Genomic DNA, 56098 nt, shown 5'->3' with positions numbered 1-56098 from the left:
CCGTAGTGGTACTCGAGGGTCTCCTTCGAGTACTCGGGCGCCAGCGCGTCGAGGGCGTAGGGCAGGGGCGGGAGGGTGTGTTCCATGGTGGGTCCTTCTGGTTGGGTTGATGAAAAAAAAGGATTCAGGCGCGCGGCCTTGGGCTGACCTGGTAGGCGCAGCGCCGCGCGCCCGCCAGCACATGCTCGACGCGGCTCACGCTCACGTCGGGCCCGAGCACTTCATTGAAGAGCTGCAGTTCGCTGCGGCAGAAGCCGGTGCAGGCGCGCGCGGCGGTGCAGATGGGGCAGTGGTTCTCGATGAAGAGAAAGCCGTCGCCCTCGGGCCGGAACTCGGCCATGTAGCCCTCGCGGCTGCGGATCTCCGCCAGCCGCGCGAGCCGTGTCTTGAGGCTGCGCGCGCCGCGCATGGCGTCGGTGTAGCTGGCGCGCATGGCGGTCTCGCGCGCGCCGATCAGCTGGTCCATGCCCTTTTCGCCGAACACGCTGATCACGGCGCTGATCATCTGCACCGTCATCTCGGCATGGGTGTCGGGAAAGCGCTTGTGGCCCTCGCCGGTGAGGCGCCAGATCTGCGTGGGGCGGCCGCGGCCCGCGGGCCGGCGCTCGGCATCGACCAGGCCCTCGGCCTCCAGCTTCGCCATCTGCTGGCGCACCGCCTCCACCGTCACGCCGAGCACCCGGGCGACGTCGGGAATGCCGAGCGCGCCGCGCGTCTTGAGCGTGGAGAGGATGCGGTCGGCCGGCTGGTGCGGCATCCAGGCGGGTTTGGCGTCGACGGGGGCGGACATGGTGGGAGCGGCTGGCGTTTTGCTGGAGCTTATCGCGCGGAACGCCGGGCCTCCTCGCGCGCCAGCGTCTCCCCATGGTGTGCGGGTGCTTCCCATCCGCCGCCCAGCGCCTTGTAGAGCGCCACCAGGGTGGTGTACGAAGCGGCCTCGGCTTCGGCCACCGCGTCCTGCGCGCGCAGCAGGGTGCGCTGCGCATCGAGCAGGCTCAGGTAGGAGGCACCGCCCTCGCGGTAGCGCACCTCGGCCAGCGCGGCGGCACGCGCGCTGCGCGCCGCCGCCTGCACGAGCGATTGCAGGCGCTGCTGGTTCTGGCCGTAGCCGGCGAGGGCGTTCTCCACCTCCTCGATGGCGCGCAGCACCGTCTGCTCGTAGCGCGCGCGTTCGCCGTCGGCGCGCGCCTGTGCGCCGCGCACGCGGGCCCGGGCCGAACCCAGCCGCAGCGCCGGTCCAGCTCAGGCCGGGGGTCACGCTGAAGGCACGGCTCGAGGCGCTGCCGAGGTCCGAGCCACGCAGCGCGACGAAGCCGAGGAAGCCGCCCACGTCGAGGCGCGGATACAGCGCGGCCGTGGCGGCGCCCACGTCGGCCGTGCCGGCCGCGAGCGCGCGCTCGGCGCTCGCCACGTCGGGCCGGCGGCGCAGCAGTGCCGCCAGGTCGCCGATGGGCAGGCGCTTCTCGAGCACGCGCAGGGGCTGCGGCTGGAGCATGGGCGCCAGCTCCGACGGCTGCAGTCCCGCGAGCACGGCCACGCGGTGGGCGGCCTGTCGGCGCGCGGTCTCGAACACCGGCACCTGGGCCTCGGTCGCCGAGAGGTTGGCCTGCGCGCTCGCGAGTTCGCCTTCGAGGCCGCGGCCGGTCTGCACCTGTGCCTCGGTCACGCGCAGGCCCGCGCGCAGGCTGTCGATGGTGCCGCGCGTCACCGCCAGGCGCTGCTCGGCGCCGCGCATCTCGTAATAGCTGCGCGCGAGTTCGGCCACCGCCACGATGCGCACCTGCGCGAGGTCCGCCGCCGACGCCTCGGCGCGCGCGGTGGCGGCCTCGTCGAGCCGCTTGAGCCGCCCGAACAGGTCGATCTCCCATGCGGCGTCGAAGCCTGCGCGGCTGCTCTGCGCGAGCGTGCGCGCCTCGGCGGGAATGCCGTTGCCCTGTGCGATGCCGCGCGTCGTGTCCGCGCCGAAGGTGACGGCGGGCAAGCGGTCGAGCCCGGCCTCGGCCTGCGAGGCGCGGGCTTCGCGCAGCCGGGCCTGCGCGATGCGGATGTCGTGGTTGGCGGCGAGCGCGCGCTCGATCAGCGCATCGAGCTGCGGATCCTCGAGCTGGCGCCACCAGTCGCGCTGCACCGCGTCGCTCGCGAACAGTGCGCGCTCGGGCGCGGCGATGGCGACGGGCGTCTCGTCCGGCGGTGTGTAGGTCGGCCCGACGGCACAGCCCGCGAGGGCCAGCGCGAGCACAGCGAAGCTGAAAGTACGGACCGTCATCGTCATGCGCCTTCCGCGGCCAGGGCCTGCTCGAGTTCGGCGGCGCGCTGCGAGCGCCCCGCGGCGCGATGATCGCGTGCGAGCAGCGTGTACATCGTGGGCAGCACGAACAGCGTGAACAGCGTGCCGACCAGCATGCCGACCACGATCACCAGCCCGATGCTGAAGCGGCTGCTGGCGCCCGCGCCGCTCGCGAACAGCAGCGGCACCAGGCCCACCACCATCGCGGCGGTGGTCATCAGGATCGGGCGCAGCCGGATGCGCGCCGCCTCCTCGATGGCTTCGCGCCGGCCCAGGCCCTTGTGCATCTGGATCTCGTTGGCGAACTCCACCATCAGGATGCCGTGCTTGCTGATGAGGCCGATCAGCGTCACCAGTCCGATCTGCGTGTAGATGTTGATGGTCGCGAAGCCCAGCGCCAGCGGCACCAGCGCGCCGCAGATCGACATCGGCACGCTGATCAGGATGATGAGCGGGTCGCGCAGGCTCTCGTACTGCGCCGCGAGCACCAGGTAGATCACCACGATCGCGAACACGAAGGCCAGCACCAGCGCCGAGCCCTCCTGCGTGAACTGGCGCGCGTCGGACTGCCAGTCGTAGCTGAAGCACGCAGGCAGCTTCTTCGCCTCTTCGCTCAGGAAGGCCACCGCGTCGCCCATGGTCACGCCGGGCATCGGAATCGCCTGGAAGGTCGCGGCATTGAGCTGGTTGAATTGCGTGAGCTTGTTGGGCCCGACGCTGGTCGACAGCTGCACCAGGTTGGCCAGCGGCACCGGCTGGCCGCTCGCGCTCTTCACGAAGTAGCGCGACAGCGCCTCGGCCGTGAGGCGCTGCTCGCGCGGCGATTGCGGGATCACGTCGTAGGAGCGGCCGTCCATGCCGAAGCGGTTGACGTAGTTCTCTCCCACCAGCACCGCCAGCGTGTCGCCGATGGCCTTCATCGTGACGCCCATGCTGTTGGCCTTGGCGCGGTCCACGCGCACCTCCGTCACGGGATTGTTGAACTCGAGGTCGCTGTCGACCACCGCGAACTTGCCGCTCTCGCGCGCCGCGGCCTTGAGCGTTTCCATCGCCTCGAACACCATGCGGTGGTCGCCCGCGCTCTTGAGCACCATCTGCACCGGCAGCCCGCCGGTCGAACCCGGCAGCGAGGGCAGCTGGAAGGCGAAGATGTTGCTGCCCTCGACCGCGCCCATGCTGGCCTGCACCTCGTGCTGGATCTCGTCGGCGCTGCGTTTCCTGTCCTTCCAGTCGGAGAGCTGCACGCCGCCGATGCTGTTGGCCACGCCGTCGGAGCCGTTGATGAGCCAGCGGCCGGTGTTTTCCGGCAGGGCGGCGAACACCGCGTCCCACTTCTGTCCGAACTTCTCGACGTAGTCGATGTTGGCATGCTGCGGCGACTTGATCGCGGTGAGCACCATCGCCTGGTCCTCGCCGGGCGCGAGCTCGCGCTGCGCCGCGTTGTAGAGGAAGGGCAGGCTCAGGAGCACCGCCGCCGCCAGCGCGCCGGTCACCCACCGGTGGTGCAGCGACACGTCGAGCAGCCGCCCGTAGCCGCCGGCGAGCCGGTGGAAGAAGGCCTCGGCGCGGCGCGCCATGCGGCTGCCCGTGGCGTCCTGCGGCAGCAGGAACGAGCTCATCACCGGCGACAGCGTGAGCGCGATCACGCCCGAGACCACCACCGCGCCCGCGAGCGTGAAGGCGAACTCCTTGAAGAGCGAGCCGGTGAGCCCGCCCATGAGGCCGATCGGCGCATAGACGGCGGCCAGCGTGAGCGTCATCGCGATCACGGGCCCCGCCACCTCTCGCGCGCCGATCAGCGCGGCCTGCACGCGCGACCTGCCTTCCTCGATGTGGCGGTGCACGTTCTCCACCACCACGATCGCATCGTCCACCACCAGCCCGATCGCGAGCACCATCGCCAGCAGCGTGAGCAGGTTGATACTGAAGCCGAACAGCAGCATCAGCGCCGCCGCGCCCAGCATCGACAGCGGAATGGTCACGACCGGGATCAGCACCGCGCGCAGCGACCCGAGGCACAGGAAGATCACCAGCACCACGATCGCGATCGCCTCGAGCAGCGTCTTCTGCACCTCGTCGATAGACGCCTCGATGAAGCGCGCGAGCTCGAAGGGCAGCTGCACCTCCACGCCCGGCGGCATGTTGCGCTCGATGTCCGGCAGCAGCTCGCGGATGCGCTTCACGATCACCAGCGGATTGCCGTTGGGCGCCGCCTGCAGGCCGAGGTAGATGGCGCGCTCGCCATCCATGGTGGCGCTGCTGTCGGCGCTGGCGGCGCCGAGTTCCACCGTGGCCACGTCGCCGAGGCGCACGATCGCGTCCCCTTCGCGCTTGACGACCATGTCGCGGAACTCGGCCACGCTCGTCACGTCGGTGTTCACGCGGATGTTCGACACCACGTAGAGCCCCTTGACCTGGCCGGGCGCCGCCTGCACGTTGTTCTGCCGCAGCGCCTCGGCCAGCTCGCCGGCCGAGATGCCGCGCGCGGCCATGCGGTTGGCATCGAGCCACACGCGCATCGCCAGCGTCTGCCCGCCCGACACCTCCACCCCGGAGACGCCCGGAATCGATGCGAACTGCGGCTGCACCACGCGCGAGAGATAGTCGGTGAGCGCGGGGATCGGCATCGTGCTGCTCGAGAAGCCGACGTAGGCCACCGCGGTGGCCTCGCCCGATGACTTGAGGATCACCGGGTCGAAGGCCTCGGGCGGCAGCCGGTACTTGACCTGGCTCACCTGCGCCATGGCCTGCGTGAGCGCCTGGTTGGCGTCGGCGTTGAGCTTCATGCGCACGCTGATGACGCTGCGGCCCAGCGTGGAGGACGAGGAGAGGTAGTCGACGTTCTCGATGGTCGCCACCGCCTGCGCGATCGGCTGCGTGACGAAGCCCTGCATCAGCTCCGGCGAGGCGCCGGGGTACTGCGTGGTGATGGTCAGCGTGGTGCTCTCGGTCAGCGGGTACTGGCGCACCGGCAGGTCGCCGATGGCGCGGGCGCCGAGCAGCAGGATCAGCGTGCTCACCACCAGCGCCAGCACGGGCCGGCGCACGAAGAGGTCGGTGAACTTCATGGCCGGGGCTCCGCCAGCGCGAGCGTGTCCTGCGCGGTCGGCGCCACCGCCGCGCCGCTGTACAGGCGCAGCTGGCCCGAGGTGACGACCCTGTCGCCGGCCTTCAGGCCCTGCTCGACCACCACGCGGCCGTCCTGCCGCTCGCCCGTCTTCACGAACACCTGCTGCGCGGTGAAGCCGCCGTTCTCGCCCGGGCGCACCACGAACACCGAGTCGCCGTGCGTGCTGTAGGTGATCGCCGTCTCGGGCACGGTGATCGCGTCGGCGCGCGCGGGCAGCGCGACCTTGCCGTTGACGTACATGCCGGGTGTGAGCGCAGCGTCCGCGTTGTCCACCGTGGCCTGCAGGCGCACGGTGCGGGTGTCGCTGCCGATCTGGGGCTCGATGGCGCTGAGCCTGCCCTCGAAGACGCGGCCCGGATGCGCATCGGCCGAGAGCATCACCGCCTGGCCGCGCCGCAGCGCCGGCAGTGCCGTCTCGGGCAGCGTGAGGTTGGCGAGCAGGCTGCGGGCATCGGTGAGCGACACCAGCGGATCGCCCGCGCGCACGAACTGGCCGAGGTTCACGCGCCGGATGCCGAGCACGCCGTCGAACGGTGCCTTGATGCGCTTCTGCTCGGCCAGCGCCTGCACCCGCCGCAGCTCGCCGCTGGCCTGATCGAAGCCGGCCTGCGCCTGTTCGAGCTGTTCCTGCGTGGCCGCCTGCTGCGGCAGCAGGCGGCGGGTGCGTTCGAGCAGGGCCTTCGCATTCGCGCGCTGTGCGGCGAGCCGTTCGAGGTCGCCCTGCTCGGGTGCGTCATTGAGCTGCACCAGCAGTTGCCCGGCGCGCACTTCGGCGCCGGGCGTGAACAGGATCTTCGCGACCCGGCCCTCGACCTCGGCCGGCACCTCGACCTGGCGCCTGGCTTCGAGCGTGCCGATGCCGCTGAGAAAGCGCGGCATCTGCGTCTCGCGCGCGGCTGCCACCGCCACCTTGACCGGCGGCATGCCGCCGCCTTGCGGATCGGCCGGGCCGGTCCCCGTTGCCAGGCGCCAGCCCGCCGCACCCACCACCAATGCCGCAAGCGCGGCCAGGAGCCCGACCCTCGATCGTGTGTTCATGTTCGATTCGTATTTATCAAAGCATCTACTTTGATTATTCAGTGATGCCGGAGGAACTGTCGAGCAGGACGGCGCAATGACCCTGGTCGCAGCGGGCCATCCCGCGGCGCGCGGTTCCCGGCGCCCGGATGAAGACGTTCGATGGGCGCGTGTTGTGACGCGCGGCGGGCTGCCCGGGCCCCGGGTCCGCTACCCGGCCGCAGCGGGTCCGAACCAGGTGGTCAGCGCCTGCAGGAGCCCCGTGTCGGCCGAGTCGCCGACCCATGCCACATGCCCATCGGGCCGGATCAGCACGGCCGTGGGCGCGCTCACGGCGCCGAGCACCGGCAGTTCCCAGGCGCCGGCGTAGCGCGCATCGACGACCTGGACGCGATGGCCGCGCGCGGCGGTGTCGAAGCTGCCGCGCGCGCCGAGATTCAGCAGCACGGGGCGGGCGGCGTGAAGCAGGGTGAAGAGCCGCAGCGGACTGCCGTCGCCGACCGGTTCGAGATCGAGGTCGGGCATGCGGCGGCCCAGCAGCGGATGGCCCTCGCCCAGGTCGTAGCGGATGTCGAGGCCGGACATCATCCCGGCGAAGCGCCGCCGCGGCTCGTCCATGCCCAGCAGTTCGGACACGGTCTCGCGCAGGGCCTCCATGCGGTCGTCGAAGCGCATCAGCGCGACCTGCGCCATCGTGTTGCGCAGCACGCGGGCCGCCACCGGATGGCGTTCGGCATGGTAGGTGTCGAGCAGGCTCTCGGGCGAGGTGCCGTGCACCACCTGCGCGAGCTTCCAGCCCAGGTTCACCGCGTCCTGCACGCCGGTGTTGAGGCCCTGGCCGCCCATCGGCGAATGAACGTGCGCGGCGTCGCCGGCCAGCAGCACCCGGCGGTCGCGGTACGCGGCGGCCTGGCGCGTGGTGTCGGTGAAGCGCGTGATCCAGACGGGGCTGTGGATGCCGTAGTCCGTGCCGTAGACGGCGACGAGGCGCTCGCGCAGGTCCTGCAGCGTGGGCTCGTTGGTGTTGCCCACCTCGGGCTCGGTCAGCATGACGCCGACCATGCCGCCCGGCTTGTAGACGATCTTGCCGTCGCGCACCTCGTAGTCGATCTTGCCGATCGCATGCATGCCCGAGGCGGTGCGGCGCACGCCGGTTTCGGGCTCCTCGGTCATCTCGACCTCGGCGAGCAGCGCGCTCGTCGAAGCATCCCAACCGGGAAAGTCGATGCCGGCGGTCTTGCGGATCACGCTGCGTCCGCCGTCGCAACCGACGAGGTACTGCGCCCGCAACGCATGACCGTCGGCCATGTGGACGTCGACGCCGCCGGCGTCCTGCGTGAAGCCGGTCACCTCGCGGCCGCGGTGGAAGGTCACCGGCAGCTCGGCCACCCAGCCGGCAAGGATGCGCTCGACGTGCTTCTGCCAGAGCGCGAGCCCGTAGTTGTGCCGCGTCGGAAAGTCGCTGATGTCGAAGCGCGTGACCGCAAAGCCGGTGACCTGCGCCACCTGCCCCTCCGCGAGGAAGCGCTCGACCACGCCGCGCTGGTCGAGCACTTCCAGCGTGCGCGAGGACAGCCCGCCCGCGCGCGAACCGTGGAGGCGCTGGTCGGGCCGCCGCTCGACCACCGCGACGTCGACGCCGGCCAAGGCCAGCTCGGCCGCGAGCATCAATCCTGTGGGGCCGGCGCCAACGACGACGACGGCGTGCTCGGTCATGGAGGGGTGCATGTCTCGACGCGTCCGGTTCGGTCTGCGGAAGGGCGGCCGTCCATTACACAACAGCCGCGTTGCAAACCCTCGGCGCCCCGCCATTTACGCTTTCTTTACGCCCCCGCCGCGAGTCTTTCCCCCGTTTTGACGCCCATCTGCCGAGACTGCGATCCATCGTTTTTGATGATTCGCAGGAGTGATGCATGGACATCGTCTGGATGGGCGCCTTGCTGGCGCTGTGGGCCGCAGTGGCGGCCCTGGTCGTGGGCCTGGACAGGCTCGACGCGCCGAAGCCGACCGCGGCCTCGGCCGTTCACGGGGAGAACGCATCGTGATCGGCCTCGAAGCCCTGTACGGCTTCGGCGCACTCATCGCCGTGGTCCTGTTCGCGTACCTCGTGTTCGCGCTGATCTGCGCCGAGGCGTTCTGAGATGGCCGCCTCCGCCTGGGCCCTGCTGGGCCTCTTTCTCGCCGCGCTGCTGGTGCTGGCCTGGCCGGTGGGCCGGCTGCTTGCCGCGGTCTGCGGCGAGCGCGTGCCGCGCTGGATGGCACGCGTCGAGGCGCCGCTCTACCGCCTCGCGGGCACCGCGCCCGCGCAGGCGATGCACTGGCGCCGCTATGCGCTCGCGCTGCTGGCCTTCAATGCCATCGGCGCGGTCTTTCTCTACGCGCTGCAGCGGCTGCAGGGCGTGCTGCCGCTCGATCCCGCGGGCATGGGCGCGGTGTCGCCCGACTCGGCCTTCAACACGGCGGTGAGCTTCGTCACCAACACCAACTGGCAGGGCTATGCGGGCGAAGCCACGATGAGCCACCTCACGCAGATGCTCGGCCTCGCGGTGCAGAACTTCTTCTCGGCCGCCACCGGCATCGCGGTCGCCTTCGCGCTGATCCGCGGCTTCGCGCGGCGCGGCGAGGGCGGCGCCCGCGGCGTGGTCGGCAACTTCTGGGTCGACCTCGTGCGCATCACGCTGTGGGTGCTGCTGCCGCTCGCCTTCGTGCTCGCGCTGCTGCTCGCGGGCCAGGGCGTGATCCAGAACTTCGATGCGCCGGTGCTCGTGCATCCGCTCGAAGCCGCCCCGGGCGGCACGCAGGCGCTCGCCATGGGGCCGGTGGCTTCGCAGGAGGCGATCAAGATGCTCGGCACCAACGGCGGCGGCTTCTTCAACGCCAACTCGGCGCATCCGTTCGAGAACCCGACCGCGCTCGGCAACCTGATGCAGATGCTCGCGATCTTCCTGATCCCCGCGGGCCTGTGCTTCGCCTTCGGCCGCGTGGTGGGCGACATCCGCCAGGGCTGGGCGGTGCTCGCGGCGATGACGGCGATGTTCGTCGTCGCCGTCGTGGTCGTGGTGCATGCGGAGCAGGCGGGCAACCCGCTGCTGGCGCCGCTCGGCGTCGACCAGGTGGCGGGCGCGCTGCAGAGCGGCGGCAACATGGAGGGCAAGGAAGTGCGCTTCGGCATCGATGCCTCGGCGCTCTTCGCGGCCATCACCACCGCGGCCTCGTGCGGCGCGGTGATCTCGATGCACGACTCGTTTACCCCGCTCGGCGGCATGGTGCCGATGGTGCTGATGCAGCTCGGCGAGGTGGTGTTCGGCGGCGTGGGCAGCGGGCTCTACGGCATGCTGGTGTTCGCCGTGCTCGCGGTGTTCATCGCGGGCCTGATGATCGGCCGCACGCCGGAGTACCTCGGCAAGAAGATCGAGGTGCGCGAGATGAAGCTGATCGCCATCACCATCCTCGTCACGCCGGTGCTCGTGCTCGCGGGCACCGCGGTGGCGGCGCTGGCCGGCGCGGGCCGGGCCGGCATCGCGAACCCCGGCGCGCATGGCTTCTCCGAGGTGCTGTACGCGCTGAGCTCGGCCGCCAACAACAACGGCAGCGCCTTCGCGGGCCTCTCGGCCAACACGCCGTTCTACAACGCGCTGCTCGGCCTGGCGATGTGGTTCGGCCGCTTTGCGGTGATCGTGCCGGTGCTGGCCATCGCAGGTTCGCTCGCGGCCAAGCGGCGCCTGCCCGCCACCGCCGGCACGCTGCCCACGCACGGGCCGCTGTTCGTCTGCCTGCTGATCGGCACGGTGCTGCTGGTCGGGCTGCTGAACTACGTGCCGGCGCTGGCGCTCGGCCCCATCGTCGAACACCTCGTGCTCTGGAAATGAACGGAAGGAGCGCACCATGACAACACACACACCCACTTCTCTTTCGCTCTTCGATGCCGCGCTGCTCAAGCCGGCGCTCCGGGGCGCGGTCGCCAAGCTGAGCCCGCGCGCGCAGTGGCGCAACCCGGTGATGTTCATCGTCTACGTCGGCAGCATCCTCACCACGCTGCTGTGGCTGCATTCGCTGCGCTTTCCGGGCGACACCGGCATGCGGCCGGCCTTCGTGCTCGCGGTCGCCGTATGGCTCTGGTTCACCGTGCTGTTCGCCAATTTCGCCGAGGCGCTGGCCGAAGGGCGCAGCAAGGCGCAGGCGGCCTCGCTGCGCGGCCTGCGCAAGGACACCTGGGCGAAGAAGCTGGTGGAGCCGCACAACGGGAGGAAGTGGCTGCCCGAGCAGGCGCCGAACCTGCGCCGCGGCGACGTCGTGCTGGTCGAAGCCGGCGATGTGGTCCCGCTCGACGGCGAAGTCATCGAAGGCGTGGCCTCGGTCGACGAGAGCGCGATCACCGGCGAATCGGCCCCCGTGGTGCGCGAATCGGGCGGCGACTTCTCGGCCGTGACCGGCGGCACGCGGGTGCTGTCCGACTGGCTGGTGGTGCGCATCGCGGTGAACCCGGGCGAGTCCTTCCTCGACCGCATGATCGGCATGGTCGAGGCCGCGCGGCGCCAGAAGACGCCGAACGAGATCGCGCTCACGATCCTGCTGGTGGCGCTCACGCTGGTGTTCCTGACGGTCACGGTCACGCTGCTGCCGTTCTCGGTCTTCAGCGTCGAGGCCGCGGGCGCGGGCACGGTGGTGTCGCTGACCGCGCTGGTCGCGCTGCTCGTGTGCCTGATCCCGACCACCATCGGCGGGCTGCTCTCGGCCGTGGGCGTGGCCGGCATGAGCCGCATGATGCAGGCCAACGTGATCGCGACCTCGGGCCGCGCGGTCGAGGCCGCGGGCGACGTGGACGTGCTGCTGCTCGACAAGACCGGCACCATCACGCACGGCAACCGCCAGGCGAGTGCCTTCCTGCCCGCGCCGGGCGTGAACCGGGCCCGGCTCGCGCATGCCGCGATGCTGGCCTCGCTCGCCGACGAGACGCCCGAGGGCCGCAGCATCGTCGAGCTCGCGCGGCGCGAAGGCATCGCGTCGGAGGAGGTCGAGGGGGCCCGCTTCGTCGCCTTCACCGCGCAGACGCGCATGAGTGGCGTCGACCTGCCGGCCGCGGCCAACAGCCTCGATGCCGACCCGGTCGTGCTGCGCAAGGGCGCGGTCGATGCCGTGCGCCGCCACGTCGAGGCGCAGGGCGGCAGCGTGCCCGCCGAGGTGCTGCGCGCCGCCGACGAGGCCGCGCGCCGCGGCAGCACGCCGCTCGCGGTGGCCGAGGGTGCGCGCCTGCTCGGCGTGGTCGAGCTCAAGGACATCGTCAAGACCGGCATCAAGGCGCGCTTCGCCGAACTGCGCCGCATGGGCATCCGCACGGTGATGATCACGGGCGACAACAAGCTCACGGCGGCCGCCATCGCGGCCGAGGCCGGCGTGGACGACTTCCTCGCCGAGGCCACGCCCGAGGACAAGCTCGCGCTGATCCGCAGGTACCAGTCCGAAGGCCGCCTGGTCGCGATGACCGGCGACGGCACCAACGACGCGCCGGCGCTCGCGCAGGCCGACGTGGCGGTGGCGATGGGCAGCGGCACGCAGGCCGCGAAGGAGGCCGGCAACATGGTCGACCTCGACTCGAACCCGACCAAGCTGCTCGAGGTGGTGGAGACCGGCAAGGCGCTGCTGATGACGCGCGGCTCGCTCACCACCTTCTCGATCGCGAACGACGTGGCGAAGTACTTCGCGATCATTCCGGCGATCTTCGTCTCGACCTATCCGCAGCTCGGCGCGCTCAACGTGATGCGGCTCGCGAGCCCGTCGTCGGCCATCCTGTCGGCCGTGATCTTCAACGCGCTCGTGATCGTGTTCCTGATCCCGCTCGCGCTCAAGGGCGTGCGCTACCGGCCCGTGGGCGCGGCCGCGCTGCTGCGCCGCAACCTCGCGATCTACGGCCTCGGCGGCCTGGTCGTTCCCTTCGTCGGCATCAAGCTGATCGACTGGCTGCTCGCGGCGGCCGGCCTGGTCTGAGGAGACTCCATCATGTCGAACAACAATTCCGACGACATCGGCAGCGGGGGCGTGCTGCGTCCCGCGATCGTGCTCTTCGCGCTGCTGGGCGCGCTCACCGGCCTCGTCTATCCGCTGGCCGTCACGGGCGCAGCCAGGGCGCTGTTTCCGTCGCAGGCGGCCGGCAGCCTCGTGGTGGTCGGCGGCCGCGCCGTCGGCTCGGCGCTGATCGGGCAGAACTTCGTCGACCCGAAGCACTTCTGGGGCCGGCCCTCGGCCACCGCACCGCAGCCCTACGACGCCCGCGCCTCCGGCGGCTCGAACCTCGGGCCGCTGAACCCGGCGCTGGTCGACGCGGTGCGGGCGCGCGTGGCAGCGCTGCGGGCCGCCGATCCGGGCAACGCCGCGCCGGTGCCGGTCGACCTCGTCACTGCCTCGGCCAGCGGGCTCGATCCGCACATCAGCCCCGCGGCCGCGCACTACCAGGCGGCACGCGTCGCGCGCGTGCGCGGGCTGCCGCTCGCGCAGGTGGAGGCATTGATCGCGCGCCACACCGAGGTGCCGCTCGGCGGACTGCTCGGCGAGCCGCGCGTGAACGTGCTGGCGCTCAACCTCGCGCTCGACGGCGTGCCAGCGCCGCCCGCGCGGTAGCGGGAGCGCCGCCATGCGCTAACCTGCGGACCCGCCGCCATGTCCGACACGCGCCCCGACCCCGACGCCCTGCTTGCGCAACTGCGCAGCGACGAGGCGCGCGCGCAGCGCGGCAGGCTGCGCATCTACTTCGGTGCCAGCGCCGGCGTGGGCAAGACCTGGGCGATGCTGAGCGCGGCGCAGCGCGAGCGTGCCGCAGGGCGCGACGTGCTGATCGGCGTGGTCGAGACCCACGGCCGCAGCGAGACCGCCGCGCTGCTCGCGGGCCTGCAGCTGCTGCCGCTGCGCGAGGTCGACCACCGCGGCCGCCGGCTCGCCGAGTTCGACCTCGACGCCGCGCTGGCGCGCAAGCCCGCGGTGCTGCTGGTCGACGAGCTGGCCCACACCAACGCGCCCGGCTCGCGCCACGCCAAGCGCTGGCAGGACGTGCAGGAGCTGCTGGCCGCGGGCATCGAGGTCTGGTCCGCGCTCAACGTGCAGCACCTCGAAAGCCTCAACGGCACCGTGGGCGCGATCACCGGCGTGCGGGTGCACGAGACCGTGCCCGACAACGTGCTCGACGAGGCCGACGAGGTGGTGCTGGTCGACGTCACGCCCGACGAGCTCACGGCGCGGCTCGCGGCCGGCAAGGTCTACCTGCCGCAGCAGGCGGAGCGCGCGGCGCAGAACTTCTTCCGCAAGGGCAACCTGATCGCGTTGCGCGAGATCGCACTGCGCCGCACCGCGGAACATGTGGAGGACGACGTGCGCGGCTGGCGCGTCGAGCAGTCGGGCGCGGCCCACGGCGGCCCGGGCGGGCTGCAGGCCTGGAACACCTCGGGCGCGATCCTCGCGTGCGTGGGGCCGCACGAAGGCGCGGCGCAGACGGTGCGCACGGCGGCGCGGCTCGCGGGCCAGCTCAACGTGCGCTGGCATGCGGCCTACGTCGAGACGCCGCGGCTGCAGCGGCTCGCGGCCGATGCGCGCGACCGGGTGCTCGCGGTGCTCAAGCTGGCCGAGGAACTGGGCGCCGACACCGCCGTGCTCACGGGCGCGGACGTGGCCGAGCAGCTCGCCGAGCAGGCGCGCCGGCTCAACTGCGCCACGCTGGTGCTCGGCCGGCCCGCGCCGCTCGCCGGCTGGCGCCGCTGGTGGTGGCCCGCGCGATCGCTGCCGCTCGCCCGCGCGCTGGCCGAGCGCGCGCCCGCGCTCGACATCCTCGAAGTGGGACAGGCCGGCAGTTCGCGCCGCCTTGCGCGGTCGCCGCTCGGCGGCATCCTCGCGGCCGACGCCGAGCACGACGACCGGGCCGCGCGCCACTGGCCCGGCTATGCCTGGGCCGCGGCCACGAGCGTGGCGCTCACGCTGGTGTGCATGCCGCTCGCGCATGTGCTGGATCTCGCCAACATCGTGATGCTGTTCCTGCCCGGCGTGGTCGGCGTGGCGATGCGCTTCGGCCGCGGGCCCTCGGCACTGACCGCGCTGCTCAACGTGGCCGCGTTCGACTACTTCTTCGTGCCGCCGCGGCTGTCGCTCGCGGTGAGCGACCTGCAGTACGTGCTGACCTTCATCATCATGCTCGGCGTCGGCCTGCTCGTGGGCCAGCTCACCGTGGGGCTGCGCTTCGCGGCGGGCGTCTCGACCAGCCGCGAGCGGCGCGCGCGCTCGCTGTTCGAACTCACGCGCGAGCTGTCGGCCGCGCTCGAGAGCGCGCAGGTCGTGGCGCTCGGCGCCGCGTCGGTGCAGGGCCACTTCGGCGGCCATGCGCTGGTGCTCGCCACCGATGCCGCCGACCAGCTGGTGCGCCCGGACGATCCGCCCGAGGGCTTCGACATGCAGGTGGCCGACTGGGTCTTCCGCCACGGCCAGCCCGCCGGGCTGGCCACCGCCACGCTCGCGGCGCAGCCCTGGCACTACGTGCCGCTGCGCGCGCCGATGCGCGTGCGCGGCGTGCTGGCGCTCGCGCCCGCGCAGCCGCGCTGGCTGCTGATCCCGGAGCAGGCGCAGCAGCTCGAGACGCTCGCGCGGCAGATCGCGATCGCGCTCGAGCGCGTGCACTACGTCGAGGTCGCGCAGCAGGCCGTGGTCGAGATGGAATCGGAGCGGCTGCGCAATGCGCTGCTCGGCGCCATCTCGCACGACGTGCGCACGCCGCTCACCGCGCTGATCGCGCTGGCCGAGTCGCTGCAGTCCCTGCCGCCGGAGGAACACGCCCAGGCGGCGCGCGCCATCGTCGCGCAGGCGCACGAGCTGCACGCGCTGGTCAACAACCTGCTCGACATGGCGCGGCTCGAAAGCGGCATCGCCGGCGGCGCGGTGAACCTGCGGCGCGACTGGCAGTCGGTGGAGGAGGTGGTGGGCTCGGCCATCCGCGCGGCGCGCACCGCGCTCGGCCGCACGGTGGTGCAGACCGCGCTCGCGCCGGCGCTGCCGCTGGTCGAGTTCGATGCGGTGCTGATCGAGCGCGTGCTCGTCAACCTGCTCGAGAACGCCGCCAAGTACGGCGCGCCGCCCGTCGTCGTCGGCGCGCGCGCCGAGCCCGGCGTGCTGGTGCTGAGCGTGCGCGACCATGGCCCGGGCCTGCCGGCCGCGGTGGCGGGCCGCGAGCACCGCCTGTTCGACAAGTTCACGCGCGGCGACAGCGAGTCGGCCACGCCCGGCGTCGGGCTCGGCCTCGCGATCTGCCGCGCGGTGGTGAGCGCGCACGGCGGCGAGATCGGCGCGCGCAACGCCCCGGGCGGCGGTGCAGAATTCACCGTCCGGCTGCCGCGCCGCGAACCGCCCGAGCCCGCCGAGGCCGCCCTCTGAACCTTCTTCTTCTCCCATGCCGACGCCCACCGCCATCGTGATCGAGGACGAGCCGCAGATCCGCCGCTTCGTGCGCGGCGCGCTCGAGGCCGAGGGCTGGCAGGTGCACGAGGCCGCCACGCTGCGCGACGGCCTCGCCGCGGCCGGCACGCGCCAGCCCGACCTGCTGGTGCTCGACCTCGGCCTGCCCGACGGCGACGGCGTCTCGCTGATCCGCGACGTGCGCGGTTGGTCGGCGGTGCCGATCATCGTGCTCTCCGCGCGCAGCGACGAGGCCGACAAGATCGCCGCGCTCGACGCCGGCGCCGACGACTACCTGACCAAGCCCTTCGGCACCGGCGAGCTGCTCGCGCGCGTGCGCGCCAACCTGCGCCGCCCGCGCGCCACCGGCGGCGAGGAAGCGGTGGCCGAGGCACTGTTCCGCTTCGGCGAGATCGAACTCGACCGCGCGGCCCGCATCGTGCGCCGCGCCGGCGCCGAGGTGCACCTCACGCCCACCGAATACCGCCTGCTCTCCGTGCTCGTCGCCAACGCCGGCCGCGTGCTCACGCAGCGCCAGCTGCTGCGCGAGGTCTGGGGCCCGTCGCACACCGGCCAGAGCCACTATCTGCGCATCTACATGGGCCACCTGCGCCAGAAGCTCGAAGCCGATCCCGCGCAGCCGCGGCATCTGCTGACGGAGACGGCGGTGGGGTATCGGCTGGTGGTTTGAGGGGCGGAAGACCGGACGCAGAGGACGCGAAGGTTACGCGAAGGACGCGAAAGGAATACCGAAGAATGGTGTGGGCTGCCGTTGCACGACGGCGCCTCCCTTCGGTTCCGCCAGGGCGCTGCGGCTGCACAGGCGCAGCCCACACTTTCAGGCTGTTTTTTTGCGTCCTTCGCGAAACCTTCGCGTCCTCTGCGTCCGGCTGCCCGATTTCTCAGCCCTTGTTAGGGTTCAACAGAAACTTCTCTCCCGTCGCCTGCCGGCCGTACACCGCGATCGCATCGGGCTGCAGCGCCTCGTGGAACGACACCTCCCGCGTGTAGTGGCTTGCGAAGGTGGTCTTGAGTTCGGCCACGACGCGCGCGCGCAGCCGCTGCACGCCTTCGTCGCCGATCTTCTGCAGGAAGGGGAACAGCAGCCAGCCGCCCATGCCCCAGGCCATGCCGAAGTTGCGCACGAACTCGGTCGGACCGCGGTCGAGGCCGCCGTAGATGTAGACCTGCTTGTGCGTGGTCGAGCCGTAGCGGCTGTACTCCTTCGCGTTGCGGTTCAGCGCCGCTTCCATGCAGCCGAGGATCTGGCCCGCGAGCTTGCCGCCGCCGGTGGCGTCGAAGGCGAGGGTGGCGCCGGTCTCGGCCAGCGCATCGGTCAGGTCGTCGAGGAAGGTGGGCGAGGCGGTGCTGCAGACGTACTTCGCGCCCAGGCCGCGCAGCAGCGCCTCCTGCTCGGGCTTGCGCACGATGTTGACCAGCGCGATGCCGTCCTTCTGGCAGATCCTGTTGAGCATCTGGCCCAGGTTGGAGGCGGCTGCGGTGTGCACCAGCGCCTCGTGGCCCTCGCGGCGCATCGTCTCGACCATGCCGAGCGAGGTGAGCGGGTTGACGAAGCATGAGGCGCCCTCGGCCGGCGTGGTGCCCGCGGGCAGTTCGAGGCACTGCGCCGCGGCGACCGCGCGGTACTGCGAATACATCGCGCCGCCGATTGCCGCCACGGTCTTGCCGAGCAGCGCCTGCGCGGCCGGCGATGCACCGGCCTGGACGACCACCCCCGCGCCCTCGTTGCCGACCGGCATCGACTGGTCCAGCCGCGCGGCCATGGCGGGCATGGCGCGCTCGGGCACGGTGGCGGTGACGACCGGGCGCTCGGGCGTGCCCGACGCCTTGACGGTGCCGATGTCGGCGGCGCCGAACAGCAGGCCCAGGTCCGAGGGATTCATCGGCGCGGCCTCGACGCGGATCACCACCTCGTGGGGCTGCGGTTCGGGCATCGGCACGTCGTGCAGCGAGAGTTCGAGTTCGCCGCTCGCGCGGATCAGGGAGCGCAGTTGCAGTGCCATGGCGGGCCTTCCGTGGATCGAGGGGCCGGCCAGTATAGGAGCGGCTCGCGGGCGCCGCTGCCGCCTTCAGGACACTTGGGGAATCGCCGGCGCCTGCGCGAGCGCATGGCGCATCTTCTCGGGGTCGAAGCGATCGAGGTAGCGCGGGATGTTGCGCCAGACCGTGTGGTAGCCGTAGCCGCCGCGCAGCATCTCCAGGCGCGCGCTCTCCTTGTCCCAGTCCTGCACCGCCATGCGGTAGGCGGCCGCGACCACGCCGGTGCGGTCGGCGCCGTGCATGCAGTGGATCAGCACCGGCCCGTGCTTCTCGGCTTCGCGGATCGCCGCCAGCGCGCGCAGCACCTTCGCGTCGTCGATGGCCCAGGTGTTGATCGGCACGCGCACCAGCCGCATGTCGTGGCCCGCGAACACTGCGCGGTCGTCGTTGAAGGAACGCAGGCTCACGATGGTGCGGATGCCGAGCGACCGGAGCGCCGCCACGTTGCCGATGCGCGGCTGCGCACTGCGGTACAGCGTGGGCGTGATGCGGTGCAGGTTCTCGACGCCGAGCACGTCGAGCGGATCGGCCCAGTGGCCGGGGCGCGGCACGGCGCGCGCGGCGGCTTCCTGCTGCCGGCGGTGCTTGCGCTTGGGCATCCTCATCGCGCGCGCCCCGGCCGGTGCCGCACGAGCAGGATCACGCAGGCCACGGCCAGCCCGCCCCAGTAGTCGACCGGCGCGCCCCAGAGCCAGTGCTTGTGCCAGAAGGCATCGACCGGGTTGAAGCGCGCCCAGCCGAAGGCCGGGTTGATCATGAACCAGAGGAAGTCCTCGCAGACCCAGAACACGATGAGGCCGACGACGGCGAGCCCCGCGTCGCGCCAGGTCCAGCGCCCGTTGAAGGCCAGCGGCGCGAAGAACACCAGCGCCATGAAGGTGAAGACCCAGGCGTGGTAGCCGGTCATCGCGCGGCCGCCCCAGAACAGGTCGAGCCAGATGCTGTTCTCGATGCGCCACGTGGGCAGCGACGTGGCCCAGCCCGCGCCGCCCTCGATCTGGATCTCGGCATTGGCGAAGAAGAAGGCCATCACCACCACCCATGCGAGGTAGCCCAGGGTGCGGGCGATGCCCGTTCTTTCCGTTGGGCCGCTCATCCGGCCTGCCCCAGCACGTGGCGCAGCACCGCGGCCGCGGCCCGGGGCTTGCCGAGCGCGCGGCTGCGCGCCGCCATCGACGCGAGCTTGGCCGGATCGGCCATCAGGCGCGCGACCTTGTAGTCGAGGCCGATCGCGTCGTAGGCGAGCCAGGCCGCGCCTTCCTCCATCAGGAAGCCGGCGTTGTGCTCCTCCTGCCCCGGAATGGGCGAGATCAGCAGCATCGGCTTGCCGAGCGCGAGGCACTCCGACACCGTGAGGCCGCCCGGCTTGGTCACCACCAGGTCGGCGGCGGCCATGAGCCTGTGCATCTCGCTCGTGAAGCCGATCGCGACCACGCGGCCGGGATGGCGCGCCGCCAGCGCCTGCAGCCGGGCGTGCGCGTCGGCATTGCGGCCCGCGACGGCGATCACCTGGAAGCCGCTGTCGCCGCCAGGGCCGAGCACGCGCTCGACCATGCTCGGCAGGTCGCCCACGCCGGCACCGCCCGAGACCATCAGCAGCACCGGCCGCGCCGGATCGAGCCCGAGCGCCGCGGCGCAGGCATCGCGCGCGAGCGCGGGCGCATCGGGTTCCGAGAAGGCCGGCATCACCGGAATGCCGGTCACGTGGATGCGCTCGGCCGGAATGCCGCGCGCGCGCAGCCGGAAGGCCACTTCCTCGGTGGCCGCGAGATAGCCCGTCATGCCCGGCACCAGCCACATGTTGTGCAGGTCGTAGTCGGTGATCTGCAGCCACACCGGGCAGTCGATGCGGCCGCGGTTGCGCTCGCGCATCAGAAGCTCGGCCGGCAGGAAGTGGGTGCAGATCACCGCGGCGGGCTTGGCGCGGCGCAGCTCGCGCACCAGGGCGCCGGTGGAGAGGCGCTCGATGCCGCGGCGCAGCCGCTGCGAGGGCGCATGGTGCGGCGTGGCGTCGGTGCGCTGGTGCAGGTACGACCAGAGCTCGGGCGCGCGGTTCACGAGCTGGATGTACCAGTCGGTGTAGACCTTGCGGAAGCCGCCGTTCACATGGGCCATGGCGTCGATGTGCACCGCGGTGTGCGGCGGGGTCGCGGCGATGGCGGCTTCGAGGGCTTGCGCGGCGCGCACGTGGCCGTTGCCGGCACTCACACTGAGGATCAGGATTTGGGTCATGCAGGTCCGGGGCCGCCGGCGGGGCGTTGGCGCGTCATTCGGGCGCATTATCGCCACGGCGCAAGACACGTCTCGCGGGCCGCGGCCATGGGCGAAAATGCCCGCTGCCGCGCGTCGCCCGACCGCGCCCTCCTTCTTCCCCATGACCGACGCCACCGCACCGATCCGCCTCAACAAACGCATGGCCGAGCTCGGCCTCTGCTCGCGCCGCGAGGCCGACGACTGGATCGCCAACGGCTGGGTGAAGGTGAACGGCCGGCCGGCCGAGATGGGCGTCAAGGTCACGCCCGCCGACCGCATCGAGATCGACAAGGCGGCCAAGGGCCAGCAGGCGAGCCAGGTCACCATCCTCATCAACAAGCCCATCGGCTACGTCAGCGGACAGGCCGAGGACGGCCACGAACCGGCGGTCACGCTGTTCACGCCGCAGAACCGCTGGGCCGAGGACAACGCGCGCTTCTTCTTCAACGCGAGCCAGCTGCGCGGCCTCGCGCCCTGCGGCCGGCTCGACATCGACTCCACCGGCCTGCTCGTGATGACGCAGGACGGCCGCATCGCGCGCCAGCTCATCGGCGAGGACTCGGTGATGGAGAAGGAATACCTCGTGCGCGTGGCCTACCACGGCCTCGGCCAGCCGGCGCCCACCGGGCAGCTCGTGCGCCTGGACGACGAGGACCCGGTCACCACCAACGTGCAGGCGGTGTTCCCGCGCGCCATGCTCGCGAAGCTGCGCCACGGCCTCAGCCTCGACGGCCAGGCGCTCAAGCCCGCGCGCGTCGAATGGCAGAACCCGGAGCAGCTGCGCTTCGTGCTCACCGAAGGCAAGAAGCGCCAGATCCGCCGCATGTGCGAGCTCGTCGGCCTCAAGGTGGTGGGCCTGAAGCGCGTGCGCATCGGCAAGGTGATGCTCGGCAACCTGCCGGTGGGGCAGTGGCGCTACCTGGCGCCGCACGAGCGCTTCTGAGCGCCGGCGCTCAGGCTGGCCTAAGAATCCGGCAGCAGGCTGCGCCACGGCGCAGGCATGGCGGCCCGCGCAGCGACGAAGGGGCGATGCGATGCGTGTGCTGCTGGTGGAAGACGACGAGACGATCGGGCGCAGCCTGAAGCAGGCGCTCGACGGCGCGGGCTGGTCGGCCGACTGGGTGCGCGACGGCGAGCTCGCGCAGAGCGCGCTGGCCGACGGCGGCTACACCTGCGTGCTGCTCGACCTGGGCCTGCCGCGCCAGGACGGCACCGAGGTGCTGCGGCGCGCGCGCGAACGCGGCGACGCCACGCCGGTCGTGGTGCTCACCGCGCGCGGCGGGCTGGAAGACCGCATCCACAGCCTCGACATCGGCGCCGACGACTACCTGCGCAAGCCCTTCGAATTCCGCGAGCTCCTGGCGCGCATGCGCGCCGTGGTGCGCCGGCGCGACGGCGCCGCGCACTCGCTGATCGGCGGCGCCGTGCTGCAGCTCGACCTGACCACGCGCGAGGTCGTGGTGCAGGGCGTGCGCGAGGCGCTGACGGCGCGCGAGTTCGCACTGCTGCATGCGCTGCTCGAGCGGCCCGGCGCCGTCCTCTCGCGCGAGCAGCTCGAGAACCGCATCTACGGCTGGGGCGAGGAAGTGACGAGCAACGCCATCGACGTGCTGATCCACGGCATGCGCCGCAAGCTCGGCGCCGGGGCCATCCGCAACGTGCGCGGGCTCGGCTGGCGCGTGCCGCAGTGAGGGCGCGGCCGCGCTCGATGCCGAGGCCTCGTTCGCGCGGCGCCTTCGTGGTGCGGCGCTGCCGCTCGGCGCTCACGCCGGGCTAAGACTTCGCTCACGGCCGGCTCAGTCTCGCGGCCTAGAGTGGGCAGGGCCATTCATCACCAGGAGACCTCATCATGCGCATGCCCTTCCAGCTTCTTGCCCTCGGCACCGTGGCCGCGTTCACGGCCTTCGGCACCGTCCATGCCTCGGCCGAGACGATGGACGGCTCGGACTACCACCCGCTGCAGATGCGTTCGCCCGAGAACCCCGAGGTGCAGGCCGGCGCGATGGCCGCCGCGCGCCCGGCCGGCACCGAATCGATCGGCCAGTCGACCAGCGCGCCGGCGATGAACTCGACGCTGCCGGTGGCCGAGATCGAGGCCGGCGCCTATGCCGCCGCGCATCCGAGCGGCACCGAGTCCATCGGCCAGTCGACCGCGCTGCCGCGCGTGCAGTCGGCGACCGGGCTCTGAGCGGCGCCCGTTCCTTCCCGCTCCCGTTCCCGTTCAGTCGTCGCTGCTCGCGAGCAGCGCGCGGTAGATCAGCGCGCCGATCACGGCGCCCGCGATCGGCGCGACCCAGAACAGCCACAGCTCCGACACCGCGTACGAGGGTCCGAACAGCGCCGGCCCGGTGCTGCGCGCCGGATTGACCGAGGTGTTGGTCACCGGGATCGAGATCAGATGGATCAGCGTGAGGCACAGGCCGATCGCGAGCCCTGCGAAGCCGCCGGCCGCGCGCTTGGCGGTGGCGCCGAGGATCACGATCAGGAACACCGCGGTCAGCACCACCTCGCAGACCAGCGCCGCGGTCATGCCGTACTTGCCGGGCGAGTGCTCGCCGAAGCCGTTGGTCGCGAAGCCGCCGATCTCCGCGGCGGGCTTGCCGGTGGCGATGAGGTAGAGCACGCCCGCGGCCGCGATGGCGCCGAGCACTTGCGCGACGACATAGCCCGCGAGCTGGGACGCCTTGAAGCGACCCGCGGCCGCCAGGCCGATCGACACCGCCGGATTGAAGTGGCCGCCGGAGATCGGGCCCAGCGCATAGGCCCCGGTCACCACCGTCAGCCCGAAGGCCAGCGAGACGCCGAGAAAGCCGATGCCGAGTTCGGGAAAGCCCGCCGCCAGCACCGCGCTGCCGCAGCCGCCGAAGGTGAGCCAGAAAGTACCCATGAACTCCGCGGCCCACTTTTTGTAAGTGCTGTGTTCCATGTTTCTCCATCCTCGAATCGTTGTTGAAGTGCGCCCATGGTCATGGCGCGGGCGGATTCTAGGAACGGAACACGCGTGCTTTGTGAAATAACTCGCGGTGGGCGGAACCTGTTCACAAATCGCCCATCTTTCGCGGCCGCCGTGCAAGGCGAGACGGCTCAGAGCACGACCACCACCTTGCCGAACGCCCCCCGCGCCAGATGGTCGAGCGCCTCCGGCAGCGCATCGAAGTCGTAGCGCGCCGCGATCACCGGTTCGAGCGCATTGACCTCGACCGCGCGCACCAGGTCCTCGAGCGCGCGCCGGTGGCCCACGCCGATGCCCTGCACCGTGATGCGGCCGAGCACCATCGCGTAGAACGAAGCGCTGAGGGTCTCGCCGCCGAGCATGCCGATGATCGAGACGCGGCCGCCCTGTGCCGCCGCCTGCAGCGAGCGGTCGAGGTGGGGGCCGCTGGCGAGTTCGAGCACATGGTCCGCGCCGCGGCCCTGCGTGAGCCGGCGCACCTCGGCGGGCCAGTCGCTGTCGCGCATCAGCACCTCGGTGGCGCCGAGCGCGAGCGCCTCGGCGCGCTTGTCCGCGCTGCCGGTGACCACGATCGCGCGCGCGCCATGCAGCCGCGCGAGCTGCAGGCCGAACAGCGCGACGCCGCCGGTGCCGTGGATCAGCACGGTCTGGCCGGGGCGCAGCGCGCCGGTCTCGGCCAGCGCGAACCAGGCGGTGAGGCCGGCGCAGGGCAGCGTGCTCGCCTGGGCGAAGTCGAGCGTGGCGGGCGCGGCCACGGCCCATTCCTGGTCGATCAGCACGTGCGAGGCCAGCATGCCCGGCCCGGGACCGCCGGCGAGCACCGCGCCGGCATGCCAGGGCCCGTCGATCCAGCCGCCCCAGAAGGTGTTGATCACGCGGTCGCCCTCGGCGAAGCGGTGCACGCCGGGGCCGGCGGCCAGCACGGTGCCGGCCATGTCGGAGCCGGGCGTGAAGGGCAGCGGGAAGGACATGCCCATGCCGTCGCGCACCATCAGCAGGTCGCGGTAGTTGAGCGACACCGCGCCCACCTGCACGAGGAGCTGGCCCGGGCCGGGCGTGGGGAGCGGCTCTGACGCCACTTGTTCGAGCTGGTCGCGGCCGAAGGAAGCGAGTTGCCAGCGCCGGAGCGTTTGTCGGGTTTGCATGAAAAGGCCTCCGTTGAAAAAAGAAGGCTTCATGCTATTGGCGAGTAGCGCTATCCATTGGTGGATAATTTTCGTCTTCGAGTTTCTGAAAAGTATCCAATGAGCCAGCGCCTGCAGGGTATCGAGGAATTCGTCGCCGCGGTCGAGGCCGGCAGCTTCGCGCGGGCGGCCGAGCGGCTGCACGTCACGCGCTCGGCGGTCGCCAAGAGCATTGCGCGGCTGGAGGCGCGGCTCGACACGCGGCTGTTCCTGCGGACCACGCGCAGCCAGAGCCTCACGGCCGAAGGCCACGGCTACTACGAGCGCTGCCGGCGCGCGCTCGCGGAGCTCGATGCGGCCGAGGCGCTGGCCGATGCGGCGCGCAGCACCGCGGCCGGGCTGGTGCGCCTGAGCATGCCGGCGATGCTCGGGCGGCTGAAGGTGGGGCCGCTGCTGCTCGCGCTCGCGCGCCGGCATCCGCAGCTGGTGCTCGAACTCTCGTTCAACGACCGGCGCGTGGACCTGGCCGAGGACGGCATCGATCTCGCGATCCGCAGCGGCGAGCTGCCCGACACCGCCGAACTGGTCGCGCGGCCGCTGGGCGCGCAGTGGATGGTGCTGTGCGCCGCACCCGCCTACCTGGCCGAGCGCGGGCGGCCGTCGGGCATTGCCGACCTGACCGGCCCCCTGCACGAGGCGGTGGTCTATGCGCGCGACGGGCAGGTCTCGTCCTGGCGCTTCCACGATGCCGAGGGCCGGCTGGTCGAGGCGACGCCGCCTTCGCGCCTGCGCTGCGACAGCGCCGAGGTGCTGCTCGAAGCCGCCATCGGCGGCATGGGCCTGGCGCGCCTGCCGGCCTGGCTCGCGGCCGATGCACTGGCGGCGGGCACGCTGGAACGCGTCTTCGAGGAGCCGCGGCCCTTCGGCTTCGAACTGCACGTGATCCGCCCGGCGGGCCGCTACCTGCCGCACAAGACGCGCGTGGTGATCGACTGGCTGGCGGAGCATCTGCCGCCGCTGCTCGCGGCGCGCTGAGTGCGCAATGCCGCGACGACTTTGGTTCTCGCTCCGGTCACACGGTGCGGGGCATGATGAACGGGCCGCCCGGCCGGGCGTGAAATCGTCAACGAAGGGCCTCTTGTGATCCGCATCGGAAGCCCCAACTCGCAGAGTTGATAAGCCGGTGGGTTCCGCCGGAGCGCACGGCTTAGAATTTTTTCGCTTAGCAATCACTGGGTTCAAATGGCCGATTCCTCTTCCCATACCAAACTCCCGTTCCAGGCTGAAGTCGCGCAACTGCTGCACCTCGTCACGCATGCGCTGTACTCCAACAAGGAAATCTTCCTGCGCGAACTGATCTCGAATGCCTCGGACGCCTGCGACAAGCTGCGCTTCGAGGCCATCGACCATCCCGAGCTCTACGAAGACCAGCCCGAACTCGACGTGCGCCTGTCCTTCGACAAGGCCGCGCGCACCATCACCATCACCGACCGCGGCATCGGCCTGTCGCGCCAGGAGGCGATCGACAACCTCGGCACCATCGCCAAGAGCGGCACCAAGGACTTCATGAGCAAGCTCAGCGGCGACCAGAAGGCCGACGCGCAGCTCATCGGCCAGTTCGGCGTGGGCTTCTATTCGGGCTTCATCGTGGCCGACAAGATCACGGTCGAATCGCGCCGCGCGGGCCTGCCGCCCGAGCAGGGCGTGCGCTGGACGAGCGGCGGCGCGGGCGACTTCGAGGTCGACGACATCACGCGCGCCGAGCGCGGCACGCGCATCACGCTGCACCTGCGCGAGGACGCCGACGAATACCTCAACGCCTGGAAGCTCAAGCAGATCGTCGGCAAGTACTCCGACCACATTTCGCTGCCCATCCTCATGGAGAAGGAGGAATGGAAGGACGGCGAGAACGACCAGCCGGGCGACATGGTCAAGACCGGCGAATGGGAAACGGTCAACAAGGCCAATGCGCTCTGGAGCCGCAACAAGAAGGACATCACGCCCGAGCAGTACGAGGAGTTCTACAAGGCGATCAGCCACGACTTCGAGGCGCCGCTCGCCTGGAGCCACAACCGCGTGGAGGGCAGCACCGAGTACACGCAGCTGCTCTACATCCCCTCGAAGGCGCCGTTCGACCTCTGGAACCGCGACAAGAGCGCGGGCGTCAAGCTCTACGTGAAGCGCGTCTTCATCATGGACGACGCCGAGGCGCTGCTGCCGAGCTACCTGCGCTTCGTGAAGGGCGTGATCGACTCGTCCGACCTGCCGCTCAACGTGAGCCGCGAGCTGCTGCAGGAAAGCCGCGACGTGAAGGCCATCCGCGAGGGCAGCACCAAGCGCGTGCTCGGCATGCTCGAGGACCTCGCGAAGAAGCAGAAGACCGGCCCGGAGAGCGGCGAGGGCCGCATCGACGTGGGCTCGGGCGAATCGGTGCCCGCGCCCGAGCCGACCGAAGGCGTGACCGACGTGGTCGACAAGAACGCGCCCACCGCGGCCGAAGCCGCCGCGGCAGCGGCCGACGAATCGGGCAAGTACGCGAAGTTCTATGCCGAGTTCGGCGCCGTGCTCAAGGAAGGCCTGGGTGAGGATTTCGCCAACCGCGACCGCATCGCCAAGCTGCTGCGCTTCGCGTCGACCACCAGCGACACCGTGAGCGTGAGCTTCGCCGACTACAAGGCGCGCATGAAGGACGGCCAGGACGCGATCTACTACATCACGGCCGACACGCTGGCCGCCGCCAAGAACAGCCCGCAGCTCGAGGTCTTCAAGAAGAAGGGCATCGAGGTGCTGCTGATGACCGACCGCGTCGACGAGTGGGCGCTCAACTACCTCACCGAGTTCGACGGCACGCCGCTGCAGAGCGTGGCCAAGGGCGCGGTCGATCTGGGCAAGCTGCAGGACGAGGCCGAGAAGAAGGCGGCCGAGGAAGCGGCCGAATCGTTCAAGCCGATGCTCGAGAAGCTCAAGGAAGCGCTCAAGGACAAGGCCCAGGACGTGCGCGTGACCACGCGCCTGGTCGATTCGCCCGCCTGCCTGGTGGTGCAGGACGGCGGCATGAGCACGCAGCTCGCGCGCATGCTCAAGCAGGCCGGCCAGCCCGCGCCCGACCTGAAGCCGGTGCTCGAGGTCAACGCCGAGCATGCGCTGGTGAAGAAGCTCGAAGGCTCCGAGCATTTCGACGACCTTGCCAACATCCTGTTCGACCAGGCGCTGCTGGCCGAAGGCGGCCTGCCGGCCGATCCCGCGGCCTACGTGAGGCGCGTCAACGCGCTCCTGGTGTGACGCCCCGGCCGCGCACCGCAGGCGTTCGCACGGCCGCCGTGGCCGTGGCGGCACTGCCCTTGCTGCTGGTGGGCGGCTGTTCGCACTATCACGTCGGCATTCCGCTGGTGCCGGGACTCTCGCTCGGGCTCGGCGCCACGAAGGACGGCAATTTCTCGGTCGGCCTGAACACCGGCTGGGGCCCGCTCGGCGCGGGCGTGTCGGTCAACAACACGGGCGTGGTGGCCGGCACCGCGGGGGTGGGTGTCGGCGTGGGCATCGGCCCGATCGGCACCGGCGTGGGCGTGGGCAAGAGCGTGGTGCTGCACGATCCCAACGCGGGCAAGGCCGCTGCGGCGCCGGTCGCCACCACCACCGTCGGGCCCGCACTGGCCGTGGGGCCGGCCCCCGCGACGGCGGCCACGACGGCCGCGGCGGCTGCGCCGGTAGCGCCGGTGCGCGTGGTCTACCGCACGCCCAGGGCGGCCACCGCGCCTGCGCCTGCGCGCGAGCTCGGCACGCCCTTCAATCCGATCGCGCCTTAGCCTTCGTCAGGTCCGCCTGCGGGCAGGAACGTGCTGCCCGGCGTCAGCGGCGCATGCCGGTAGCTCGCGGGCGTGCGCCCGAGCTTCACGGGCGCGCCGATGCCACGGTAGCCCCCTTCCATCTCCACCACCATGCCACGGTGTGCCGTGTGCGGATGTTCGAGTGCGGCGTCCACAGGCAGCACCGGCGCGGCGGGCACGCCGGCGGCCATGAGCTGCTCGACCAGCGCGCGGCCGTCGAACGCCGCCAGCGCGGCCTCGAGCCGCTGCTTGAGGCCGGCGCGGTGCACCGAGCGCGCGCCGGCCGTCTGGTAGAGCGGATCGTCGGCCAGCTCGGGCAGGCCGATGCAGCGGCACAGGCTCGCGAACTGGCGGTCGTTGCCGACGGCGACGAACACGGGGTCGGTGCCGGTGGCGAGTGCGTCGTAGGGATAGATGTTGGGATGCGCGTTGCCGGTGCGCCGGGGCGCGGTGCCATCCATGAACCAGTTGGCCGCATGCGGATGCAGCAGCGAGAGGCCGCTGTCGTAGAGCGCGGCCTCGACGAGCTGGCCGCGGCCGCTCTTCTGGCGCTCCTGCAGCGCGAGCAGCACGCCGATGACGGCGTTGAGCCCGGTCACCATGTCGACCACCGGCAGGCCGACGCGCAGCGGGCCGCCCTCGGCCTCGCCGTTGATGCTCATGATGCCGGTCATGGCCTGCACCGCGGCGTCGTAGCCGGGCAGGGCGCCGAGGGGGCCGTCGGTGCCGAAGCCGGAGACGCGGCACCACACGAGGCGCGGAAAGCGCTGCGAGAGCACGTCGAAGCCGATGCCCCAGCGTTCCATGGTGCCGGCCTTGAAGTTCTCGATCAGCACGTCGGCCTCGGCGACGAGCGCGAGCAGCGCGGCGCGGCCGTCGTCGGTGGCCAGGTCGAGGTGCTGCACGCGCTTGTTGCGGTTGAGGCCGTGGTAGTACGAAGCCACGCCGTCCTTGAACGGCGGGCCCCAGGTGCGGGTGTCGTCGCCCTGCGGGGGTTCGACCTTGAGCACGTCGGCACCATGGTCGCCGAGGATCTGGCCGCAGTAGGGACCGCCGAGGATGCGGGAGATGTCGAGGACGCGGATGCCTGCGAGGGCGCCTGGGGTGCTTGTCATTGGCTTTGTTTCGTTTGTGTGCTTTTCAGGAGACGTGTTCGGAGCGCGTGTTCGGGGCGCGTGCACAGGGCACCGGGTACTCCCCTCCGCGAATGTCCCCCGCCTTCGGCTCCTCCTTTATTTCGCTGCGGGGAGCACCCGATGCCCTGTGCACGGGGCACGCGGCTGGTTTGCGGCCGATCAACCAGTGCTCTGATCCGCTCCCACCGTCGGCGGGAGCGCGCCCTGAACGCAAGCCATGTCAATCGAGCTGCGCCCCCGACTTCTTCACCACGTCCTTCCACTTCGAAGACTCGCTGGCGATGAACTGCCCGAGCTTCTGCGGCGAGGTGTCGGCCGCCGATTCGAGGCCTTGCGCCGCGAACATCTGCTTCACCTTGGGCGAGCCGAGCACTTCGGCGAACGCCTGGTTGAGCTTGCCGATGCGGTCCGCGGGCGTGCCGGCCGGCGCGACGATGCCGAAGAACACGCTCACGTCATAGCCCTTGTAGCCCTGCTCGGCGATCGTCGGCACCTCGGGCAGCGCCTGCGAACGCGCGGCCGTGGCCACGCCGAGCGCGCGCAGCTTGCCGGTCTTGACGTAGGGGAGCGCGGTGAGGATGTCGGTGAAGGTCATCTGCACCTGGCCGCCGAGCAGGTCGTTGAGCGCCGGCCCGGTGCCCTTGTAGGGCACGTGCTGCAGGTCGGTGCCGGCGACCGAGTTGAACAGCACGCCCGCGAGGTGCGACGACGCGCCGTTGCCCGAGGAGGCATAGCTGAGCTTGCCCGGGTTGGCCTTGGCATAGGCGACGAGTTCGCGCACGTCCTTCGCGGGCACGGAGGGATGCACCACCAGGATGTTCGGCAGGTGGCCAACCTGGATCACCGGGGCGAAGCTCTTGACCGGGTCGTAGCTGATCTTGCGGTAGAGGCTCGAATTGATCGCGAGCGGGCCCGAGGTGCCGAAGAGCAGCGTCTGGCCGTCGGCCTCGGCGCGCGCGACGTAGTCGGCCCCGATGTTGCCGCCGGCACCGGCGCGGTTCTCCACGATCATCGGCTGGCCGAGGCGGTCCTTCATCTCGGCCGCGAGCGTGCGCGCCATCGCATCGGTCGGCCCGCCGGGCGGGAAGGGCACCACCAGCATCACCGGCTTGGAAGGAAAGGGTTCGGCGGCCTGCGCGGCCGGCATGGCCGCGAGCAGCACGGTGCATGCGGCGGCGGGGAGGCGCAGCGAAAGAAGAAGGGTGCGAAGAAGAGGGCGCAAGTTTGTCTCCGGTGAGGTCTGTCTTTTTGAGGGATGGCGGCCTGCGTCAGGCGACGGCCGCGTCGGCGCGTGCCACGCCGGGATTCCATTCGGCCGGCAGCGCGTCGGGCATCAGCGGATCGCGCGGCAGCACGCGGTGCGCGAGCGCGAGCTGCGCCCAGCGCAGCCGCGCGGCAGAGCCGGTGCGCGCGGCCTCCCAGGCCATCGCGATCGCGCTCGTGCAGTGGTAGAGCGCCGAGGCCGCCTGCCGCGCCAGCGCGTCGCCGCCCTCGCGCGCGGCGGTTTCGGTCAGTGCCGCGGCGCGCGCCAGCGCATCGCGCAGGGCCTTCGCGAACGCGGGCGAGAGCGCCGGGGAACGCGCCGCATCGGCGAGCAGCGCCTCGCAGTGCGCGCGCAGCACCGGCAGCGAGCCTTCGCGCTTCACCGCGCGGATCACGTCGAGCGCGACGATGTTGCTCGTGCCTTCCCAGATCGAGCCCAGGTGCGCATCGCGCACCAGCCGCGGGTCGCTCCATTCCTCGATGTAGCCGCAGCCGCCGCGCACTTCCATCGCATCGCCCGTGACCTTGCGCGCATCGCGGCAGGCGCGGAACTTGATGAGCGGCGTGAGGATGCGCAGCAGCGCGTAGGCATCGGCTTCGCCCGCGTCGGCGCGCGCGAGCGCCTGCGCGGTCTGGCACACCATGGTGCGCGCCTGCTCGGCGGGCACGCGCAGCTTGTCGAGCTGGCGCTGCATCAGCGGCATCTGCGCCAGCGTGCGGCCGAAGGCGCGGCGCTCGGCCGCGATGTACTCGGCCTCGGCCCACCGCGCGGCGCATCAGGCCGGCGGCGCGCACCCCGTTCGACAGCCGCGAGTTGTTGACCATGTCGGCCATCTGCACGAAGCCGCGGCCTTCCTCGCCCACGAGGTAGGCGACCGCGCCCTCGAGCCGGATCTCGCCGCTCGCCATCGAGCGCGTGCCGAGCTTGTCCTTCAGGCGCACGATGCGGTAGTGGTTGAGGCGGCCGTCGTCGAGCCGGCGCGGCAGCAGGAAGAGCGACACGCCCTTCATGCCTTCGGCGCCGTCCTCGGCGCGTGCGAGCACCATCGCAAAGTCGGCATCGGGGTTGGAGCAGAACCACTTGTCGCCGGAGAGGCGCCAGCTGCCGTCGGGCTGGCGCGCGGCGCGCGTGGCGGTGGCCGCGATGTCGGAACCCGCGGCCTGCTCGGTCATGAACATCGCGCCCTGGGCCAGTTCATCGAAGTCGAGCGAGGTCAGGCGCGGCAGGTACTTGGCGACCAGGTCCGGGCTGCCGAACTTCTTCAGCGTGCGCGTGAGCGAATCGGTCATCGAGACCGGGCAGCACAGGCCGAACTCGGCCTGCACGAAGAGATAGGTCAGCACGTACTTGACCAGCGGCGGCATGCGGCCCTGCCAGCCCAGCGTGTCCTCGCGGTGCGAGATCGCGGCCAGCCCGAACTCGCTCAGCGCGAGGCGCTCCATCTCGACGTAGGCCGGGTGCTTGATGATCTTCTGCTCGTCGAGCCCGGTGCGCGTGCGCTGGCGCAGCACCGGCGGATGGCGGTCGGCCGTGCCGGCGAGCTCGTCGAGCAGGCCGCCCGCGAGGCCGCCCAGGCGCTCGAAGTGCGGCTGCATGTGGCGCAGCAGGTCGGCCGGCAGGTAGAGCGCGAGCAGCTCGCCGAAGCCCGCGTCGGCGGTGAACAGGTTCTGGCCGTGGCGGTCGGGAATGGGATGGGCGTGCGGCGTGGCCTGCGCCTGGGCGGCGGCCGCGGTTTCGGTCGGCATCGAAGTCGTCTCCTGGTTTCCGCCGCATTGTTCGCAGGGCTGCGATCCGTGTCTAATATCGAATAGGTCTTGTTCGATTCGATCTGGCTATTGATGGAACTCCGGCACCTGCGCTATTTCTCCGTGCTCGCCGAAGAGCTGCACTTCGGCCGCGCCGCGCGGCGGCTGTCGATCTCGCAGCCGCCGCTGTCGGTGGCGATCCGCCAGCTCGAAGACTCGGTGGGCGCGCGCCTGTTCGAGCGCAACAGCAAGGAAGTGCGGCTCACGCCCGCGGGCGAGGCGCTGCGCGCTTCCGCGCGGCGGCTGCTGCGGCAGGCCGAGGAGGCCGCGCTCGAGGCGCGCGACGTCGCGGCCGGTTCGGCCGGGCGGCTGCGCATCGGCTTCGTCGGCGCGATGCTGTACCGCGGCCTGCCGCAGGCGCTGCGCGCGTTCCAGGCGCGGCATCCGGCGGTGCGCATCACGCTGGCCGAACTCAACTCGGGCCTGCAGATCGCCGAGCTGCTGCACGACCGGCTCGATCTCGGCTTCGTCCACACCGCCCGCATGCCGCCCGAACTGCAGCACCGGCTGCTGCTGTCGGAACCCTTTGTCTGCTGCCTGCCGGCCGGCCACGCGCTCGCGCGCAAGCGCGTGCTGGCGCCGGCCGACCTGCGTGCGCAGCCCTTCGTGCTGTTCTCGCGCGAGGTCTCGCCCGACTACCACGAGCGCATCCTCTCGATCTGCGCCGAGGCCGGCTTCCAGCCCGAGGTGCGGCACGAGGTGCGCCACTGGCTCGCGGTGGTCTCGCTGGTGTCGCAGGGCCTGGGCGTGGCGCTGGTGCCGCAGGCGATGCGCCATTCGGCACTGCCCGGCGCGGTGTTCCGCCCGCTGGACCGGGCCGTCGCGCAGTCGGAGGCCTACGGGGTCTGGCGCGCGGGGCCGGTCGGTCCGCTGGTCGAGCGGCTGCTGGAAGGCGTGGCCGAGGCGGTGCCTCAGGCGTAGAGCGGCTCCTCGGCCATCTGCTCGCACTGCTCCTGCAGCACGAGGATCTGGCCCTTCCAGTAGTCGCTCGAACCGAACCACGGGAAGTTGATCGGGAAGATCGGGTCTTCCCAGCGCCGCGCGAGCCAGGCGCTGTAGTGGATGAGCCGCAGCGTGCGCAGCGGCTCGATCAGCGCGAGCTCGCGGCGGTCGAACTCGCGGAACTGCTCGTAGCCGTCGAGCAGGCCCGAGAGCTGCGCGGTGCGCTGGGCGCGCTCGCCCGACAGCAGCATCCACAGGTCCTGCACCGCGAAGCCGGTGCGCGCGTCGTCGAGGTCGACGAAGTGCGGGCCGCCCTCGGGCCGGTCGGTGGGCGTCCAGAGGATGTTGCCCGGGTGCACGTCGCCGTGCAGCCGCAGCTTGCGCGGCTGGAAGTCGCCCGCGTTCGGCGCGGCGGCTGCGAGCGGCGTGGCGGCGATCATCTCGAGCGCCTCGTTGCAGGCCTTTTCCCAGTCGCGCTGCACGTCGAGCGGGATCTTGTCGTGGCCGAGCAGCCAGTCGCGCGAGGCGGTGCCGAAGTTCTGCATGTCGAGCGCGGGCCGCGCCTCGAAGGGCCGGGCGCTGCCCACGGTGTGGATGCGCGCGAGGAAGCGCCCCACCCATTCGAGCACCTCGAAATCGTCGAGCTCGGGTGCACGGCCGCCGCGGTAGGGGCTCACGCTGAAGGCAAAGCCGGCGTGGTGGTGCAGCGTGCGGCCGTCGAAGGCCCGCGGCGGCACCGCCGGGACTTCGGCCGCGGCCAGCTCGAGCGAGAAGCCGTGCTCCTCGAGGATCTCGGCCTCGCTCCAGCGTTCGGGCCGGTAGAACTTGACCACCACGGCGCTGCGGTCCTCCAGGTACACCTGGTAGACCCGGTTCTCGTAGGAGTTCAGGCTGGTGAGGCGGCCGTCGCCATGCAGGCCGAGCGTTGCCAGCGCGTCGAGCACCACGTCGGGCGTGAGGCTCTCGTAGGGATGGGTGTTGGCGGGCGCTGCGGGGGAGGAAGGGGTCATGCGGCGATTGTCGCTACCTGCCGCCCGCGCCGTGCGCTCACAAGCCCCCGGGCCGCTCCCGCAGCGAAAGAATGTGCCCGATGCGCGGATCGCCCCGGCCGGCCAGCACCTGCGCATAGGCGGCCGCCGCGGCCTCGGCGCCGTGGTGGTGCGCGACACGCAGCCAGGGCTGGCGCGCGTCCGTCACCGCGGCGATGAAGTTCTGCCAGGCCGCCGTCATGCGGCGGCCGAACGCGTCGGCGCCCCATTCGGCGGTGCGCTTCTTGATCTGCGCCGGCGCGAAGAACAGCGTGGCGCGCGGGCCCGCAAGACTCTTTCCCGCGCCCTTGGCGGCGAGCTGTTCGAGGTGCGTGCCGCCGATCGAGCAGCTGTACCTGAGGTGGTCCGCGAAGCGCGCGTGGATCGCTGCGCGCAGCGGCCCGTCGCCCGCGAAGTCGACGTACACGCAGGGCGTGTCGGCCGCGATCTGCGCATCGATCGCGTCGTAGGTCAGCACGCGGTGGTAGCAGCCCAGGCTTTCGCAGAAGGCCACGTTGCCCGGCGAGGTGAGTCCGATCACCTCGATGCCTTCGCGCTGGTGCAGCTGGAACGCGGTGCCGTAGGCCGTCTTGCTCGACGCGCTCGACAGCAGCAGGGTGCGGGCGCCGAAGAAGTCGTTGTCGGCCATGAAGTCGTCGATCAGCCACGAGGTGATGAAGAGCGGCCGCAGCAGTGCCTGCACGTCCTCGGTGTCGGCGGTGTAGAGCGGATCGGCCTGGCAGCGGAAGTACTGGTTGTAGACCGCGGGCAGCGCCGCACGGTGCGCCGCGCCGTCGCCGAAGCGCTCGGGCGAGAGGCGCTCCGGGCTCAGCACCGCGCCGCTCGCCATCGGCCAGTAGCCGTAGAGCCGCTCGCCCACCGCCACGCCCGGATGCAGCGACTGCACCACGCTCGCGAAGCCCCAGACGGGAATGCAGCCCCAGCCTTCCTCGCCGGTCGGGAAGAACTGCCAGTAGTTCATCGCGTCGCCGAAGGCGGCATAGGTGATGTTGTTGGCCGTGAGCGCGAAGCTGTCGATGCGCACGCGCACCTGGCCCTCGGCGAGCGGCTGGTCGGTGGCGGTGTGCAGGCGAGTGGACGAGAGTTCTTCCTTGCGGATCAGCAGGCTGGTGGTGGTGCTCATGGCGCGGTCTCCAGTCGGTGAAGATGGGCCGGCCACATTAGCCAAGCTTGGTGAAACGCGCCATCGCGCGGCGGCTTTCGGCGTCACCCGTGGGACATCGGCGAGGCAAGAAAGAAAAAAGGCGGCCCGGCTCGTGGCCGGGCCGCCGCCTCGCATGAGCCGCCTTCAAGAGAACACCGAGGAACCGGCTTTGCCGGGCCTCAGGTGTTGCCCCCGGGAGGGGTTGGAGGGGGCGAGCCCGTCAAGCGATCGTCAGTTCGACGTCGATGTTGCCGCGCGTGGCGTTCGAGTACGGGCAGACCTGGTGGGCGGTGTCGACCAGCTTCTGCTTGGCTTCGGCATCGAGGCCGGGCAGCGTGATCGCGAGCTTGACCGCGATGCCGTAGGCGGCGCCGCCGTTCGTCGGGCCGAGCGAGACGCTGGAGTCGATGGCCACGTCGTCGGGCACCTTCACGCCGATCTTCGGGCCCACGGCCTTCATCGCGCCGATGAAGCAGGCGGCATAGCCGACCGCGAACAGCTGCTCGGGGTTGGTGCCGGGCTTGCCCGAGCCGGGCGAGCTGAGCTTGACGTCGATGGCGCCGTCGCTGGACTTGCCGGCGCCGTCGCGGCCGCCCACGGTGTGGGCTTCGGCGGTGTAGAGAACCTTGTCGAGCTTGGTGGTCATGGTGGTGATTTCCTTCTGTGGTTGGGTGGAGGGGAGAGAAAAAAGGGGCTGGCCGGTGCGCCTCAGGCGGCCTTGCGGATGCGGTCGCGCAGGGTCTGGATCTGCTGGGTGAGCGCGACGAGCTCGGGCACCGAGCACTGCGACGCGGCCATCAGGCAACCCGGCACGCTCGCCGCCCGGGCCTTGAGCCTGCGGCCCGAGGCCGTGAGCGTGACCCGCACGCGGCGCTCGTCCGCCACGTCGCGCAGCCGGGCGACGTAGCCGTTGGCTTCGAGGCGCTTGAGCAGCGGGGTGAGCGTGCCCGAGTCGAGCGAGAGGCGCTCGCCGAGCTCGGAGACCATCAGGCCGTCCTGCTCCCAGAGGGCGAGCATGACGAGGTATTGCGGATAGGTGAGCTGCAGCTTTTCCAGGACCGGCTTGTAGAGGCGGGTCATGGCCAACGAGGCGGAATAGACGGCGAAGCAGAGCTGGTTGTCCAGCTTGAGCATGTCGTCTGTTGTTGGTGGGGTGGGCATGGGGTGGATTGTAGTGTGCGATTTAATTGTGTGCAATGTAATTCTTTTTTAGGCATGGGTGGAGTTGTTTTCCGGGGCCGGGTCTCGCCCCGGCGGGCGACTCACTTTCTTTGCTTCGCCAAAGAAAGTAAGCAAAGAAAGGCGACCCCCACTGTCTGCGACCCCTTCGCTGCGCTACGGGGCAACCTGCGGTGCTCGCGTTTCGCGGGGTCTCGCAGAACTCGCTTCGCTCAAACAGCTGCGAGCCCTGATCCGCGAAACACTCCGCTCCTCGGCGCAGCCAGAGGGGGAGGGAAACCGACGGGCCGTCGCTTCGCTCGGCCCCAAACACAAGCGCGCACGCTGCGCGTGCGCGCGTTGCTGGCCGAGCGAAGCGATGGCCGGCTGGGCTCCCCCTCCCTTCTGGCTGTGCCGAGGAGCGGAGATGGAGGCGGGATCAGGGCCGCAGCTGTCTGAGCGCAGCGCAGCGGAGCGAGTTCTGCGGACCCCCGCCGGAGTCGAGCACCGCAGGTTGCCCGCAGCGAAGCGGAGGGACACAGACAGTAGGGTCGCCTTTTCTTTGCTTACTTTCTTTTGGCGAAGCAAAAGAAAGTGAGTCGCCCGCCGGGGCGAGACCCGGCCCCGGACCCCAAAAACCCCTCACCGCCGAAACCGCCTCCGAGTCAACCCCAACGCCACCCAAAACGCCACAACCGCATAAACCACCAACACCGCCCCATGAACAGCCCACCCCCGCGGCCATTGATCCATGAACAGGGGCCGAACCAGCGCCACCGCATTGGTCAAAGGCAGCCACGCGGCCACGGCCCGCACCACCGAAGGCAGTTGCTCCAGCGGAAAGAACACGCCGCTCAGGAACATCATCGGCGTCATGAACAACGTGAAGTAGTAGGTGAAGAAGTCATACCCCTTCGCGAGCGCGTTGAAGATCAGCGCGATCGAGGAGAAGGTGATGCCCGCCCCCGCCAGCACCATCCACGCCACCACCAGCTTCGGGCTGTGGCTGATGCCGAGCCCGAGCATCACGCACAGGATCGCGGTCACGGTGAAGATCGACTTGAACGCGGCCCAGAGCATCTCGGCCAGCACGATGTCGTCCAGCCCGACGGGCGCGTTCATGATGCCGTCCCAGGTCTTCTGCACGTGCATGCGCGAGAAGGCCGAATACAGCGCCTCGAAGCTCGCGGCGTTCATCGCGCTCATGCAGATCGAGCCGCTGGCCAGGAAGAGGATGTAGGGCACCTGCCGGCCGTCGACCGTCACCTGCCCGACCAGCGCGCCCATGCCGTAGCCGAAGGCCACGAGCCAGATCAGCGGTTCGGCGATGTTGCCGATGAGGCTGGGTATCGCGAGCTTCCTCCACACCAGCAGGTTGCGCAGGAACACCGGCCACCAGCGCAGCGAGAGTTCGGGCGCGCGCCATGCCGAGGGCGGCGGGGGCGATGCGCGAAGGGGTTCGGGCGCCGATGCGGTGGCGGCGGGCGTGGTGGTGGTCGTCGTCATGTCGATGAAGTCTCCGGCTAGCCGTCCTCGCGGATCTGCCGGCCCGTGAGCTTGAGGAACAGGTCTTCGAGGTTGGCGGGGCGGTGGAAGGTGCGCAGCCGCCCGTGCCGCCCCAGCGCTTCGAGCAGGCGCCGCGCATCCTCGGTGTAGAAGAACACGGTCTCGCCGCTCACTTCCACCCGCGCCGCCAGCCCCTGCAGTTCGGGCGCATTGGCCAGCGTCAGGGCGCCGTTGCCGTACACCTCGACCACGTCGGGTTCCAGATGCGCCTCGATCAGGTCGCGCGGCCGGCCCTCGGCGATCTTGCGGCCGTGGTCGAGCACGAGCAGGCGCGAGCACAGGCGCTCGGCCTCGTCCATGAAGTGCGTGGTCAGAAGGATCGACTTGCCCTGCTGCAGCAGCACCTGCAGCCGCTCCCACATCAGATGGCGCGCCTGCGGATCGAGGCCGGTGGTGGGCTCGTCGAGCATCAGCAGCTTCGGGTCGTTGACCAGTGCGCGCGCGAGCGACAGGCGCCGGCGCATGCCGCCCGAGAGTTCGCCGGGCTTGGCGTCGGCCTTGTGCGACAGCGCGGCGAAGTCGAGCAGCTGCGGCACGCGCGCGAGCACCTCGGCCTTGCCGTAGCCGAAGTAGCGGCCGTAGACCACGAGGTTCTCGGCGCAGCTGAAGTCGGGGTCGAGCGTGTCGAACTGCGTCACCACGCCGAGCTGCGCCTTGATCGCGAGCGCGTCGCGCGGCATCTGCAGCCCGAGCGCTTCGATGCGGCCGCTGTCGGGCTCGGTCAGGCCCAGGCACATGCGGATGGTGGTGGTCTTGCCGGCGCCGTTCGGGCCGATCACGCCCAGGCACTCGCCGGGCGCGATCTCGAACGAGAGATCGTCGACGACGGTGGTGTCGCCGTAGCGCTTCTGGAGCTGGCTGGCCCTGAACAGGAACGAGGGCGGGGAGGCGGGGGTGGGGTCTGGCGTGGGGGTCGGCACGCGGCCATTCTGACGCAGCCGCGCGGCGCTGTCTGTGGGCGGCCGGCGCGCAGGAAGCAGTCCTACAACCGGAAGCCGTCGAACTCCGCCTTCATCCAGTCGATGAACGCGCGCGTGCGCGCCGGCAGCAGCCGCGCGTTCGGATAGATCACGCTCACCGGGCGCGGCGGCGGTTCGAAGTCCTCGAGCACCAGCTGCAGCCGCCCCTGGTCCACGTGCGACAGCACCTGGTAGGAGAAGAAGCTGCCGAAGCCCATGCCCGCGGCGCAGGCCTCGACGGCGGGCGCGAGGTGGTTGAAGGCGAGCCGGTTGTCGGGCGTCACGCCGATGCGCTTGCCGCCTTCGCGGAAGGTCCATTGCGTCGGCGCGTCGAGCCGGCCGCGCACGCAGGGCGCGCCCGCCAGGTCGCGCGGATGCCGCGGCACGCCATGGCGCTGCAGGAACGCCGGGCTCGCGGCCACCACGCGGCGGATGGTGCCGAGCGGCTGCGCCACGAGCGAGGAATCCTCGAGCGGGCTGATGCGGATGCCAACGTCGATGCCTTCCTCGAGCAGGTTCACCGTGCGGTCGTGCAGCAGCACGCTGCAGCGCACCTTCTCGTGGCGCTGCATGAAGCGCGTGATGGCCGGCGCCACGTACATGTGGCCGAACAGCACCGGCGCGGTGATCGTGAGGTGCCCCGCGGGCTCGCGCGCCTCGGTCTTGAGCGCGCGGTCCGCGGCCTCGGCCGCGAGCAGCACCTCGCGCGCGCTCGCGAGGTAGTGGCGGCCTTCCTCGGTCAGCGAGAGGCGGCGCGTGGTGCGCTGGAACAGGCGCACGCCGAGGTGGGCCTCGAGCGCGGCGAGCGAGCGCACCACCGCGGGCAGCGAACTGCCCAGTGCGTCGGCGGCGCGCGTGAGGCTGCCCTGGTCGGCGATCTGCACGAAGGTCTGCATGGCTTTGAAGCGGTCCATCGCGCGATTAAACCGGAAATCGAAGCAGTGAAATCCGAAGAAGGCTATTCATTCATTCCGCGGAGTAAAGAAGAATGCGTGCATCCCACAGCCCCTTCGAGGAAACGCACCATGGACGCCCGCCACACCAACCCCGCCGCCCCCACTGCCCATACCCCGGCCGCCCGCCCCGCGCAGCCGATCAAGCTCTTCGGCACGCCGATCTCGGGCCACGTGCACCGCGTGCGGCTCTTCCTGTCGCTGCTCGACCTGCCCTTCGAGTTCGTCGAGGTCGACCTGCGCCAGAAGGCCCACCGCACGCCCGAGTTCCTCGCGCGCAACCCCTTCGGCCAGGTGCCGGTGATCGAGGACGGCGAGCTCACGCTGGCCGATTCGAATGCGATCCTGGTGTACCTCAACGCGCGCTACGCGAGCGACCCGGGGCGCTGGATGCCGCGCGATCCGGTCGGCGCGGCGCGCGTGCAGCGCTGGTTCTCGGTGGCCGCGGGTCCGCTCGCCTACGGCCCAGCGGCGGCGCGGGTGATGGCGCTGTTCGGCCTGCCGGCCGATCCCGCGGAAACCGTCTCGCGCTCGCACCTGCTGCTGGCGGTGATGGAAACGCACCTGCAGCGGCAGGACTTCCTCGCCGGGCCGTCGGTCACCCTCGCCGACATCGCGAACTACGCCTACGTGGCCCATGCGCCCGAGGGCAGCGTGTCGCTCGACCCCTACCCGCAGCTGCGTGCCTGGCTCGCGCGCATCGAGGCACTGCCGGGCTTCGTGCCGATGGTGCGCACGCCCGTGGGGCTCGCGGCCACGTCGTCGGCCACAGCGGCGGCTACGGCATGATCGCCGCGCCGTTCCACGCCGGCGAGCGTGCGCTGCAGCAGCAGACCGGCTGGCGCGACCGCATGGCGGCCGCGGGGCCGCGCGTGATCCGGGACTACATGCCCGACCAGCACCGCGAGTTCTTCGCGCAACTGCCGTTCCTCGTGGTCGGCAGCCTGGACGCCGAACTGCAGCCCTGGGCCAGCGTGCTCGCGGCGCCCGCGGGCTTCGCGCATTCGCCCGATCCCACGCACCTGCGCATCGATGCGCTGCCCGCGGCCGGCGATCCGCTGGCGGCGCAGCTCGCCGAAGGCGCCACGCTCGGCCTCCTGGGCATCGAGCCGCACACGCGGCGGCGCAACCGCATGAACGGCACGGTCGAGGCGCTCGACGCGGGCGGCTTCACGGTCGAGGTGCAGCAGAGCTTCGGCAACTGCCCGCGCTACATCCAGGCGCGCGAACCCGCGTTCATGGCGGCAGGCGCCGCCGCCGCGCCCGTGCAGCGGCTCGATGCGCTCGACCTTGCGGCCGAGCGGCTCATCGGCAGTGCCGACACGCTGTTCATCGCCACCGCCTACCCCGGTGCTGCCGCCGCGGGCGACGAGGCCGATGCGCGCGCGCAGGGCGTGGACGTGTCGCACCGCGGCGGCCGGCCCGGTTTCGTGCGCGTGGACGAAGGCGGCGTGCTGACCGTGCCCGACTTCAACGGCAACCGCTTCTTCAACACGCTCGGCAACCTGGTCGCGCATCCGCGCGCTGGGCTGCTGTTCATCGACCACGACAACGGCGACCTGCTGCATGTGGCGGCGACCGCGGAACTGGTGCTCGACGGCCCCGAGCTCGCGTCCTTCGAAGGTGCCGAGCGCCTGCTGCGTCTCCATGTGCGGCATGCGCTGCGCCGCCCCGGCGCGCTGCCGCTGCGCTGGGGCGAGGCGCAGCTGTCGCCGCACCTCGAAGGCACCGGCCGCTGGGCCGCGCCGGGGGCCTGACAGCGCGCGCTCGGCTTCCCGTCAGTGAAAGACGGGAATGCGCGCGTTGGCCGAGGGGCGGTAGTGCCAGCCGCGCGCGCGCAGGGCCGCGAGATCGGGCGTGCGCTTCAGCAGCGCCTCGAGTCCCGCGGCCGCGAGCGCGCAGGCCAGCGCCTGGCCCGGGCAGGCATGCACGCCGTGGCCGAAGCCCAGCGTCCTGCGGCGCGCGCGAACCAGCGAGAAATCGTCCGGCTCGGGATTGAACGCGGGATCGCGGTTCGCGGCCGCGAGCACCAGCAGCACCGCATCGCCCGCGGCGAGCTGCGTGCCCGCGAGCGTGACCGGCGCGGCCACGAAGCGCCGCGTGTTCTGCACCGGCGCATCGTGGCGCGCCGTTTCTTCCACCACCGCGCGCAGCAGCGCGCGCGTGGGCGCGGCCTGCTCCTGGAGCGCAGGCTCGCGCAGCAGCGCGACGAGGCTGTTGCCGAGCAGGCCCGCGGTCGCATCGCAGGTCTGCGAGAGCAGCCCGACCAGGTTCGCGAGCAGCGCGCGCGAGGCCGGCGTGCCGGCCGGATGCGCCTCGCGCACCTGCGCCAGCAGCGTGCCGTGGCGCGGCGCGGCGCTCGCGGCCAGTTCCTCGAAGCGCGCCATGAGTTCGGCGGCCGCGGCCGAGGCGGCCTCCAACTGGGCCGCATCGGAGAGCGGCGACAGGCAGGCGACGAAATCGCGCATCCATCGGTCGGCCTGCGGCAGCGCTTCGTCCGCGAAGCCGAGCAGATGGGCGACGGTGCGCACGGGCACGGAGAAGAGCGCTTCGGACAGGGGTTGGAGCGGCAACGCCTGCGCCACCCGCAGGGCCGCCGCATGCGCGGCCTCGAGGTCGAGCCCGGCGAGCGAGCGCTGCAGCGCGGGCTTGTGGGCCTGGTGGGCCGCGCCGTCGTTCATGCGCACCAGGTGCCCGAACACCTCGCCTGCGGCGCTGCCCGCGATCGCGCGCGGCACCGGCTCGGCCGCGGGCCGCACGCGCAGCGCGCCGTGCGCGAGCAGCAGCGGCTCGATCACCTCCGCGCGGCTCGCGACCCAGAGCCGGAGCGTGTCGTTCCACGCGAGCGGCGGACCGGCGCGAAGCGCTGCATAGAACGGATAGGGATCGGCATGCGTGACGGCCGCGACGGGGTCGGCGGGCATGCCGTCGGGCGAAGGAGCGGGGCTGTGGTTCATGGCCCGCAGTCTGCATGCGGCCGTGCGGCCACACTTCGTTCGCCGGCGAAGTGTGGGATGCGCCCGCGCCTTAGCATCGGCGCATGGACACCTCCGCTTCCGCCTCGTCGTCACCGCTGCCCGATGCCGACGTGCAGCTCGCCCGGCTGGCCGGCGCGATCGCCGAACCGGCGCGCGCCCGCATGCTGGCCTGCCTGATGGACGGCCATGCGCGCACCGCGACCGAACTTGCCGCCGTGGCCGAAGTGGCGGCTTCCACCGCGAGCGCGCACCTCGCGCGGCTGCGCGAAGAGCGCCTCGTCGAAGGGCTCGCGCAGGGCAAGCACCGCTACTTCCGGCTCGCCGGCGAGCAGGTCGCCGCCGCGCTCGAGAGCCTGATGGTGGTGGCGGGTGCGCCGCGCGCCGCCCCCTTCGCGCCGAGCACGCCGAGCCGGCTGCGCACCGCGCGCACCTGCTACGACCACATCGCCGGCACCGTGGGCGTGGCGCTGCACGACCGGCTCCATGCTCAGGGCTGGCTCAGCGGGCTGCAGAGCGGCGCCTACGAGCTCACGCAGGAAGGCGCGATCGCGCTCGAGAGCCTGGGCGTGGAGGTCGACGCGGTGCGCCGCTCGCGGCGCCGCTTCGCCTGTGCCTGCCTCGACTGGAGCGAGCGCCGCCCGCACCTCGGCGGGGCGCTCGGCGCCGCGTGGCTCCAGCTCTCGCTGCGCCGCGGGTGGCTGCAGAAGGCGCTCGACGGCCGCGCGCTCACGCTGACCCCGAAGGCGCGCCGCGAACTGCCCGAGCTGTTCGCCTGAACCTGCGGGCGCTCAGGCCTTGAGCTTGAGCAGGTAGATGATCGGCCCCGCCATCGCGAGGTCGAGTTCGAGGAAGCTCTCGAAGTCCTTGCCCGCCATCCAGTAGGCGTCCCAGTTGTTGCGCTTGATGGTCTTCTGCCACACGTCGGCGGTGGTGGCGCGCTGCACCGCCTGGAGCAGCACGGCCTTGCGCTCGGCCGGCACTTTCTTGCCGGTGAGCACGCCGCGCCAGTTCGCGAGGTCGGCGTCCACGCCCTGCTCGCGCACCGAGGGAATGCCGAGGAACGGCCGCTTCGACGACACGCCGATCGCGCGCAGCTTGCCGCTCGCGAGGCCTTCGCTGAATTCGCTGAAGCCCGAGATGCCGGCCGCCGCCTTGCCGGAGACCAGCGACTCCACCACCTGCGCGCCGCCCGGATGCGGCTGGTAGACGAGGTTGGCGGTGCTGCCCGCCACGCGCGCCAGCATGCCGGCGTACATGTGGTCCACGCCGCCGGCCGAGCCGCCCGCGATCACCGTCTTGGCGGGGTCGGCGCGCAGCTGGGCGATCAGGTCCTTGGGCGTCCTGATCGGCGAGTCGGCCTTGACCGCCACCACTTCGTAGTCGCTCGTCAGGCGCGCGACCGGCGCCACCTGGGCCATGGTGACCGGCGGCTTCTGCAGCGCCACGGCGCCCACCATGACCATGCCGCTCATCAGCAGCGTCTCGGCGTCGGCGTCGTATTTCTCGACGTACTTCGCGAGGCCGATGGTGCCGCCCTTGCCGCCGATGTTCTCGTACACCACCTCGCCCACCGCGCCCGAGGCCAGCAGCGCCGCGCCGAGCGCGCGGCCGGTCTGGTCCCAGCCGCCGCCCTCGTTGGCGGGGATCACGATGCGCAGCTTCGCGAAGAGCTGCGGCTCGGCGGCCTGCGCGGGCGCGGCCCGGAACACGGCGTAGCCGGTGCCCGCCGCCGCGGCGGCGCCTGCCATCCATGCAGTGAAGTCGCGGCGGGAAAGGCTCGCAGGGCGCGCAGTCGTCAAACGAGTCATTTTGTTAACAGTTGTGGAGAGAGGTAACGAATGATCTCCGCGAACTGCGACGCCCGCATGCACCCGCGACTAGGGGTAAACCCTTGCTGGTGCCAACGATTACTGAAAAGCGACCTCGGCGAAGCTGCGCAGCTTGCGGCTGTGCAGCCGGGTCGATCCCTGCTGGCGCAGGATGTCGATCGCCCGCATGCCGATGCGCAGATGCTGCTCCACGCGCTGGCGGTAGAAGTGGTTGGCCATGCCCGGCAGCTTGATCTCGCCGTGCAGCGGTTTGTCGCTCACGCACAACAGCGTGCCGTAGGGCACCCGGAAGCGGAAGCCGTTGGCGGCGATGGTCGCGCTTTCCATGTCGAGCGCGACCGCGCGGCTCTGGCTGAAGCGGCGCTGCGGCTGGTTGCCCGGCAGCAGTTCCCAGTTGCGGTTGTCGGTGCTCGCCACGGTGCCGGTGCGCATGATCTTCTTCAGGTCGGGGCCTTCGTAGCGCGTGACGTCGGCCACCGCCTTCTCGAGCGCGAGCTGGATCTCCGACAGCGCGGGGATCGGCACCCACAGCGGCAGCTCCTCGTCGAGCACATGGTCCTCGCGCACGTAGGCATGCGCGAGCACGTAGTCGCCGAGCTGCTGCGCATTGCGCAGGCCCGCGCAGTGGCCCAGCATCATCCAGGCGTGCGGGCGCAGCACCGCGATGTGGTCGGTGATGGTCTTGGCATTGGCCGGGCCCACGCCGATGTTGACCATGCTGATGCCGCTGCAGTCCTCGCGCACCAGGTGGTAGGCCGGCATCTGCGGCAGCCGCGGCGGCGCGGTGCCCTGGCTGCCGTCGAGCAGCTCGCCGTAGTTCGCGCTCGCCCCGGCCGCGAGGCCGCGGCGCCGCGTGATCACGTTGCCAGGCTCGATGAAGGCCACGTACTCGCTGTGCTCGTCGGCCATCGCCTCGTGGCCCAGGCGCACGAACTCGTCGATGTAGAACTGGTAGTTGGTGAAGAGCACGAAGTTCTGGAACCACTCGGGCGCGGTGCCGGTGTAGTGGCGCAGCCGGTGCAGCGAGTAATCGACCCGCGCCGCCGTGAACAGCGACAGCGGCTGCGCCTCGCCGGCCTGGGCCTCGAAGGTGCCGTTGGCGATGCCGTCGTCCATCACGCCCAGGTCCGGCAGGTCGAACACGTCGCGCATCAGCGCGCGGCGCTCGTCGCTCATGGTGCCTTCGATGTGGTCGTTCTCGGCGAAGGAGAAATGGATCGGTATCGGCTGCGTGCTGGTGCCGACCTCGAGCTCGACCTGGTGGTTCTCGAGCAGCAGCCGGAACTGGTCGAGGTAGTAGCGCGAGAACAGGTCCGGCCGCGTGAGCGTGGTCTCGTAGCGGCCCGGCCCCGCCACGAAGCCGTAGCTCAGCCCCGCATTGGCCGGCGGCGTGTGGCGCGTGACGGTGTGCGTGTGCACCCGCACGTAGGGGTAGCAGGCGCGCACCCGGCCCGGCAGCGCCTCGCCGGCCACGAAGCGCAGCATCGACGCGCGCAGATGCGCCAGCCCGTCCTGGTAGATGGCCTTGACCTGTTCGAGGGCGGCGGCGGCATCGGTGAAGCGGGCGGGGGCGACGAAGGTGGGCATGTAGGGCATGGCGGGATTGTGCAATGCGTCCGCGCCGGCTGCTGCGCTAACCTCGCGGCTGGTTCGCACATGCATGGAAAGGACGGCGATGAAGGTTGCGGTCATGGGCGCCGGCGCGGTCGGCTGCTACTACGGCGCGATGCTGGCGCGCGCGGGGCACGAGGTGGTGCTGATCGGCCGGCCGTCGCACGTGGAGGCGGTGCGCGCCCGCGGGCTGCGGCTGGAGACCCGAAGCTTCGACGTGCAGGTGCCGCTCGGCGCGAGCACCGATCCGGCGGCCGCGCGCGGCGCGGACCTGGTGCTGTTCTGCGTGAAATCCACCGACACCGAGGCGGCCGCCGCGCAGATCGGGCCGCATCTCGCGCCCGGTGCGCTGGTGCTCACGCTGCAGAACGGCGTGGACAACGACGAGCGCGTGCGCGCGGTGCTGCCGGCGAACGACGTGGCGGCCGCGGTCGTCTACGTGGCGACCGAGATGGCCGGTCCGGGCCATGTGAAGCACCACGGGCGCGGCGAGCTGGTGATCGCGCCGTCGCGCCGGAGCGAGGAAGTGGCGCGGCACCTCGAGGCCGCCGGCGTGCCGACGCAGATCTCGGACAACGTGCGCGGATCGCTCTGGGCCAAGCTGGTGCTGAACTGCGCCTACAACGCGCTCTCCGCCGTCACGCAGCTGCCCTACGGCGAACTGGTGAAGGGGCAGGGCGTGGCCGAGGTCATCCGCGACGTGGTGGCCGAATGCCTCGCGGTGGCGAAGGCCGAGGGCATCGCGGTGGTCGGCGACACCGGCGCCGCGGTGGAGGCGATCGCGCGGACCATGCCCTCGCAATACTCGTCGACCGCGCAGGACCTCGCGCGCGGCAAGCCGAGCGAGATCGACCATCTCAACGGCCTGATCGTGCGGCGCGGCGAAGCGCTCGGCGTGCCCACGCCGGCCAACCGCGTGCTGTGGGTGCTGGTGAAGCTGCTGGAAGGCCGGCAGCCTTCGAATCGACCCTGATCGGGCGCGAACACCGCGGAACCGGCTTCGCCGGGCCGCTGGTGTTGCCCCCGGAGAGGGGGGAGGAGGAGCGACACGAAGTGCGCGCAGCCTGGGGGCGAGCCCTTACCCCGGCATGGGCTCGCGCATCGTCACGAACTCCTCGGCCGCCGTCGGATGGATGCCGACCGTGCCGTCGAAGATCGCCTTCGTCGCACCCGCGCGCATCGCGACCGCGAAGCCCTGCACGATCTCGCCGGCCTCGGCGCCGACCATGTGCAGGCCGACCACGCGGTCGGTGGCCTTCTCGACCACCAGTTTCATGAAGGTGCGCTCGCTGCGACCCGAGAGCGTGTGGCGCAGCGACTTGAACTCGCTCGAGAACACCGTGACCTCGCCGAACTTCGCGCGCGCATCGGTCTCGGTGTAGCCGCAGGTGCCGATGTTCGGATGCGTGAACACGGCAGTGGGGATGTATTCGTAATCCAGGCGGCGCCGGCCTTCGCCGAACAGCGCATCGACCACCACCATCGCCTCCGCCAGCGCCACCGGCGTGAGCGGCACGCGGGTGCAGACGTCGCCGACCGCGTAGATCGACGGCACCGAACTGCGGTAGTCGGCATCGACCGCGATGGCACCGTGTTCGCCGAGCGCCACGCCCACGGCCTCGAGGCCCAGTTCGCGGGTGTTGGGCACGCGGCCGGTGGCGAAGAGCACCGTGTCCGCCTCGACCTGCTGGCCACGCGCCAGCGTGACCACCAGCCCGTCGGCGCCGCGCGCGATCGAGGCCGCCTCGACGTTGAGCCGCACGTCGACGCCGGCCTTGCCCATCTCGTGCGCGAGGAACTGCCGCACGTCGTCGTCGAAGCCCGTGAGCAGGTGCGCGCTGCGCTGCAGTTGCGTGACGCGGGCGCCCAGGCCGTTGAAGATGGAGGCGAACTCGCAGGCGATGTAGCCGCCGCCCACCACCAGCAGCCGCTTGGGGAACGGATCGAGGTCGAACATGTCGTCGGAGGTGACGGCATGCTCGCGGCCCGGGATCTCGGGCACGAAGGGCGTGCCGCCGGTGGCGACGAGCAGGTTCTTCGCGGTGTAGCGCCTGCCGTCGACCGTGACGGTGTGCGGATCGGCGAGCTGGGCCCATCCGGTGACGAGCTGCACGCCCGAGTTCTTCAGCAGCGCGGCGTACGCGCCGTTCAGCCTCGCGATCTCCCTGGCGCGCTGCGCCTTCAGATGCGCCCAGTCGAAGCGCGGCGCCTGCGGCAGCCGCCAGCCGTAGCCCGCGGCCTCCTCGAAGGACTCGGCGTAGCCGGCTGCGTAGCTGTAGAGCTTCTTCGGGATGCAGCCCACGTTGACGCAGGTGCCGCCGAGCGCGCCCGCCTCAGCGAGCGCCACGCGTGCGCCGCGCTGCGCGGCCATGCGCGCGGCGCGCACGCCGCCGCTGCCGCCGCCGATGACGAAGAGATCGAAGTCGAATGTGGCCATGGAAAAGACGCTCCTTGGCGGCGACTGTAGCCGCCGGCCTGGCGCGTCGTTGGCGCGGGGGCTTGCCTGAACTCAGCGCTGCTGCGAGTCGGGCGAGCTCATCATGCGGCGGCGATCGTCGCCGGCGCCCGGGGCCGGCACGCCCGGACGCGGTTGCGGCTGCGGCTGCGGCTGCGGCGCGGTGAAGCCGCGCTGCTGCTGCATCGCACGCACCTGTGCCTCCTGCGCCTGGCGCGCGGCGTTCTGCTGGGCCTGCTGCTGCGCCTGCAGTTGCTGCTGCATCTGCGCCGCGCGCTGCTGCGCTTCCTGCTGCTGGCGCAGCATCTGTTGCTGGGCCAATGCCTGCTGCTGGGCCGCGCGTTGCTGCTGCATCAGCTGCTGTTGCGCCTGCGCCTGCTGCTGCGCCTGGATCGCACGCTGCTGCATCTCCTGCTGCTGGCGTGCCTGTTGCTGCTGTTGCTGGATCTGCATCTGCTGTTGCTGCTGCCGCTGCTGGCGGTCCTGCCACGGGTCCTGCGCGGCGCGCTGGCGCCAGTCCTGTTCGCGCCGGCCCTGCTCATGCTGCCAATCCATCTGCTGGCGCTGCTGCTGGAGCTGCTGGTGCTGCTGCTGCATCTGGAGCTGTTGCGCCTGCTGCATCTGCTGCGCCCGGCGCTCCTGCTCCCAGCGCCGTTCCCGCTGCTCGCGCTGTACCAGCTGCACGGGCGGTGCCACCGCGGCCGGGCGGCCGAAGCCGGGCGCGAAGTTGGTGAGCGGCACGCCGGGCACGGGCACCACGGGCGCGCGCACGAAGCGCTCGTCGGGCTGGCGCACCAGGTCGCGCCGGCTGAACGCGCCGCGGCCGAAGCGCTCGGCCGGCAGCACCGTCACGGCGCCGGGCATCTGCTGGTTGGCGTAGAGGCCGCTGCGGAATTCGGCCTGGCGGTCGCGCCATGCGGCCATGCGGTTCACACGGTCGAGGTAGCGCTGGCTCGCGCGGTAGCCGGGGCGCCAGGCCTCGCCGGGCGCGAGCGGAAACCAGCCGACGTCGCTGCGGCCGTCGACGAAGCCGACCAGCGCGGGCGAATACGCCGGCCGCGGCGCGATGCGCCCCGGCACCCAGGCCCAGCGCGGGCCGATGCGGGCCCAGCGGCCGTAGTGGAAGGGCGCGAAGCCCCAGGGCGCGGCATCGACCCAGGTCAGGCCCCAGGGCGCGATGTCGACCCACTGGCCGTCGCGGTAGGGCGCCCAGTCGGCATCGACGTTGCGCGGGAACCAGACCGCGCCGTAGCCGGGGTCGTTCTGCCAGTCGCCGTAGGCGTCGAGCTGCTGGTAGCCCACCACTTCGCGCGAGACGTAGCGCGCGGAGATCGACTGGTCCTCGACGCGGTTGCGTTCGGCCACCCAGGCGTCGAAGGCGGTGTTCAGCGGCGGTGCCATGCCGGCCGCCTGCAGGTTGCGGCCGGTCACCATGAGCTGCTGGCGCGCCTCCAGCGGCTGCGATGCACCGTTCTCGCCATGCAGCGTGGCGCGGCCCGAGGCCACGGCGACCCACGTCGTGTCGCCGCGTGGATCGGCGGCGATGCGGTATTCGCCCGGCGCCTCGATCACCAGCGAGAGATTGCCGGTGTCCACCTCGACGCGCTGGCCGGCGAGCTCCTCGCGCACGCGCAGCTGCAGCTGGCCCTGGTTCGCGGTCAGGCGCACCGTGTCGTCGTCGAGTTCGGAAAACTCCACATGGGTCTGGCCGTCCATGCGCAGCGCGGCCGAGCCGATGTGGACTTCGGCGCGCGCCGTGCGGTCGGTCCAGAGCCGGTCGCCGGTGGTGAGCGGGCGGTTGGGCTGGGCGTCGTACCAGCGCTCGTCGCCCGCGGGCGCGAAGCTCACGCTGCCCTGCTGCAGGTTCAGGCGCGCCACGCGGCCCGGCGGATCCTGCTGGGCGCTGGCCGCGGCGGCGAGGCCCAGCAGCGCAAGGCCGAGCAGCCAGCGCGCGAGCGGCCGATGGAGGGAGGGAAGGGCGTTCATAAAGATTTCTGGCTTTGGCGGACCGGTGAGTGGCTTCGTATTTGTAACGCGCGAGAATCCGCTGCCGCTGTCAGCGCCGCCCGCCGGCTTGGTGAAGCGCGTGCAGATTCGGCAACCGCATGTAATGAGGAATCTCCGATGAAATCCGACAGCAGGGCCCGCGCACCGAGCGAGGTGCGCTACCAGAACCATAGCGGCTCGCGGTGGGCGGCGGCGCTGGCGGCGGCGACCCTGGGGCTGGCCGCACTGCCCGCGCAGGCGCAGCTCGCCCGCAAGCCCTCTTATTACCAGCAGCAGAATCATCCGTCCCCGCCCGAAGCCGCGGCCGCGCCGCGGCCCGGCGCACTGCCCGCGCTGCGCAGCCGCGCCGACTTCGATGCGCTCGCGCGCGTCTACGACGCCGGCACGCCGATGGCGCTGCCGCACCTGCTGTTCGTCGTCGACCGGCGCGCGAAGCCGGTCCGCACCCATTACATCGACACGCCGCGCTACCAGCTGCACCTGCGCTACGTGCGCGAGACCGGGCTCGCGCCGCATGCGGGCAAGCGCGAGATCGACCGCAACTACCTGGCACCGGACCGGCGCTTCCTGTTCGGCACGCTGAGCTGGCAGCAGAACATCGGCAGCTTCACCTACGAGTTCTGGGAAGGCGACCGGCTCACGCCCGCGCTGCTGCGCGAGGCCGATGCGCAGCTCAGGGCGAGCTTCTTCGCGCCGGTGAAGTTCAAGACCAATTCCACGCTGCACGACCGCGTGGCGCAGGAGGCCGGCATCGAGGCCGTGAGCCAGGAGGCGCTGATCCGCGAGCAGCCCTACCTGCCGATGAACCTCGGCACCGCCACCGGCCGGGTGCGCATCGTCGACGAGGCGGCCGCGGGCGCGCAGGCGCTGAATGCGCTGCTGCCCGACGACATCGCCGTGCTGCGCCAAGTGCCGATCAGCCTGCCGCCCGTGGCCGGCGTGCTGACCGAGCGGCCCTCGACCGCGCTGTCGCACGTCAACCTGCTCGCCAAGGGCTGGGGCATTCCGAATGCCTACGTGCGCGATGCGGCCGCGGTGCTGCGCGAACATGCGGGCCAGTGGGTCGCGCTCAAGGTCGCGGCCTCGGGCTACCAGGTGCGCCGGCTCACGCCCGAGGAGATCGCCGCGCTGCCGCCGCGCGCGGCGCGCGTCGCCGCCGCGGGCGCGGTGCCGGGCGGCCGGCGCGCGGTGCAGCCCGACCTGCGCGAGACCCGGCTGCTGCCGCTCGCGGCCCTGCGCGCGCGGCACAGCGCGCAGTGCGGCGTGAAGGCCGCGAACCTCGGCGCGCTGCAGGCCGCGCGCATTCCCGGCACCTCGGTGCCCGACGGCTTCTGCATTCCGTTCGCGCAGTACGACCGCTTCATGCGCGCCCACGGCCTGCCCGAGCGCATCGCGCGCATGCAGCGCGCGCCGGGCTTCGCGAGCGATCCGCAGGCGCGGCAGAAGGCGCTGGCGCAGCTGCGCGACGAGATCGTCGGCTGGCCCGTCGATCCGGCCACCGCCGCGTCCTGGCGCGCCGCCTGGCAGTCGCAGCTCGGCGGCGGCGGCGTGTTCGTGCGCAGCTCGTCGAATTCGGAAGACCTGCCGGGCTTCAGCGGCGCCGGCCTCTACACCACGGTGCCCAACGTGCGCACCGGCGATGCGCTCGAACTCGCGGTGAAGAAGGTCTGGGCCTCGGTCTTCAACGCCGAGGCCTGGGAGGCGCGCGGCGCCGCGGGCTTCGGCGCCGAATCGGTGCTGATGGGCGTGTTCGTGCAGACGGCCATCGACGCCTCGGCGGCGGGCGTGATGATCACGCGCGACCCCTTCGACGCGGGCCGCGCGCACACCACCTACATCTCGGCCAAGCGCGGCATCGGCATCCGCGTGGTCGAGGGCCGGCGCATCGCCGAGCAGCTGATCTATTCGAGCTGGTCGAAGGCGATCCAGGTGCTGAGCCGCTCGGCCGAGGACACCGCGCTGCAGCTCGACAGCGACGGCGGCGTGAAGGAGGTGCCGGTCGAGGCCGGCCGCCAGGTGCTGACCGACGCGCTGGTGGTGCGCCTCGCGGCCGTCGGCGCGGCCGTGAAGCGCGCCTTCGGCGGCGTCGACCAGGACATCGAATGGGCCACCGTGGGCGACCGCATCGTGCTGCTGCAGGCGCGGCCCTATGTGGAGCGGCGCCGCTGAAATGAAACCACCCCGTCCCTCGCGCACCGCGTGTCGCTCGACTCCCCCTCAAGGGGCGCACCCGGCGGCCCGGCAGAGCCGGTTCCGCGGGTGCCCTGGCATCGGGGCTACTTGTAGAGCAGCTGCGGCAGCCACAGCCCGATCTGCGGAAAGACGTAGAGCAGCAGGATCGCGAGCACCTGGATGCCCATGAACGGCAGCATGCCCAGGAAGATCTGGTTCAGCGTCACGTGCGGCGGGCTCACGCCCTTGAGGTAGAAGGCCGCCATCGCCACCGGCGGCGAGAGGAAGGCCGTCTGCAGGTTGAGCGCCACCAGCAGGCCGAAGAACAGCGGATCGACGCCGAAGTTGTCGAGCAGCGGGATGAAGATGGGCATGAAGATCACGATGATCTCGGTCCACTCGAGCGGCCAGCCGAGCAGGAAGATGATGACCTGGCTCAGCACCAGGAACTGCAGCTTCGTGAGGTTCATGCCGAGCACCCACTGCTCGACCAGCGCCTGGCCGCCGAGCAGCGCGAAGGCGGCCGAGAAGATGGCCGAGCCCACGAACAGCCAGCACACCATGGCCGAGGTCTTGGCCGTGAGGAACACCGACTCCTTGAGCACCGTGAGGTTGAGCCGGCGGTAGGCCGCGGCCAGCAGCATGCCGCCGAGCGCGCCCATCGCCGCCGCCTCGGTCGGCGTGGCCAGGCCGAGCACGATCGAGCCGAGCACCGCGAGGATCAGCAGCACCAGCGGGAAGAACGAGGCCAGCAGCATCTTGAAGACCTCGAGCCGCGCGAAGCTCAGGAACAGGTAGAACAGCACGGTGATCGCGCCCAGCACGGCGAAGGTGATCCACCACCACCTGGGCGCGGGCTGGGTCGATGCGCCGTCGGCCGGGGCCTGCTCGGCGTTCGCCGCCGCGGCCGGCGCGGCCGGTGCGGGGGCTGCGCCCGGCGGCTCCGCGACCCCGCCTGCCGCGGGCGCCGCGGGCGCGGCTTCGGCCGAGGGAGGCTCCTGCAGTCCGCCGCCCTCGGCCGGGGGCTCGGCGAGCCCGCCTTCGGCCGGCGGCTCCTGCAATCCGCCCGCCGAGGGCTCGGCGAGCGAGGAGCCGCCGCCGCTGCGCGCGGCGCCGATCTCCTGGATCTCGTAGCGTTCCTGCACCGCGACCGTGGTCACGGCCTTGTAGCTGAAGCCCGCGAGCAGCAGGAAGATCACGCCCGGCAGCGCGACGATGCCGAGCTGTCGCAGGATGTGCGAGAGCGGCACCTCGGCATTGCGCCGGCCCTTGAGCAGCCCGAGCACCGCATGCGAGGCGGGGCTCCCGGCGATGCGCTGCGACAGCGGCGGCAGCGGCACCACGCGCTCGGCCGCCGACAGCGGGGGCGCCGACTGCGGCTTGAGCTTCGCGACGATGATCACGTACACCACGTAGAGCGAGGCCAGCATCAGCCCCGGGAAGAACGCGCCCGCATAGAGCTGCACCACCGACACGCCGGCCGTGGCGCCGTAGACGATCAACAGCACCGAGGGGGGGATCAGGATGCCCAGGCAGCCGCCCGCGGTGATCGCGCCCGCGGCCAGCGGCACGCTGTAGCCCGCGCGCAGCATCGAGGGCAGCGCCAGCAGGCCCATCAGCGTGACCACCGCAACCCACGATGCCGGTCGCGGTCGCGAAGATGGTGCAGGTCACGAGCGTCGCCACGGCGAGCGCGCCCGGCAGCCGCGCGAGCGACAGGTGCAGGCTCTTGAACAGCGACTCGATCAGGTTGGCGCGCTCGACCAGGTAGCCCATGAAGACGAACAGCGGCACCGCGATCAGCACGTCGTTGGCCATGGTCTTGTAGGCCGACTGCACCATCAGGTCGAGCGTGCGGTGCCAGTCGCGGTCGTAGGCGAGCCAGGTGAAGAGCATGCCCATGCCCATCAGCGTGAAGGCGGTCGGAAAGCCCAGCATGATCGCCACCACCACGAGCGAGAGCATCAGCAGGCCGAGGTGGCCGTTGGTGATGGTGTCGGCGCTCAGCAGCATCGCGGCGGCGCCGATCACGATCAGCGCCATGAACGAGAGGCCGAACCAGAGTTCGCGGCGGATTCTCATCGCGTGCCCTCCTTGGCCGTCACCACGCGGTCGAGCGCGGCGATGTCCTCGTCCTTCACGTTCACCATCTCCTTGAGCTTGTCGACGTCGACCTCTTCGACGTCCTGCTCGCGCGAGGGCCAGGACCCGCGCTGGATGCACTGCACGCAGCGGATGATCTCGACCAGGCCCTGCAGCAGCAGCGTGAAGCCGGCGAGCGGGATGATGTACTTGAACGGATAGAGCGGCAGCGGCTCGGCCGAGAAGGTCTGCTCGCGGATCGCGAGCGATTCGCCCGCATAGACCCAGCCGGCCCAGGTCAGCGCGACGATGCCCGGCAGGAAGAAGACGATGTAGAGAACCAGGTCCACCAGCGCCTGCGTGCGCGGACGGAAGAAGCCGTAGAGCACGTCGCCGCGCACGTGGCCGTTCTTCGACAGGGTGTAGGCGCCCGCGGTCATGAACATCGCGCCGTACAGCATGATCTGCGCATCGAGCACCCAGGCGTGCGGATGGTTCAGCACGTAGCGCGAGAACACCTCCCAGCTGATCAGCAGCGTCAGCAGCAGCGCGCACCAGGCGAAGGTCTTGCCGATCCAGGTCGAGAACCGGTCGACGGCCAACAGGAAAGATTGCATCGAGAAGAACTCCTCGCCGCGGCCGGGCGCGGCATGGACGGGCATGAAAAGAGGGCACCGCCCGGTGCCCTCGCATCGACGTGGCGGCCGTCTCAGGACTTCTTGGCCTGCGCGCCGAAGTAGTGGTTGTAGGCCATCTTGAAATCGACCGTGTAGTCGTTCTGCCACTGGCCGGCGCGCTGGGCGAAGGCTTTCTGCGAGTCGAGCACCTTCTTGAACATCGGGTTCTCGGCCGACTTCTTGGCCACCGTCTTGTCCCACGAGGCGAGCTGCGCGCGCAGGATCGCATCGGGCGT

Annotated in this window: 46 protein-coding genes and 3 pseudogenes (2 of these 49 only partly in view); 19 read left to right on the top strand and 30 right to left on the bottom strand. The window is 71.2% G+C overall.

Annotation, left to right across the window (positions count from 1 at the left end; translation table 11 throughout):
* From M2165_RS08370 to M2165_RS08345, 6 genes and pseudogenes are all read right to left on the bottom strand, one after another.
* A protein-coding gene (locus M2165_RS08370) for a Fe-Mn family superoxide dismutase (RefSeq protein WP_280814197.1) crosses the window boundary here: on the bottom strand, positions 1-86 show its 5' portion. It extends 496 nt beyond the left edge of the window; only the first 86 of its 582 coding nucleotides appear in the window; the start codon lies at positions 84-86; its stop codon lies beyond the left edge, outside the window.
* 38 nt (positions 87-124) lie between these two features.
* Entirely contained in the window at positions 125-790 is a 666-nt protein-coding gene (locus tag M2165_RS08365; protein ID WP_280814195.1) for a transcriptional regulator, read from the bottom strand.
* 29 nt (positions 791-819) lie between these two features.
* Positions 820-2272 (bottom strand): annotated as a pseudogene (locus M2165_RS08360) (efflux transporter outer membrane subunit).
* On the bottom strand, positions 2269-5355 hold the full coding sequence (locus M2165_RS08355) for a MexW/MexI family multidrug efflux RND transporter permease subunit (protein WP_280814194.1): 3087 nt from the start codon (positions 5353-5355) through the stop codon (positions 2269-2271). Before M2165_RS08355 ends, M2165_RS08360 begins: the two are co-directional and overlap by 4 nt.
* Complete coding sequence (locus M2165_RS08350) at positions 5352-6455, bottom strand: efflux RND transporter periplasmic adaptor subunit (RefSeq protein ID WP_280814193.1); 1104 nt, start codon at positions 6453-6455, stop codon at positions 5352-5354. The genes M2165_RS08355 and M2165_RS08350 overlap by 4 nt, the downstream gene beginning before the upstream one ends.
* Before the next feature lie 189 nt (positions 6456-6644).
* Positions 6645-8150: an FAD-dependent monooxygenase gene (locus M2165_RS08345; protein WP_280814192.1), complete on the bottom strand. Its 1506-nt coding sequence runs from the start codon at positions 8148-8150 to the stop codon at positions 6645-6647.
* A gap of 197 nt (positions 8151-8347) precedes the next feature.
* Between M2165_RS08345 and M2165_RS08340 the strand changes: the two genes are divergently transcribed.
* Genes M2165_RS08340 through kdpE form a run of 7 tightly spaced genes read left to right on the top strand, consistent with a single transcriptional unit; the run spans position 8348 to position 16548 of the window.
* The gene (locus M2165_RS08340; protein ID WP_280814191.1) at positions 8348-8479 is read left to right on the top strand and encodes a hypothetical protein; all 132 of its coding nucleotides are present in this window, start codon (positions 8348-8350) and stop codon (positions 8477-8479) included.
* Positions 8476-8574, top strand: coding sequence for a K(+)-transporting ATPase subunit F (gene kdpF / locus M2165_RS08335; RefSeq protein WP_280814190.1), 99 nt, complete (start codon positions 8476-8478; stop codon positions 8572-8574). Before M2165_RS08340 ends, kdpF begins: the two co-directional genes overlap by 4 nt.
* 1 nt (position 8575) lies before the next feature.
* Complete coding sequence (kdpA, locus tag M2165_RS08330) at positions 8576-10303, top strand: potassium-transporting ATPase subunit KdpA (RefSeq protein ID WP_280814189.1); 1728 nt, start codon at positions 8576-8578, stop codon at positions 10301-10303.
* Between the two features lie 16 nt (positions 10304-10319).
* Complete coding sequence (gene kdpB / locus M2165_RS08325; protein ID WP_280814188.1) at positions 10320-12419, top strand: potassium-transporting ATPase subunit KdpB; 2100 nt, start codon at positions 10320-10322, stop codon at positions 12417-12419.
* A 12-nt stretch (positions 12420-12431) separates the two neighbouring features.
* Positions 12432-13049 (top strand): potassium-transporting ATPase subunit KdpC, encoded by a 618-nt coding sequence (gene kdpC, locus M2165_RS08320; RefSeq protein WP_280814187.1) that lies wholly within the window; start codon positions 12432-12434, stop codon positions 13047-13049.
* 39 nt (positions 13050-13088) lie between these two features.
* On the top strand, positions 13089-15836 hold the full coding sequence (locus tag M2165_RS08315; RefSeq protein WP_280814186.1) for a DUF4118 domain-containing protein: 2748 nt from the start codon (positions 13089-13091) through the stop codon (positions 15834-15836).
* Positions 15837-15852: 16 nt separating this feature from the next.
* Entirely contained in the window at positions 15853-16548 is a 696-nt protein-coding gene (gene kdpE, locus M2165_RS08310) for a two-component system response regulator KdpE (protein WP_280814185.1), read from the top strand.
* Between the two features lie 211 nt (positions 16549-16759).
* Here kdpE and M2165_RS08305 read toward each other — a convergent pair whose 3' ends face one another.
* From M2165_RS08305 to M2165_RS08290, 4 genes are all read right to left on the bottom strand, one after another.
* A complete protein-coding gene (locus M2165_RS08305; protein ID WP_280814184.1) occupies positions 16760-17881 on the bottom strand; it encodes a zinc-binding dehydrogenase in 1122 nt (373 codons plus the stop codon).
* A 66-nt stretch (positions 17882-17947) separates the two neighbouring features.
* Positions 17948-18523, bottom strand: a complete 576-nt coding sequence (locus M2165_RS08300; RefSeq protein WP_280814183.1) for a tyrosine-protein phosphatase — start codon at positions 18521-18523, stop codon at positions 17948-17950.
* The gene (locus tag M2165_RS08295) at positions 18520-19014 is read right to left on the bottom strand and encodes a hypothetical protein (RefSeq protein ID WP_280814182.1); all 495 of its coding nucleotides are present in this window, start codon (positions 19012-19014) and stop codon (positions 18520-18522) included. The genes M2165_RS08300 and M2165_RS08295 overlap by 4 nt, the downstream gene beginning before the upstream one ends.
* A complete protein-coding gene (locus M2165_RS08290; protein ID WP_280814181.1) occupies positions 19011-20150 on the bottom strand; it encodes a glycosyltransferase in 1140 nt (379 codons plus the stop codon). The genes M2165_RS08295 and M2165_RS08290 overlap by 4 nt, the downstream gene beginning before the upstream one ends.
* Before the next feature lie 142 nt (positions 20151-20292).
* Between M2165_RS08290 and M2165_RS08285 the strand changes: the two genes are divergently transcribed.
* From M2165_RS08285 to M2165_RS08275, 3 genes are all read left to right on the top strand, one after another.
* Positions 20293-21114 carry a pseudouridine synthase gene (locus M2165_RS08285; RefSeq protein WP_280814180.1) on the top strand — a complete coding sequence of 274 codons (822 nt, stop codon included), beginning with the start codon at positions 20293-20295 and terminating at the stop codon, positions 21112-21114.
* A 91-nt stretch (positions 21115-21205) separates the two neighbouring features.
* On the top strand, positions 21206-21862 hold the full coding sequence (locus M2165_RS08280; protein WP_280814179.1) for a response regulator transcription factor: 657 nt from the start codon (positions 21206-21208) through the stop codon (positions 21860-21862).
* 158 nt (positions 21863-22020) lie between these two features.
* On the top strand, positions 22021-22359 hold the full coding sequence (locus M2165_RS08275; RefSeq protein WP_280814178.1) for a hypothetical protein: 339 nt from the start codon (positions 22021-22023) through the stop codon (positions 22357-22359).
* Positions 22360-22392: 33 nt separating this feature from the next.
* On the opposite strand, the gene aqpZ is transcribed toward M2165_RS08275, so the two are convergent.
* Positions 22393-23097, bottom strand: a complete 705-nt coding sequence (gene aqpZ, locus M2165_RS08270; protein WP_280814177.1) for an aquaporin Z — start codon at positions 23095-23097, stop codon at positions 22393-22395.
* Between the two features lie 158 nt (positions 23098-23255).
* Positions 23256-24269: an NAD(P)-dependent alcohol dehydrogenase gene (locus M2165_RS08265; protein WP_280814176.1), complete on the bottom strand. Its 1014-nt coding sequence runs from the start codon at positions 24267-24269 to the stop codon at positions 23256-23258.
* A gap of 99 nt (positions 24270-24368) precedes the next feature.
* On the opposite strand from M2165_RS08265, the gene M2165_RS08260 reads away from it, so the two are divergent.
* The 3 genes from M2165_RS08260 to M2165_RS08250 all read left to right on the top strand — a co-directional run bounded on the left by M2165_RS08260 (position 24369) and on the right by M2165_RS08250 (position 28054).
* Positions 24369-25283, top strand: coding sequence for a LysR family transcriptional regulator (locus M2165_RS08260; protein WP_280814175.1), 915 nt, complete (start codon positions 24369-24371; stop codon positions 25281-25283).
* 207 nt (positions 25284-25490) lie between these two features.
* Positions 25491-27530, top strand: a complete 2040-nt coding sequence (htpG, locus tag M2165_RS08255) for a molecular chaperone HtpG (RefSeq protein ID WP_280814174.1) — start codon at positions 25491-25493, stop codon at positions 27528-27530.
* Positions 27527-28054 (top strand): hypothetical protein, encoded by a 528-nt coding sequence (locus tag M2165_RS08250; protein WP_280814173.1) that lies wholly within the window; start codon positions 27527-27529, stop codon positions 28052-28054. The genes htpG and M2165_RS08250 overlap by 4 nt, the downstream gene beginning before the upstream one ends.
* On the opposite strand, the gene M2165_RS08245 is transcribed toward M2165_RS08250, so the two are convergent.
* The 3 genes and pseudogenes from M2165_RS08245 to M2165_RS08235 form a co-directional block, all read right to left on the bottom strand.
* Complete coding sequence (locus M2165_RS08245; RefSeq protein ID WP_280814172.1) at positions 28051-29190, bottom strand: CoA transferase; 1140 nt, start codon at positions 29188-29190, stop codon at positions 28051-28053. The two genes, M2165_RS08250 and M2165_RS08245, sit on opposite strands and share 4 nt — an antisense overlap.
* A 241-nt stretch (positions 29191-29431) precedes the next feature.
* A complete protein-coding gene (locus tag M2165_RS08240) occupies positions 29432-30358 on the bottom strand; it encodes a tripartite tricarboxylate transporter substrate binding protein (protein ID WP_280817497.1) in 927 nt (308 codons plus the stop codon).
* A 121-nt stretch (positions 30359-30479) separates the two neighbouring features.
* A pseudogene (locus M2165_RS08235) lies at positions 30480-32220 on the bottom strand (acyl-CoA dehydrogenase family protein).
* A 93-nt stretch (positions 32221-32313) separates the two neighbouring features.
* On the opposite strand from M2165_RS08235, the gene M2165_RS08230 reads away from it, so the two are divergent.
* Positions 32314-33201: a LysR family transcriptional regulator gene (locus M2165_RS08230; RefSeq protein ID WP_280817496.1), complete on the top strand. Its 888-nt coding sequence runs from the start codon at positions 32314-32316 to the stop codon at positions 33199-33201.
* On the opposite strand, the gene M2165_RS08225 is transcribed toward M2165_RS08230, so the two are convergent.
* The 7 genes from M2165_RS08225 to M2165_RS08195 all read right to left on the bottom strand — a co-directional run bounded on the left by M2165_RS08225 (position 33192) and on the right by M2165_RS08195 (position 40012).
* Positions 33192-34232: a serine/threonine protein kinase gene (locus M2165_RS08225; protein WP_280814171.1), complete on the bottom strand. Its 1041-nt coding sequence runs from the start codon at positions 34230-34232 to the stop codon at positions 33192-33194. The genes M2165_RS08230 and M2165_RS08225 overlap by 10 nt on opposite strands.
* Before the next feature lie 37 nt (positions 34233-34269).
* Positions 34270-35394: a DUF2855 family protein gene (locus M2165_RS08220; protein WP_280814170.1), complete on the bottom strand. Its 1125-nt coding sequence runs from the start codon at positions 35392-35394 to the stop codon at positions 34270-34272.
* A 241-nt stretch (positions 35395-35635) separates the two neighbouring features.
* A complete protein-coding gene (locus M2165_RS08215) occupies positions 35636-36061 on the bottom strand; it encodes an organic hydroperoxide resistance protein (RefSeq protein ID WP_280814169.1) in 426 nt (141 codons plus the stop codon).
* 62 nt (positions 36062-36123) lie between these two features.
* Positions 36124-36576, bottom strand: a complete 453-nt coding sequence (locus tag M2165_RS08210; protein ID WP_280814168.1) for a MarR family transcriptional regulator — start codon at positions 36574-36576, stop codon at positions 36124-36126.
* Positions 36577-37215: 639 nt separating this feature from the next.
* The gene (locus M2165_RS08205; RefSeq protein ID WP_280814167.1) at positions 37216-38079 is read right to left on the bottom strand and encodes an ABC transporter permease; all 864 of its coding nucleotides are present in this window, start codon (positions 38077-38079) and stop codon (positions 37216-37218) included.
* A 17-nt stretch (positions 38080-38096) separates the two neighbouring features.
* Positions 38097-39059, bottom strand: a complete 963-nt coding sequence (locus M2165_RS08200; RefSeq protein ID WP_280814166.1) for an ATP-binding cassette domain-containing protein — start codon at positions 39057-39059, stop codon at positions 38097-38099.
* A 62-nt stretch (positions 39060-39121) separates the two neighbouring features.
* On the bottom strand, positions 39122-40012 hold the full coding sequence (locus M2165_RS08195; protein WP_280814165.1) for a LysR family transcriptional regulator: 891 nt from the start codon (positions 40010-40012) through the stop codon (positions 39122-39124).
* 111 nt (positions 40013-40123) lie between these two features.
* Here M2165_RS08195 and M2165_RS08190 point away from each other — a divergent pair, with 111 nt between their 5' ends.
* The gene (locus tag M2165_RS08190; RefSeq protein WP_280814164.1) at positions 40124-40840 is read left to right on the top strand and encodes a glutathione S-transferase; all 717 of its coding nucleotides are present in this window, start codon (positions 40124-40126) and stop codon (positions 40838-40840) included.
* A complete protein-coding gene (locus M2165_RS08185) occupies positions 40837-41808 on the top strand; it encodes a pyridoxamine 5'-phosphate oxidase family protein (protein WP_280814163.1) in 972 nt (323 codons plus the stop codon). The genes M2165_RS08190 and M2165_RS08185 overlap by 4 nt, the downstream gene beginning before the upstream one ends.
* A 21-nt stretch (positions 41809-41829) precedes the next feature.
* Here the strand turns inward: M2165_RS08185 and M2165_RS08180 are convergent, their stop codons facing one another.
* Entirely contained in the window at positions 41830-43008 is a 1179-nt protein-coding gene (locus M2165_RS08180; protein ID WP_280814162.1) for a cytochrome P450, read from the bottom strand.
* A gap of 83 nt (positions 43009-43091) precedes the next feature.
* On the opposite strand from M2165_RS08180, the gene M2165_RS08175 reads away from it, so the two are divergent.
* Positions 43092-43805 carry a helix-turn-helix transcriptional regulator gene (locus M2165_RS08175; protein ID WP_280814161.1) on the top strand — a complete coding sequence of 238 codons (714 nt, stop codon included), beginning with the start codon at positions 43092-43094 and terminating at the stop codon, positions 43803-43805.
* A 12-nt stretch (positions 43806-43817) separates the two neighbouring features.
* Here the strand turns inward: M2165_RS08175 and M2165_RS08170 are convergent, their stop codons facing one another.
* Positions 43818-44777: a tripartite tricarboxylate transporter substrate binding protein gene (locus M2165_RS08170; protein WP_280814160.1), complete on the bottom strand. Its 960-nt coding sequence runs from the start codon at positions 44775-44777 to the stop codon at positions 43818-43820.
* Between the two features lie 159 nt (positions 44778-44936).
* A complete protein-coding gene (locus M2165_RS08165; protein WP_280814159.1) occupies positions 44937-46454 on the bottom strand; it encodes an AMP nucleosidase in 1518 nt (505 codons plus the stop codon).
* A 79-nt stretch (positions 46455-46533) separates the two neighbouring features.
* On the opposite strand from M2165_RS08165, the gene M2165_RS08160 reads away from it, so the two are divergent.
* Positions 46534-47442, top strand: a complete 909-nt coding sequence (locus M2165_RS08160) for a 2-dehydropantoate 2-reductase (RefSeq protein ID WP_280814158.1) — start codon at positions 46534-46536, stop codon at positions 47440-47442.
* Between the two features lie 105 nt (positions 47443-47547).
* Here M2165_RS08160 and gorA read toward each other — a convergent pair whose 3' ends face one another.
* The gene (gorA, locus tag M2165_RS08155) at positions 47548-48906 is read right to left on the bottom strand and encodes a glutathione-disulfide reductase (protein ID WP_280814156.1); all 1359 of its coding nucleotides are present in this window, start codon (positions 48904-48906) and stop codon (positions 47548-47550) included.
* 72 nt (positions 48907-48978) lie between these two features.
* Positions 48979-50910 carry a DUF6600 domain-containing protein gene (locus M2165_RS08150; RefSeq protein ID WP_280814155.1) on the bottom strand — a complete coding sequence of 644 codons (1932 nt, stop codon included), beginning with the start codon at positions 50908-50910 and terminating at the stop codon, positions 48979-48981.
* Between the two features lie 138 nt (positions 50911-51048).
* On the opposite strand from M2165_RS08150, the gene M2165_RS08145 reads away from it, so the two are divergent.
* Positions 51049-53100 carry a PEP/pyruvate-binding domain-containing protein gene (locus M2165_RS08145; protein WP_280814154.1) on the top strand — a complete coding sequence of 684 codons (2052 nt, stop codon included), beginning with the start codon at positions 51049-51051 and terminating at the stop codon, positions 53098-53100.
* Between the two features lie 107 nt (positions 53101-53207).
* On the opposite strand, the pseudogene M2165_RS08140 reads toward M2165_RS08145, so the two are convergent.
* The 3 genes and pseudogenes from M2165_RS08140 to M2165_RS08130 all read right to left on the bottom strand — a co-directional run.
* Positions 53208-55185 (bottom strand): annotated as a pseudogene (locus M2165_RS08140) (TRAP transporter large permease subunit).
* Entirely contained in the window at positions 55182-55802 is a 621-nt protein-coding gene (locus M2165_RS08135; RefSeq protein WP_280814153.1) for a TRAP transporter small permease subunit, read from the bottom strand. The pseudogene M2165_RS08140 and the gene M2165_RS08135 overlap by 4 nt, the downstream one beginning before the upstream one ends.
* 92 nt (positions 55803-55894) lie before the next feature.
* Positions 55895-56098, bottom strand: partial view of a TRAP transporter substrate-binding protein gene (locus M2165_RS08130; RefSeq protein ID WP_280814152.1) — the end only. 912 nt of this gene lie beyond the right edge of the window; only the last 204 of its 1116 coding nucleotides appear in the window; its start codon lies beyond the right edge, outside the window; the stop codon is at positions 55895-55897.

Source organism: Variovorax sp. TBS-050B (genome assembly GCF_029893635.1).
Taxonomy (GTDB): Bacteria; Pseudomonadota; Gammaproteobacteria; order Burkholderiales; family Burkholderiaceae_C; genus Variovorax.
This window is presented reverse-complemented; position numbering and strand designations above follow the sequence as displayed.

Coding starts and splice junctions, on each gene's coding strand:
- M2165_RS08205 (WP_280814167.1), bottom strand. CDS start 38,079: ATGACGACGACCACCACCACGCCCGCCGCCACCGCATCGGCGCCCGAA.
- kdpA (WP_280814189.1), top strand. CDS start 8,576: ATGGCCGCCTCCGCCTGGGCCCTGCTGGGCCTCTTTCTCGCCGCGCTG.
- M2165_RS08135 (WP_280814153.1), bottom strand. CDS start 55,802: ATGCAATCTTTCCTGTTGGCCGTCGACCGGTTCTCGACCTGGATCGGC.
- M2165_RS08265 (WP_280814176.1), bottom strand. CDS start 24,269: ATGCAAACCCGACAAACGCTCCGGCGCTGGCAACTCGCTTCCTTCGGC.
- kdpC (WP_280814187.1), top strand. CDS start 12,432: ATGTCGAACAACAATTCCGACGACATCGGCAGCGGGGGCGTGCTGCGT.
- M2165_RS08285 (WP_280814180.1), top strand. CDS start 20,293: ATGACCGACGCCACCGCACCGATCCGCCTCAACAAACGCATGGCCGAG.
- M2165_RS08190 (WP_280814164.1), top strand. CDS start 40,124: ATGGACGCCCGCCACACCAACCCCGCCGCCCCCACTGCCCATACCCCG.
- M2165_RS08305 (WP_280814184.1), bottom strand. CDS start 17,881: ATGGCACTGCAACTGCGCTCCCTGATCCGCGCGAGCGGCGAACTCGAA.
- M2165_RS08295 (WP_280814182.1), bottom strand. CDS start 19,014: ATGAGCGGCCCAACGGAAAGAACGGGCATCGCCCGCACCCTGGGCTAC.
- M2165_RS08170 (WP_280814160.1), bottom strand. CDS start 44,777: ATGGCAGGCGCCGCCGCGGCGGCGGGCACCGGCTACGCCGTGTTCCGG.
- kdpB (WP_280814188.1), top strand. CDS start 10,320: ATGACAACACACACACCCACTTCTCTTTCGCTCTTCGATGCCGCGCTG.
- M2165_RS08355 (WP_280814194.1), bottom strand. CDS start 5,355: ATGAAGTTCACCGACCTCTTCGTGCGCCGGCCCGTGCTGGCGCTGGTG.
- M2165_RS08340 (WP_280814191.1), top strand. CDS start 8,348: ATGGACATCGTCTGGATGGGCGCCTTGCTGGCGCTGTGGGCCGCAGTG.
- aqpZ (WP_280814177.1), bottom strand. CDS start 23,097: ATGGAACACAGCACTTACAAAAAGTGGGCCGCGGAGTTCATGGGTACT.
- M2165_RS08345 (WP_280814192.1), bottom strand. CDS start 8,150: ATGACCGAGCACGCCGTCGTCGTCGTTGGCGCCGGCCCCACAGGATTG.
- gorA (WP_280814156.1), bottom strand. CDS start 48,906: ATGGCCACATTCGACTTCGATCTCTTCGTCATCGGCGGCGGCAGCGGC.
- htpG (WP_280814174.1), top strand. CDS start 25,491: ATGGCCGATTCCTCTTCCCATACCAAACTCCCGTTCCAGGCTGAAGTC.
- M2165_RS08300 (WP_280814183.1), bottom strand. CDS start 18,523: ATGAGGATGCCCAAGCGCAAGCACCGCCGGCAGCAGGAAGCCGCCGCG.
- M2165_RS08350 (WP_280814193.1), bottom strand. CDS start 6,455: ATGAACACACGATCGAGGGTCGGGCTCCTGGCCGCGCTTGCGGCATTG.
- M2165_RS08240 (WP_280817497.1), bottom strand. CDS start 30,358: ATGCCGGCCGCGCAGGCCGCCGAACCCTTTCCTTCCAAGCCGGTGATG.
- M2165_RS08280 (WP_280814179.1), top strand. CDS start 21,206: ATGCGTGTGCTGCTGGTGGAAGACGACGAGACGATCGGGCGCAGCCTG.
- M2165_RS08245 (WP_280814172.1), bottom strand. CDS start 29,190: ATGACAAGCACCCCAGGCGCCCTCGCAGGCATCCGCGTCCTCGACATC.
- M2165_RS08260 (WP_280814175.1), top strand. CDS start 24,369: ATGAGCCAGCGCCTGCAGGGTATCGAGGAATTCGTCGCCGCGGTCGAG.
- M2165_RS08165 (WP_280814159.1), bottom strand. CDS start 46,454: ATGCCCTACATGCCCACCTTCGTCGCCCCCGCCCGCTTCACCGATGCC.
- M2165_RS08150 (WP_280814155.1), bottom strand. CDS start 50,910: ATGAACGCCCTTCCCTCCCTCCATCGGCCGCTCGCGCGCTGGCTGCTC.
- M2165_RS08220 (WP_280814170.1), bottom strand. CDS start 35,394: ATGAGCACCACCACCAGCCTGCTGATCCGCAAGGAAGAACTCTCGTCC.
- M2165_RS08275 (WP_280814178.1), top strand. CDS start 22,021: ATGCGCATGCCCTTCCAGCTTCTTGCCCTCGGCACCGTGGCCGCGTTC.
- M2165_RS08315 (WP_280814186.1), top strand. CDS start 13,089: ATGTCCGACACGCGCCCCGACCCCGACGCCCTGCTTGCGCAACTGCGC.
- M2165_RS08230 (WP_280817496.1), top strand. CDS start 32,314: ATGGAACTCCGGCACCTGCGCTATTTCTCCGTGCTCGCCGAAGAGCTG.
- M2165_RS08215 (WP_280814169.1), bottom strand. CDS start 36,061: ATGACCACCAAGCTCGACAAGGTTCTCTACACCGCCGAAGCCCACACC.
- M2165_RS08290 (WP_280814181.1), bottom strand. CDS start 20,150: ATGACCCAAATCCTGATCCTCAGTGTGAGTGCCGGCAACGGCCACGTG.
- M2165_RS08160 (WP_280814158.1), top strand. CDS start 46,534: ATGAAGGTTGCGGTCATGGGCGCCGGCGCGGTCGGCTGCTACTACGGC.
- kdpE (WP_280814185.1), top strand. CDS start 15,853: ATGCCGACGCCCACCGCCATCGTGATCGAGGACGAGCCGCAGATCCGC.
- M2165_RS08365 (WP_280814195.1), bottom strand. CDS start 790: ATGTCCGCCCCCGTCGACGCCAAACCCGCCTGGATGCCGCACCAGCCG.
- M2165_RS08185 (WP_280814163.1), top strand. CDS start 40,837: ATGATCGCCGCGCCGTTCCACGCCGGCGAGCGTGCGCTGCAGCAGCAG.
- M2165_RS08145 (WP_280814154.1), top strand. CDS start 51,049: ATGAAATCCGACAGCAGGGCCCGCGCACCGAGCGAGGTGCGCTACCAG.
- M2165_RS08175 (WP_280814161.1), top strand. CDS start 43,092: ATGGACACCTCCGCTTCCGCCTCGTCGTCACCGCTGCCCGATGCCGAC.
- M2165_RS08195 (WP_280814165.1), bottom strand. CDS start 40,012: ATGGACCGCTTCAAAGCCATGCAGACCTTCGTGCAGATCGCCGACCAG.
- M2165_RS08225 (WP_280814171.1), bottom strand. CDS start 34,232: ATGACCCCTTCCTCCCCCGCAGCGCCCGCCAACACCCATCCCTACGAG.
- M2165_RS08180 (WP_280814162.1), bottom strand. CDS start 43,008: ATGAACCACAGCCCCGCTCCTTCGCCCGACGGCATGCCCGCCGACCCC.
- M2165_RS08210 (WP_280814168.1), bottom strand. CDS start 36,576: ATGCCCACCCCACCAACAACAGACGACATGCTCAAGCTGGACAACCAG.